Source organism: Bacteroides sp. 3_1_23 (assembly GCF_000162555.1).
GTDB lineage: Bacteria > Bacteroidota > Bacteroidia > Bacteroidales > Bacteroidaceae > Bacteroides > Bacteroides ovatus.
The window spans coordinates 2,395,143-2,452,813 of record NZ_GG774949.1; the positions used below are offsets into that span (position 1 = coordinate 2,395,143).

Annotated in this window: 43 protein-coding genes and 1 tRNA gene (2 of these 44 cut by a window edge); 24 read left to right on the plus strand and 20 right to left on the minus strand. The window is 45.3% G+C overall.

Translation table 11 applies throughout. From position 1 onward, the window contains the following. The 14 genes from HMPREF9010_RS14885 to HMPREF9010_RS14820 form a co-directional block, all read right to left on the minus strand. Nucleotides 1-1,038 carry the 5' portion of a DUF5013 domain-containing protein gene (locus tag HMPREF9010_RS14885; protein WP_008648444.1) on the minus strand. The gene continues 156 nt to the left of window position 1, outside the view, so the window shows 1,038 of its 1,194 coding nt (coding positions 1-1,038); it begins with the start codon at nt 1,036-1,038; its stop codon lies off the left edge, out of view. Between the two features lie 36 nt (nt 1,039-1,074). After that, the gene (locus HMPREF9010_RS14880) at nt 1,075-2,871 is read right to left on the minus strand and encodes a RagB/SusD family nutrient uptake outer membrane protein (RefSeq protein ID WP_004305870.1); all 1,797 of its coding nucleotides are present in this window, start codon (nt 2,869-2,871) and stop codon (nt 1,075-1,077) included. A gap of 33 nt (nt 2,872-2,904) precedes the next feature. Beyond that, nucleotides 2,905-6,153: a SusC/RagA family TonB-linked outer membrane protein gene (locus tag HMPREF9010_RS14875; protein ID WP_008648447.1), complete on the minus strand. Its 3,249-nt coding sequence runs from the start codon at nt 6,151-6,153 to the stop codon at nt 2,905-2,907. 49 nt (nt 6,154-6,202) lie between these two features. After that, the gene (locus HMPREF9010_RS14870; protein ID WP_004302348.1) at nt 6,203-6,733 is read right to left on the minus strand and encodes a sigma-70 family RNA polymerase sigma factor; all 531 of its coding nucleotides are present in this window, start codon (nt 6,731-6,733) and stop codon (nt 6,203-6,205) included. Nucleotides 6,734-6,970: 237 nt separating this feature from the next. Further along, a complete protein-coding gene (locus HMPREF9010_RS14865; RefSeq protein ID WP_004305864.1) occupies nt 6,971-7,345 on the minus strand; it encodes a hypothetical protein in 375 nt (124 codons plus the stop codon). A 114-nt stretch (nt 7,346-7,459) separates the two neighbouring features. Further along, the gene (locus HMPREF9010_RS14860; RefSeq protein ID WP_032852638.1) at nt 7,460-11,536 is read right to left on the minus strand and encodes a hybrid sensor histidine kinase/response regulator transcription factor; all 4,077 of its coding nucleotides are present in this window, start codon (nt 11,534-11,536) and stop codon (nt 7,460-7,462) included. Between the two features lie 59 nt (nt 11,537-11,595). Then, nucleotides 11,596-13,509, minus strand: coding sequence for an alginate lyase family protein (locus HMPREF9010_RS14855; protein WP_008648455.1), 1,914 nt, complete (start codon nt 13,507-13,509; stop codon nt 11,596-11,598). 447 nt (nt 13,510-13,956) lie between these two features. Next, on the minus strand, nt 13,957-15,369 hold the full coding sequence (locus HMPREF9010_RS14850) for a glycosyl hydrolase family 28 protein (RefSeq protein WP_008648457.1): 1,413 nt from the start codon (nt 15,367-15,369) through the stop codon (nt 13,957-13,959). A 337-nt stretch (nt 15,370-15,706) separates the two neighbouring features. Next, on the minus strand, nt 15,707-16,852 hold the full coding sequence (locus tag HMPREF9010_RS14845; protein WP_004302334.1) for an OprO/OprP family phosphate-selective porin: 1,146 nt from the start codon (nt 16,850-16,852) through the stop codon (nt 15,707-15,709). A gap of 13 nt (nt 16,853-16,865) precedes the next feature. Continuing rightward, the gene (locus HMPREF9010_RS14840) at nt 16,866-18,236 is read right to left on the minus strand and encodes a DUF5690 family protein (protein WP_004319656.1); all 1,371 of its coding nucleotides are present in this window, start codon (nt 18,234-18,236) and stop codon (nt 16,866-16,868) included. Between the two features lie 219 nt (nt 18,237-18,455). Continuing rightward, the gene (locus tag HMPREF9010_RS14835) at nt 18,456-20,822 is read right to left on the minus strand and encodes a hypothetical protein (RefSeq protein WP_008648458.1); all 2,367 of its coding nucleotides are present in this window, start codon (nt 20,820-20,822) and stop codon (nt 18,456-18,458) included. Nucleotides 20,823-20,846: 24 nt separating this feature from the next. Next, nucleotides 20,847-22,880, minus strand: a complete 2,034-nt coding sequence (locus HMPREF9010_RS14830) for a tetratricopeptide repeat protein (protein WP_008648459.1) — start codon at nt 22,878-22,880, stop codon at nt 20,847-20,849. A 26-nt stretch (nt 22,881-22,906) separates the two neighbouring features. Continuing rightward, nucleotides 22,907-23,452: a DUF3575 domain-containing protein gene (locus HMPREF9010_RS14825; protein ID WP_004305849.1), complete on the minus strand. Its 546-nt coding sequence runs from the start codon at nt 23,450-23,452 to the stop codon at nt 22,907-22,909. 241 nt (nt 23,453-23,693) lie between these two features. Continuing rightward, a complete protein-coding gene (locus tag HMPREF9010_RS14820) occupies nt 23,694-26,447 on the minus strand; it encodes a heparinase II/III family protein (protein WP_008648460.1) in 2,754 nt (917 codons plus the stop codon). Between the two features lie 163 nt (nt 26,448-26,610). On the opposite strand from HMPREF9010_RS14820, the gene nuoF reads away from it, so the two are divergent. The 3 genes from nuoF to nuoE are packed head-to-tail and all read left to right on the plus strand — an operon-like array spanning nt 26,611 to nt 30,794. Further along, nucleotides 26,611-28,518: an NADH-quinone oxidoreductase subunit NuoF gene (gene nuoF, locus HMPREF9010_RS14815; RefSeq protein ID WP_008648461.1), complete on the plus strand. Its 1,908-nt coding sequence runs from the start codon at nt 26,611-26,613 to the stop codon at nt 28,516-28,518. Between the two features lie 13 nt (nt 28,519-28,531). Next, a complete protein-coding gene (locus HMPREF9010_RS14810; protein WP_008648462.1) occupies nt 28,532-30,298 on the plus strand; it encodes an NADH-dependent [FeFe] hydrogenase, group A6 in 1,767 nt (588 codons plus the stop codon). A 19-nt stretch (nt 30,299-30,317) separates the two neighbouring features. Continuing rightward, nucleotides 30,318-30,794: an NADH-quinone oxidoreductase subunit NuoE gene (gene nuoE / locus HMPREF9010_RS14805; protein WP_032852535.1), complete on the plus strand. Its 477-nt coding sequence runs from the start codon at nt 30,318-30,320 to the stop codon at nt 30,792-30,794. Between the two features lie 88 nt (nt 30,795-30,882). On the opposite strand, the gene HMPREF9010_RS14800 is transcribed toward nuoE, so the two are convergent. Further along, nucleotides 30,883-30,970, minus strand: a tRNA-Ser gene (locus HMPREF9010_RS14800). A gap of 397 nt (nt 30,971-31,367) precedes the next feature. On the opposite strand from HMPREF9010_RS14800, the gene HMPREF9010_RS14795 reads away from it, so the two are divergent. From HMPREF9010_RS14795 to HMPREF9010_RS14735, 12 genes are all read left to right on the plus strand, one after another. Beyond that, entirely contained in the window at nt 31,368-31,982 is a 615-nt protein-coding gene (locus HMPREF9010_RS14795) for a TetR/AcrR family transcriptional regulator (RefSeq protein ID WP_007754216.1), read from the plus strand. A 96-nt stretch (nt 31,983-32,078) separates the two neighbouring features. Next, nucleotides 32,079-33,185 (plus strand): tyrosine-type recombinase/integrase, encoded by a 1,107-nt coding sequence (locus HMPREF9010_RS14790; protein WP_032532373.1) that lies wholly within the window; start codon nt 32,079-32,081, stop codon nt 33,183-33,185. Nucleotides 33,186-33,278: 93 nt separating this feature from the next. After that, complete coding sequence (locus HMPREF9010_RS14785) at nt 33,279-33,734, plus strand: hypothetical protein (RefSeq protein WP_007754198.1); 456 nt, start codon at nt 33,279-33,281, stop codon at nt 33,732-33,734. Between the two features lie 91 nt (nt 33,735-33,825). Next, complete coding sequence (locus tag HMPREF9010_RS14780) at nt 33,826-34,902, plus strand: Imm5 family immunity protein (RefSeq protein WP_007754197.1); 1,077 nt, start codon at nt 33,826-33,828, stop codon at nt 34,900-34,902. Between the two features lie 92 nt (nt 34,903-34,994). Then, a complete protein-coding gene (locus tag HMPREF9010_RS14775) occupies nt 34,995-35,762 on the plus strand; it encodes a hypothetical protein (protein WP_007754204.1) in 768 nt (255 codons plus the stop codon). Between the two features lie 513 nt (nt 35,763-36,275). Beyond that, nucleotides 36,276-36,473, plus strand: coding sequence for a hypothetical protein (locus HMPREF9010_RS14765; RefSeq protein WP_007754182.1), 198 nt, complete (start codon nt 36,276-36,278; stop codon nt 36,471-36,473). Nucleotides 36,474-36,483: 10 nt separating this feature from the next. Further along, the gene (locus tag HMPREF9010_RS14760) at nt 36,484-37,035 is read left to right on the plus strand and encodes a hypothetical protein (RefSeq protein ID WP_007754180.1); all 552 of its coding nucleotides are present in this window, start codon (nt 36,484-36,486) and stop codon (nt 37,033-37,035) included. Nucleotides 37,036-37,065: 30 nt separating this feature from the next. After that, nucleotides 37,066-37,908 carry a helix-turn-helix domain-containing protein gene (locus HMPREF9010_RS14755; RefSeq protein WP_007754178.1) on the plus strand — a complete coding sequence of 281 codons (843 nt, stop codon included), beginning with the start codon at nt 37,066-37,068 and terminating at the stop codon, nt 37,906-37,908. A gap of 31 nt (nt 37,909-37,939) precedes the next feature. Continuing rightward, a complete protein-coding gene (locus HMPREF9010_RS14750; RefSeq protein ID WP_004326095.1) occupies nt 37,940-38,842 on the plus strand; it encodes an RteC domain-containing protein in 903 nt (300 codons plus the stop codon). A 35-nt stretch (nt 38,843-38,877) separates the two neighbouring features. Continuing rightward, nucleotides 38,878-39,306: a helix-turn-helix domain-containing protein gene (locus tag HMPREF9010_RS14745; protein WP_008648468.1), complete on the plus strand. Its 429-nt coding sequence runs from the start codon at nt 38,878-38,880 to the stop codon at nt 39,304-39,306. After that, a complete protein-coding gene (locus HMPREF9010_RS14740) occupies nt 39,269-41,341 on the plus strand; it encodes a bifunctional DNA primase/helicase (protein WP_007754174.1) in 2,073 nt (690 codons plus the stop codon). The genes HMPREF9010_RS14745 and HMPREF9010_RS14740 overlap by 38 nt, the downstream gene beginning before the upstream one ends. A 408-nt stretch (nt 41,342-41,749) precedes the next feature. Next, complete coding sequence (locus HMPREF9010_RS14735; RefSeq protein ID WP_004326099.1) at nt 41,750-42,268, plus strand: dihydrofolate reductase family protein; 519 nt, start codon at nt 41,750-41,752, stop codon at nt 42,266-42,268. A 99-nt stretch (nt 42,269-42,367) separates the two neighbouring features. On the opposite strand, the gene topB is transcribed toward HMPREF9010_RS14735, so the two are convergent. Beyond that, the gene (gene topB / locus HMPREF9010_RS14730) at nt 42,368-44,455 is read right to left on the minus strand and encodes a type IA DNA topoisomerase (protein ID WP_007754171.1); all 2,088 of its coding nucleotides are present in this window, start codon (nt 44,453-44,455) and stop codon (nt 42,368-42,370) included. Between the two features lie 26 nt (nt 44,456-44,481). Further along, complete coding sequence (locus tag HMPREF9010_RS14725; protein ID WP_008648469.1) at nt 44,482-45,804, minus strand: DUF3945 domain-containing protein; 1,323 nt, start codon at nt 45,802-45,804, stop codon at nt 44,482-44,484. A gap of 545 nt (nt 45,805-46,349) precedes the next feature. Between HMPREF9010_RS14725 and HMPREF9010_RS14720 the strand changes: the two genes are divergently transcribed. Together HMPREF9010_RS14720 and HMPREF9010_RS14715 are read left to right on the plus strand one after the other, a co-directional pair. Then, nucleotides 46,350-47,051, plus strand: a complete 702-nt coding sequence (locus tag HMPREF9010_RS14720; RefSeq protein ID WP_007754166.1) for a DUF6088 family protein — start codon at nt 46,350-46,352, stop codon at nt 47,049-47,051. Nucleotides 47,052-47,060: 9 nt separating this feature from the next. After that, nucleotides 47,061-48,077 (plus strand): nucleotidyl transferase AbiEii/AbiGii toxin family protein, encoded by a 1,017-nt coding sequence (locus tag HMPREF9010_RS14715; protein WP_007754159.1) that lies wholly within the window; start codon nt 47,061-47,063, stop codon nt 48,075-48,077. A gap of 43 nt (nt 48,078-48,120) precedes the next feature. On the opposite strand, the gene mobC is transcribed toward HMPREF9010_RS14715, so the two are convergent. From mobC to mobA, 3 genes are read right to left on the minus strand one after another with little or no spacing between them, the layout of a single operon-like run. Continuing rightward, nucleotides 48,121-50,130 carry a conjugal transfer protein MobC gene (gene mobC / locus HMPREF9010_RS14710; RefSeq protein ID WP_008648471.1) on the minus strand — a complete coding sequence of 670 codons (2,010 nt, stop codon included), beginning with the start codon at nt 50,128-50,130 and terminating at the stop codon, nt 48,121-48,123. A 20-nt stretch (nt 50,131-50,150) separates the two neighbouring features. Further along, a complete protein-coding gene (gene mobB, locus HMPREF9010_RS14705; RefSeq protein WP_008648472.1) occupies nt 50,151-51,419 on the minus strand; it encodes a conjugal transfer protein MobB in 1,269 nt (422 codons plus the stop codon). After that, nucleotides 51,404-51,826, minus strand: coding sequence for a conjugal transfer protein MobA (gene mobA / locus HMPREF9010_RS14700; RefSeq protein ID WP_007754154.1), 423 nt, complete (start codon nt 51,824-51,826; stop codon nt 51,404-51,406). The genes mobB and mobA overlap by 16 nt, the downstream gene beginning before the upstream one ends. Before the next feature lie 561 nt (nt 51,827-52,387). Between mobA and HMPREF9010_RS14695 the strand changes: the two genes are divergently transcribed. The 7 genes from HMPREF9010_RS14695 to HMPREF9010_RS14665 form a co-directional block, all read left to right on the plus strand. Then, nucleotides 52,388-53,170: a ParA family protein gene (locus HMPREF9010_RS14695; RefSeq protein ID WP_004308752.1), complete on the plus strand. Its 783-nt coding sequence runs from the start codon at nt 52,388-52,390 to the stop codon at nt 53,168-53,170. 1 nt (nt 53,171) lies between these two features. Next, complete coding sequence (locus HMPREF9010_RS14690) at nt 53,172-53,573, plus strand: DUF3408 domain-containing protein (protein WP_008648474.1); 402 nt, start codon at nt 53,172-53,174, stop codon at nt 53,571-53,573. 2 nt (nt 53,574-53,575) lie between these two features. Further along, on the plus strand, nt 53,576-54,238 hold the full coding sequence (locus tag HMPREF9010_RS14685) for a hypothetical protein (protein ID WP_008648475.1): 663 nt from the start codon (nt 53,576-53,578) through the stop codon (nt 54,236-54,238). 170 nt (nt 54,239-54,408) lie between these two features. Next, the gene (locus HMPREF9010_RS14680; protein WP_004308755.1) at nt 54,409-54,705 is read left to right on the plus strand and encodes a DUF4134 domain-containing protein; all 297 of its coding nucleotides are present in this window, start codon (nt 54,409-54,411) and stop codon (nt 54,703-54,705) included. Between the two features lie 10 nt (nt 54,706-54,715). Continuing rightward, on the plus strand, nt 54,716-55,051 hold the full coding sequence (locus HMPREF9010_RS14675; RefSeq protein WP_008648476.1) for a DUF4133 domain-containing protein: 336 nt from the start codon (nt 54,716-54,718) through the stop codon (nt 55,049-55,051). Beyond that, nucleotides 55,048-57,561, plus strand: a complete 2,514-nt coding sequence (locus HMPREF9010_RS14670) for a TraG family conjugative transposon ATPase (protein WP_008648477.1) — start codon at nt 55,048-55,050, stop codon at nt 57,559-57,561. The genes HMPREF9010_RS14675 and HMPREF9010_RS14670 overlap by 4 nt, the downstream gene beginning before the upstream one ends. A gap of 11 nt (nt 57,562-57,572) precedes the next feature. After that, a protein-coding gene (locus HMPREF9010_RS14665; protein WP_004326111.1) for a DUF3876 domain-containing protein crosses the window boundary here: on the plus strand, nt 57,573-57,671 show its 5' end (the start). It continues 252 nt past the right edge of the window; the window shows 99 of its 351 coding nt (coding positions 1-99); it begins with the start codon at nt 57,573-57,575; the stop codon falls past the right edge of the window.

Sequence of the window (57,671 nt, forward strand, 5' to 3'; positions counted from 1 at the left end):
GGCCACATAAACTCCATTTAGTTGCTCAAGATCAGCGACATTCGGTATATCACTTTCACTATCTCCTTTAGCTATCAATACGGAAATAAAGTTCCCCGCATCAGTAACTACCAATGTATATGCATAAGTGACTTCCAGTCTGTATTTACCAGGACGGAGCGTAGCAACCTGCCACATTTTCCCATTCGTATAAGCTTCTTTATCCCATCCATTCTGGAATGCTAACGTTAAGCCTTCTTCTGATTTATATTGCATTCCGGAAACAGTCGTATTGCCTTTTGCATTGAACGATGCTACATTTTGATTCCACACTGCCGGAGTCCACCATTCACCGTTCTTCCAACTTTCATCATTTGCCTTGGCAAACGGCTGCTTATAGTTTTGAAGATAAAGCACTGTCACATCACCCTTCGAGTTAGGATTGAACATTGCACCACCTGTCATTGTATATCCGTGAATAGTCACAGTCACACTACCTGTCTGATAATCAGCAGGAGTTGTCGCAACAATAGTAGACTCATCCACCAGCTCAAATTCGGCCGGCGTTCCATTGAAACTAACAGAAATATCGGATGGATCCGTACCAAAGTTTTCACCTGTTATAGTGACCTTGTCTCCCGTATCGGCTACCCCTTCACCGTCTTCACTATCAGAAGTCACTGTAATGACACGTGGCGTAGGCAGTACTGTATAATGACCGATATTCTCCACCTTTTTATTATAAATCTGTAAAGACAGATTGCCTGTTACTGCAGTTTCCGGCACTTCCACTACCAAACGGTTATTTTTGCAATCGAGTACTTTATTGGATTGGGCTTCACCGAAGAAAACTTTCACTGCTTCAGCACGGTCACCAAAATTGGTTCCCGTAATAACTACCTGTGTAGTGACATATCCGTCCGTAGGATAAATGCTCTCCACTACTGGCACAGGATAATCATAAACTCTATACTTGGGGTCTTGCTCACAACCGGAGAAAAGTGCGGAAACACAAGCAAGTATTGCCAAGTGAAATGTATATTTGAATAAAAACTTCATATAATCTATGGTATTATACGTTAAACGATTGAATGATTAATATCCTGGATTTTGTACCAGATTTGAATTCAGGTTGATTTGATTTCTTGGAATCGCCCACAAATAATCTCCCTTAGTAAATGCGCAGTCGGATGATTTGAGGAGCACTACACAAGGTAATTTGCCTTTACCTGTTTCCACTTCTTCCGTCCCCTTCGTAAAGATAGCCGGATTGAAAGCACTGGTAGCATTCCCGTTTTCGTCTATAAATGCCGTCGGATAGCTGGCATTACCTACTACCGCACCGCAACGAGACTCATTCAGATTCTTCTCCGCAATACCCCAACGTTTCAGATCGTCACAACGGAAACCTTCCATATAGAGTTCCAAAGCACGTTCACGGCGGATCTCATCCAACATTACCTGATTGACTGTCTTACTCGCATTTGCCGGCACTCCTTCCTGAATTCGCTTTGCCAATGCATTTGTTAGGTTAGCAATTCCCGCACGGGCACGGATTTTATTTATCGACTTATTCAACTGGTCATCTGATATTTCACCATAGCGTTCCATCACAGCTTCGGCATAGTTCAAGTATACTTCTGCCAACCGAAGTACCGGATAATTGGCCGATTCATCTTTACTTTGGCGTTGAATATCGGTAATAGCAAACTTGGAAACACCATACCCACAGTTCTCAACAGTCAGGCTCGTAGCATATGAACCTATATAAGAAGTCAAACGGAAATCCCGATTCTGAAATTCGTCCCCCGGATTTTTATATCCCTGGAACTTATCAGACATGCTGACCGGAAGCCCGTCAGTGCATAAAAACATATCAATCAATTTCCGGCTGGGACGCATATCCGTATAAATCACCTGATTCAAATCTACCTGTCCTTTACGCGTTTCCTGACTATATACAGAAGCGATGATAAATTCCTTGTTCGTCGCTCTTCCGGCACCGGCAGGATTACTGGCTTCTTCTTCAATATTAAACAGGTAACGATTGCTCATATTTCTCATAGCTGCAACATTGTTATAATTCCAAAGGGAATAAGCAGCATCTCCCATCACTGTTTCGGATAATTGAACGGATTCTTCCAGAAAAGCATTTACCTGATCGGAAGCCGGACCGGCAGAACCTTCAAAATCAGTAGAAGTGCCATTGTACTTACGCCAGGTAGCTTCATAAAGTAACACGCGAGCCTTAAATGCCTGTGCAGCCTGTTTGCTGATTTTACCTTTGTCGGCAGAGGTTATATTCTGTTCCAACGGCAACCCTGCAATAGCCTCATCCAAATCGGAGAGAATCAAGTTGACAACCTCATAACGGCTGTTACGTTTTCCATATAACTCCGGTGAAGTCACGTCGAGAACTTTCGTAACGACAGGCACTCCACCAAAAAACTTCAATAAGTAAAAATAGTTATAGGCACGGAAAAAATGACCTTCGGCTAATTCTTTTTTAATATCCGCTAAATTACCTGTATAGGAAGAAACTGCTCTTTCAAACATGTGATTAGTGGCACGAATATTACCATAGCAATTACCCCAACGGCTATCGTCATTAGGAACTCCCATCACACCGGTCCCCACACCATACGAATATCTGAAACAAGTAGAAAGATCGGATGCCGCATCCATGTGATCGAATATACTTCCATAGGAAGACTGCCATCCCAATAATTGCCCGTAAAGCCCGTTAGCATATTCACGGAAATGCTCCGGAGTTTTGAAATAAATCACATCTGTCTTGGCATCCAGTGGTTCCAAGTCAAGGAACGTATTCACACATGAAGAAAATCCCAATGCGCAGGTGCAAATTAATATATAGTTCGTTATCTTTTTCATATCTTCTATTCTGTATTTAATTTTCCATAGCTACTATAAAGTGATGTTCAGACCGAACGACCAAGTACGTGCAAACGGGTATCCACTGTTGTTGGAGGCTGCTCCCATTTCCGGGTCGAAACCGTCTCGAATACTAGTAGCTTCCCATAAATCATTACCAGAGAAGTAAACACGTACTTTTTCCAGTTTCACCTTGCGCGTCCATATCTGCGGCAATGTGTAGCCGACTATTAATGTTTTCAAACGGATATAGCGGTTATTCTGCATCATAAAGTCGTTATTCTGATAATTCCAGCGTGCGAGATTCGCATTGGTAGTCAAGCGAGGGAATTCAGCATTCGGATTGCTCTCTGTCCATGTCTTTCCCAAATATGTCGGGTTCTGATTGGCAGTACGTGTTTGAAAAGGATAAGCCATCCAGTCATTACGGATAACATACTGCTTGCCGACACCTTGGAACATTGCGTTCACATCAATACCTTTCCATGATCCTCCCAGTGTGAAACCGAAAACAAAATGTGGATTGGAGTCACCGAGATATTGCAAATCGCTATTCTCATTCCCTGCACCGGAAATCTTATAATCACCATTCAAATCCAAACGTTTGGTATCACCTGGACGCAACCGGCTTGCACTTCCTGCTCCTACACCAGTCAAATCTTCTTTACCCTCTCCATAGAGTGCATAATAGCGGTCTACTTCTGCCTGATCTTTAAAGTAACCATCTGTGCGATAAAGGAAGTACGAATTCAACGGATACCCATTCACGGCTGCATTCCAACCAGCCCCATAAGAATCTGCTCCTTCCATCTCTTTCAACAGACTCTTTGTATCACCAATATTAAAGTTGGCATAGTAAGAAAAGTCTTTAATCTGATCGCGCCATCCAATAGTGAATTCCCAACCTTTTACATTCAAATGACCACTATTCGTTTTAGGAGCTTTACCTCCTAATACACCCGGATATGTGACATTTACCAACATACCGGTATTATCTTTTATAAAATAATCGAATGTAGCTTTCAAACGATTATCGAAAAAGTTAAGATCGATACCAAAGTTTTTCTGTGAAACTTTCTCCCAAGTACGGTCATAAGAAATTAAACCGCCAAAACCTGAAGATACCTGATTGGCAGGTATAGTTCCAAAACCGGCTGTTCCAAGAGAGACAGTAGACACATAATCGTAATCACCCAGCCCGACATCATTACCCGAACTACCGTAACTTAAACGCAACTTACCAAAAGAAAGAACAGGTTTTAAAAATTCTACAAATTGTTCTTCCGAGAATGCCCATCCCAAAGAGACAGAACCAAAGCTTTTGAAACGATAACCGGGAGCAAACTTGGAATTTCCGTCACGACGCCCCATCAATTCAACCATATATTTTTCCGCATAGTTATAATTCAAACGGGCAATATATGAATAGGTACCATTATGAGTCTTTCCTCCACCGTTACCCTGTGTACCCGTAGCCAAATTCAAATCGTAAATTCCGGCATCCTCAAACTTCTCACGGGCGGTAACAACTTTCTTAGTCACCCATTTCTCGGCATTGATGCCGAACATAGCATCTATATTATGTACTTCGGCAAATGTACGCTTATATTTCAATAACCCTGAATAGTACTGATACCGGGCATTATTTGCCTGTACCAAATATCCCGGCTGATGGGAATCTTTAAAATTCAGCACATCTTGCGGAGTACTAAGGGTTTGTGTTGTTTCATATACTAACTTCGCCGTCTGCTCGCCGAACCAATTGTAACACTGTACCGGAAGCGAATAGCGTTCTCTGCGATATTCCTCATTTTGAAATGAAGCAGTACCCTCGAAAGTGATTCCTTTCCAAATATCCACCAATGCTTTAAAATCGACACGAGTAGTCAACTTCTCTCTCTCGTCACGTCCACCATCCGTTGTAGCTGCTGCCGCATTGCGATCACCTACATTACCGAAGTTAGCGTACCATTGTCCATAGGGATTTTTTGCCGGGAAAAACGGAGCATCGTTTCCGTAAAGTGTACGGTCGATACCATGTGTGGGTGTTTCGGTATTTGTTTTAATCATACTGGCTGAAGTCTCCAGTTTGAACCAATCAGTCAATTTGATTCCGTAGTTCAAGCGCAAGTTCAACTGTTTCTGTCCGTCATAGGCTGTAGCCAGATTAGCCTGGTTATCAGCATAAGCTAATGAAATGCGGTAATCGGATTTATCCGTAGAACCTGCTACACTCAAGTTATGCTGGTAAGAATAACGGCGGGCAAACAATTCATCCAGGCGATTGGCATTACCAACGAACATCGTACCCCAATCGGCTACAGTCGACTCATAAATACCTTCAATGCCTTGAGCCATCTTCTTCAGGTTTTCTTCTCCCCAGCCCCACCAGTCATGTTCCGGCATTTCTTTATTGGCTTCCAGCCACATGGAAGCATATTCCTGCATACTGGGAGAGAAAGCCATAATACCATTGGTAGTAAAACGCATATTGAAGCCATAATCAACCGTTGTCTTGCCTTTACCTTTTTTGGTAGTTACCAAGATAACGCCATTAGCTGCTTTCGCCCCATAAATGGAAGCTGAACCGTCTTTCAAAACACTAATATTCTCAATATCATCTGAGTTTAGATTTTGGAATGACTCTGAATTCAATACAGGTACCCCATCTACAATAATCAACGGACTACCTCCATTGACAGATGTCAGACCACGAATCTGAAAATTTAAACCTTCATTACCCGGACGTGAGGAAGAACGAGTGACTACCAAACCCGGAGTGGCTCCTTGCAGAGCAGCACCGACATTGGTAATGGCACGACTTTCCAATACCTGGCTACCAATTTGTTCTACCGCCCCTGTCAACGTCGCTTTTTTCTGCGTGCCATAACCCACTACAACAACCTCGTCCAGTGCATTATTATCTTCCTTTAATACCACTTTAAAATCAGAGCGGTCATGAAGGTTAATAATCTGATCTACATATCCGATATAGCTAACTTTTATCTGTTTGGCATCAGCAGGAATATTCAGCGTAAACCGACCGTCAATATCGGTAATTACTCCTGCATTACTTCCTACGACCACTACATTACAACCAATTAGTGGTTCACCATTCGCATCTGTCACAAGTCCTTTGATGGTGCGGCCCGTCTGGACTACCATCAAACTCTCTTCTACAGAATCATTTGCATAGAGCAATACACCGGGCGAACCACCCAGCAGCATGGCGAAAGCCAATGCGACTCCTTTTGAACATAAGAATTTGGATTTAATTTCCATAATACTATTAAATTGTTAAAGTTAATATGTGTTTTTCCGAATCTGGTATTTAACCGACTTTGGAGAATTCATTTTTCAAATAGGTGCGAACCGTTTTACGAGCCAGTAATAGTTGACATTCTACTGTACGGGGAGATAAGGACAGCTTTCCTGCAATGGCAGGACAAGAGAGTTCATGATTGAAACTAAGTTCATAAATCTGACGGCGTTTGACAGGAAGAGCTTCCATAACCTGGTCATGCATCTTCTTTAGTTCACGAAAATGAATGGTATCTTCTGTGGTATTCCGACTGGTGTCTTCCATCCTATTATATATGTAGGCGACGAAATCTTCCTGTTTATAATAACGACGGATTTTATCGGTTACTATATTGCGAGCGATGGTAAAAAGCAAAGACCAGACTGTATCTTTGTTCACGAATGCCCTGTGTTCCCATAAGCGGACAAAGACATCCTGTGCCAAATCTTCCGCTTCATGCGGATGGCAAATGCGGATAGCGATATAGTTCTTGATATACTCCTTATATTTAAGATAGCATTCAGAGAAGAAGTCGTCAAATGTAGCTTGCTGTTTATTCATGGCATTAAATTTATCCGTTTAACGATGATACAAAAGTAGGAACAAGTTTCAAATTCAAATATCACAAAAGTAACAGATAACAAAACTATCGTAACAAGCGTGTATTTTTGCAAAAACTTCCCATTTCATCGGGATAAATCTAACCGTCACACCAATAAAAAAGGGGATGTCGTTACATTTGACGACTCCCCTGTTCTTATATTTGCATGGATGAAAGCTTTCATCCGGAAGGATTCATTATTTATTTTCCTGTGATGCCTGGAAATCCGGTATACGTTTTACGTTCGCACCTTTCATCACACCTCTTTTGATCGCTTCATTCGTATCGGTGATTTCTTTCTTCACACGTTTATAGTATTCTTTTGTCAGTCCTTTCTCTACTGCTTCCGATTCTGTTACTGCCCAAAGATACTGATAATCCATCAACATCAAATCCGGTGCCACTATTTTAAAGAAAACACTATCATTTGCAAATTTTTCACGTAAGTCTCCCAAATAGATGGTATCTGCAGGATTTACCTCCTTAACATTTGCATTATTTTTTGAACTGCTACCTCCGCAAGAGGATAACATCAAACCTCCTACCAATGAAATTAAAACTAATACTTTCATATCAACATATATTATAAAATAAAACTTCTTCTGCCCCAATGTGAACAAGAACTTAAAATTATCTCACTTATTGAGCGCAAATGTAATAATTAAACTACAAACACAAACACAATGTCATTCTTTTCTTCCCGATTCCTCGGCATATTGCTTGGGAAGCATCCCGAACATTTCTCTAAAACACTTCGAGAAATAGCTGGGTGAACTGAATCCTACCCGGTTCGCTATTTCAACAATCGGCAACTGACTTCCTTGTAATAACTGTGCCGCCCGTTTCAAACGGATGCTGCGAATAAAGTCCGTCGGTGTGTGTCCGGTGATGGATTGTAACTTACGGTAAAGACTCATACGCACCATACCCAAATCACCACTCAACTCTTCTACACCATATTCAGGATTATCCATGTTCTTCTCTATGTATTCCAGACACTTCTGTATGAGTTGTTCGTCTACTGAAGTAATAGTGATAGCGCTCGGATTTACTTCTATGTTTTTACGGAATTCCTGTTTTCTCTTTTCCTGTTGCTCTATCAGCTTTTCGATGCGTACCATGAGCATATCAAAGTTGAAAGGTTTTGACATATAAGAGTCTGCTCCTACCTCATAGCTGTTAATCTTGATATCATCGGCAGTGCGGGCCGTCAACAATATCACAGGTATATGGGAAGTCTGCACGTTCGTCTTAATCCGACGGCAAAGTTCGATACCGTCAACTTTCGGCATCATAATGTCGCTGATAATCAGGTTTGGATTTTCCTCTATTGCTTTTCGCTCTCCTTCCTCACCGTCTGCCGCTTCAATGATCTGATAGAAATCTTCCAACTGTTCTTTCAGGAAAGTACGGAACTCCTGATTGTCCTCCACTAACAACAGTTTCTTCAGGTTATCATCAACTGTAGATGTAGTGGTTTCTTTCTCTTTAACATCTGATGCTTCCGTTCCGATGATTTCTTCCGGCAGTTCGTTCGGTTCCGGTTTCAGGTCCATCGGCAACCAAACGGTGAATACTGATCCACGATCTATCTGACTGTCCACTTTAATACGGCCACCATGTATATTTACATATTCCCTTACCAAATGAAGTCCGATGCCACTGCCTATTTTTTCGTCCCCTTCATTTCCTACCTGATAGAAACGGTCAAAGATATAAGGAAGGTCTGATTCGGATATTCCGATTCCAGTATCAGATACGGATATTCTCACGTAGTTTCTTTCTTCTATCTCTTCTGTCGCGAGCTGTAAGTTCACTGTGCCTCCCTGCGGTGTATATTTGAAGGCGTTGGACAAGAGATTATTCACAATCTTATGTACCTTATCCCGGTCGAAGAACATATAAAGCGCTCTATGTTCAGATTGGTTCACAAAGTTAAGGTGCTTCTCTACTGCCATTGGCATGAAGTTGTTATAGGCAGAAACAATAAATTCCTCCATATCGCCGTTCATCAGATGCAACCTCTCTCCTTTCATTTCCAGTTTGCGGAAATCGAGTAGCTGATTCACCAATGACAATAGGTTTTGAGCATTCTTATAGATGGTATTCAGTTGCTTTTTCATCGCATCGTCTGTCAATCGACGTATCACCATGTCTAATGGCGTGATAATCAATGTCAGCGGAGTGCGGAGTTCATGGCTTATATTTGTGAAGAAGCGGAATTTCATCTGATCCAGTTCTTCTTTCTGCTTCAACGCTTCCTCTTCTTGCATACGAATCATCTTCTGCCGGTTGCGGCGGTTTATTACGTAGATCAGCCCGAAGATTAAGAGAATAACTAAAATTGCATAGAAAATACGAGCGGCCAGTGTATCCCAGAATGGGGGATGAATTACAATTTTGAATGCAGACTCCGGTCCCCATATCCGGTCGTTTCCGGCAGCGGACACACGGAAGATGTATTCGCCCGAAGGGAGATTATTATAGACAACACGTCCTTGTCCATTCTCAAAAAGGGTTTCCGTCCATTCTTTGTCAAATCCTTCCAGTTGGTAACGGAAAGAGGTTTGAGAAGGATTAGGGAAGTTCAGACCAGAAAACTCAAGTGTGATATAGTTCTCATCATATTTTAATTGTACTTCGTCCGAATAACTTAATGCTTTATCAAATAAGACACGTCCGTTATATGCTTCGCCCGAAACAACCGGAACATTAAACAAGCGGAATGAAGTAAACAGAGGACGATTGAGGCACTGATTATCTATCATGTTTTCTGGTGAGAAAGCAATAAAGCCGTTCATCAGCCCCAGGAAAAGCTGATTGTCCCTGGTCATTAACGAAGGGAAACTATATAAATCATCCTGACGGATTTCATCTTCCGACAGACAGCTGATTACATGAAAACTGTATTTATCTGCTCTTCTGTCTACTTTTATCTTATAAATAGAAGTGACTGTCGAAATCCATATATCATGGTTCTTATCTTCCACTACGTTCAGGATAGCTTTAGACAGACCTTCTTCTTTCCCTAATGTGTAGCTTTGCCCATTGTAAGTCAAAACGCTCAAGCCATATTGTGTAGCAAACCATAAAGTTCCCTCATGGTCTTTGAGTATCTGATTATACTTGATACTTCCCTGATTGAAAATAGAATTAGCCTGGCCGTCTTCCTCCGGTATCCATATTTTATTCGTTGCAGGATCGTAAATGTAGAGTCCGTTATCACTGCCTACGACCAACCGGGATTGATTATCTATGGCCAATGCATTCGCTACTTTATATTTTTTGAGTTCGGGAAACTGTTCGGACAATAAGTTTATTTGCCCGTTTTCAGGATTGAATAATCCTACACCACCATATATACTTACCCACAATCGACCGGAAGAATCTTCGACCATGACACGGATATTACTGAAATCCAATTCATTCTGATAATCCGTATCGGGATAATCGTAAGATTGTACCTTTCCATGATCTATGCAGTAGAGCCCATCGTGGTATGTTCCGACCCAAACACGCTTCTTGCTGTCCTCATAAAGTACACGGCAATTCTTCTGACTGAATTCATGATAGAATCTGTTCATGCTTTTAGTCTCCGGTTCATAGCGATAGACACCCTGCGTAGTACCCATCAGAATTTCTCCTTTAGATGTTTCGAGCATACAGCGGATTTCCTCTCCTTTCCAGTCGCCATTTATCATCTTCTTATTGTACAGCACTATTTTATTCATGCTGGGATGATAATAACACATTCCCTGATTATAAAGTCCTATCCAAACGGAATTATTTTCCCGGTCGCAATAGATGCTTTGAATACCGTTTCGTACTGTATTACCTGATAATAAAGGAATATCCAGTGTCCGGGTTACAGAGAAATTGTGCATATCAATGATATAGAATCCATCAATAACGGTTCCTACCCATGCATTTCCACCTTTATCCACATCCATAGAAGTAAACCATGAATAGTGTCCGAGTTGGATACCTGAAATTTGGTTCCATTTTTTATTATAGACATCATAATAGCCTACTCCACGATCCCACATCAACCAAAAGTCACCATTATCGAGTATCTTCAAAACCACACGGTCATCCGGTTTCAGTTGGTCTTTCAGGAAATCAAGTTGATGCACGAAACGTTTCTTTTCTAAATCGTAGCAACGGATAGCCCCTTTCTGATGAACCATCCAACTGTATTTTCCATGACTTTCTACTCCGAGTAATCCTCCATAGTATTCCATAAACTCATCATTCCTGCAAACCTGTTCGATTGACTTTGTCTCTGCATCGTACATATAGACAGAGGAACCCGGCGTCAGAAACCAACAATGTTTCTCTGAATCAATAATCAGGTCCGCCACTTTATCCTTTAAGCCGAATTGTTGAAATAAAGAATCTACGTTATAGATATACTGTTCGGTAGTCAAATCGAAGACACGCAGGCTCTTGCGTTCTTTCATCCACAAACGTTTGTCGGCATCAATATATTGTTCGGGAATAATATGGTTATATGCTATCGAATATTCGCCATGAATATTGAAAGGGAAATTTGAATAGTTCGCACCATCATACAGGCTTAATAACACAGTACTTCGCACACCGATACGTCCGTCGGGAATGGGGAAAACGCTTTTTACATAGTTATCCGGTAATCCTTCGACAACTCCAATCTGGCGGAATACATAAGGGGATTCTTGCGAGCTAATATAACCCGGATACAATAATCCCATTAGTATGATTAACAAACATATTCGAATTTTCATGGCCATCTTTTTTTGTAGTACTATTATTAAGTACGAACGAAGAATCAAATCCCCTTATCCTACTTTACTATTATTTTCTGAATTTCGAGTTTATCTCCGGCTTGCTCTATCTGTAAACGAAGTACACAAGCTCCTGCGGGAAGAGTGAGTTTACCTATTTCTCTTTCCGTCCATTGTACGGAGCTGGGTAATTGCATGGGTTCTGTCTTTACTTCCGAATCAGAAGCTACGGACAATAAAGAATTTCCTTTTGATTGATAAACAAGATAAACGGTATAATCTCCATTGGTAGGAATACTTACAGTATAATTCATCCATTCTCCATCTTCTATTTGGGTAACGACGTAGTTATCTTCTTCTTTTCGTAGCTCTACTGCTCCGTCAGGTCTGTATTCGTTGCCACGTTTCTTTCCTACATTGTGATAGGTATGCCCTTCGGGATCTTCCGCAAGACAATAATAATCGTAATCGGCAGCCGATATTTCACAAGGTAGCAAATGAATTCCTGATACACGCTTTCCCGTAGAGAAAGAAACGGGATCGCCTGCCATCCAGGGAGTCAATCGCTTGGTCAATGTTCCCCAGCCAGTCCATTCATAAAACCAGTTGGGTGCTATCCCCCAGTTTTCGCAACCGTGATGTTCTATCATATAATCACGGTAACGTTTCAACCAGGTATAGTTGTTCTCCGGCAATCCAGCACGTACTGCATAATGCGCCAATGCCATTTCACGAGTTCCGCCACTACCTGCTACGTCTCCACGTCCGTGAGGAGATACGGCTACGGATTCCCAACGTCCACTACGGCTTTTTATCTGGAGAAATTTTCCGTTCTCAAAGGTAACTTCATTTGAATTCTTACTATAACTTGTCGGTTCCCAAGGCTCTTTTTGCTTTTCATAGGTCTGAACTTTAGAGAGGTTATAACGATAGTTCCATTCCAAACCAAGAAGCAAACGGTTATTGAGACAATTATACAAAGAATCTCCCTGATTCCACGCCATTTCTGCGATAGCTACATAATTGTGGATACCTGCCAATACATGTCCCTGGTCGCGACTCGACTCCTGACATTGACCGTTTGGATAGATATAATACTGTAGCTGTTCATCGTATCCATAATCTGAAATCTTGTTTTCTCTTCCTTCCAATTTATAATCAAGCATGGCTGGTGATTTCTTAATGGGTTCTTTGCTAGTGACCGGTGGTCCTGAAGGATAAGGTAAATCATCCGGTCGATGCTTCATTCCCAATAAATAACGGTAAGCACGGTCATACATTACTTCGTTATCTAAGTAAATCCCCATTGCCATCATTCCACGAGCAGCGAAAAGTCCTTGATTACCAAACCTTGCGGCATCGAAATTAAAAATATTCCAATAGAATGTAACTCCGTTCTTTGAATCATCCCAGTAATTTGCATATTTGGAAGAGAAATCTTCCGTATTGCTATATCCAGGATAGACCAACATATTTTTAAAACGTTGCTGGTCTTCTACTTTCCAACCGGAATAATCACGCATTAATTCGGCGGCATCAATTAAAAGGTAAATCTTTCCGTTATCTAATGGTCCTGTTCCACGACTACTTGTATTGGTATAATAAGAATTAGCATTCAGATATTCGACCGCTTTACGAGCATAAGCCTCATTGCCCGTCAGATGCCAAAGCAAAGCTAAGTCATGTGCCCGCCTGCCATCTACTCCGATAGTAGCATTAAAACGTCCTTCTCTGATTTGTTTTCCCCGATTGATAACTTGCGTATTGAGTGAAGAATAGGGAGATTCCTTTAATTTCAGAAAAGTAGAATAATAAGGCTCATGTTTCGCCTTGACCATAGCTTTCATCCGGTCTAAATCACCTTGGGTATAGGTGATTCCGGGATGGATAAAGTTACGTCGTTGCGCTTGCACTCCATTTTGAATATTCCCAATCCATACAATCCCAATAATCCATATAATTTTGTTAATCATAGTGCGATTCGTTTTTTATACAAGTGATAAGCAAAGATAGTATTTAGTAATAGAAAGGAGTTCAAAGTGAATGAAACATTTACTTTGATTAGCATAAACCCGGGAATAAAACTCTTGTATTTATACTCATGGTTCTCTTTCAGACTCCTTAATTCTGATTCCAGTGCAGCTTTGCTCTCATCTATTAATAGATAAGTTATTATCTTCCTATTGCAAAGTTCTTTCCTTCTAATACTAAAGTTACTCTTATCTAATAGAAATCTATAATTGCAAGCTTTGATTATAAAAACGAAAGTTTCATTTATATAATTGCAAGTTCTAATTATATAAATGAAACTTGCATTTATAGTTTATGTTTAACCTAAAGAAAGTTTGATATTAGAAGAAAAGAAGTTTGCACCTAATACAAAGAGATTTTTCCATTCATACTTCATATACCAGATTATGCTATTTGACTGTGATATTCTTTATGTATTCATTCGTGATAAAATCATCTATATTTTTCATCTTCATGCCGTTGATAATCACATTATCGAAGATGATATTCTTGACGGAACGTTCTTTATCAACCCCTTTCAATAGAGATGGATTCTCCCCTACTCCATTATAAATGATATTCCGAAAAATAATATCTTCAATTCCCCGGCCGGGTTGCTTATCATACTTTGAATTGAAACGAACATTAATATGAAACAATCTTCCCTCCTGGATATTCTCTACACGGATATCCTCAAATAATACCTTGCGTACCAAGTTTTTATCACCGCAATCCACTGCCATACAGCCCTGATAAAGAAGATCATCTTCATCATGTTCCAGAATATCGACATTACGGACAGTTATATTCTCAAGAATCTCTCCAACCTTATCGTCCGGGTTACCGTGTCCTCCAATGTTGATCGGATGAGCAATATCCGCCCAAAGGATTGAATTCTGTAAAGTCACGTTACGACTTCCTCCGTAATAGTTCCAGCGATGGGCATAGATGGCAATACAATCATCACTGTTCCGCATAAAAACATTGTCTATTAATACGTCACTGCAACACATCAGATCTATGCCATCACTCCATCCTTTACAACTAAAAGACTTTAAATTATTGATGGTCAACCCTGTAGACTCACCACCAAATACTGTATAGTGATCTGGATTTATAACTGTAATACCGTCAATCCATATATTTTTAGAATGAGTAACTTCTATTCCACGGATCGGATGGTCGAGAATACCACGCCCGACAATGCGTACATTTTCAGCTTTGTCAATCACTAATTTAGCTTTTACAACAGCTCCGGGAGCTAAATAAACAGTAGTATTGGAAGGAATCTGTATCTGTGTATTCGGCAAATCTTTCGGACGATGGACACCCGGTCCGAAATACATTACCTTGTCACTGCCTTCAGTATAAGTTTCTGTTTCCAAAGGATTAGCAAACAAATGAAGATTATGCAAACGATCACCGTTAAACTCAATCGACAGGCATTGAGGTCTAGTGAGTGTAAAAAAGATAGCATTGTGGTTTACCGTATGTTGTATACCTATTGCTAACGGACGGATTTTCACATCCTGAATGGTGCCATTGTTCTTTTTCACCATCACTTCTACGGGACTGCCTATATCAAACTGTACCATTGAAGCAGATTGTACCCGATCCATATCTACTTGGACTTCATATTCGAATACATCTTTCCATTCACCGCCTGCTTCACGTACTTTGACTGTATAATCATCATTATGTGGCATACCAGTGTTCAATCCTTCCGGATAGGTTACTAATTGGGCATTCCCGAATGTCGAAAATGCAATAGCTATTGCTAACAAACATTTTCTTTTACCTGATAAAACTCCTACTATATTCATATCACTAAACTATGTTATATTTTAATTATTCTGTTTATTGAAGTTCTTTCTAAAACTATACTTTCTATTCCACCCAGGTTGGCAAACTGGTAACAGAAACTATAGAAAAAATAACCAATGCAAAAAATCTCCTTTATTGTCTATTACGAACAATAAAGGAGATTTACCTAGAACATTCCAGTTTTTTCTGTCTTCTTATTTTTTACTTTTTACATACGGTTCTGCATATTGAGTCGGCAGTGCTCTCGATATATCTTTAAAACATTTAGTAAAACTAGTATACAATACACCTTCCTATTCCTTTATTATAGCTTTATTCGAACGGAACTGCCAAGTACTAGAATATGAATTGAAAACGTCCCTGTACTACACTAAAGTTTGTGCTTTCGATCTCTTTGATATGCGAGCCGGGGATGAAGTAGCTATAATTCAATTTGACAGCAATGTGTTTATTGATATAGTAATTCAATCCGAAGGAGAGGTCTTTCTGTGTTCCGCCTTTTATTCCGGCATCATTCAGAGAGAGATAATTGAAACGGGCACATAGTTCAAGTGCTTTTCCTTCCGGTCTTCCGGGACAGGCTACTTCTTCGTCATACAGATAATTCTGTCCCAACAATAGCCAGGAACATTGCAGATAAGCTCCTTGTGCCGTATAGTTCTCAAAACCCTTTTCCCGTTTTACATGGGCGCGGATGTATTCACCCTGAAGAAAGAATTTATGATAGTAAATTAGCAGTTCGGTTCCTATTTTAAATTGGGATGCTGCATGATCTACATCTGCTTGTATTAATGTACGATTATCAATCGTGCTCACGCCCGGAGATTTATAAGTAAACGTATTCCTGTTCTCATCTTCGGGAAGCGTGCCGTCCGGTGTACGATGGATAGCTGCTAATCCTATATGTATCAGTTTCGCTTGCTCATAAAGTGGACGGTAAACCAAACGTCCGTCAATGGCATATCCTTGCGATGCGTTTTTCAGGTTGCTCAAATCATTATCGGTAAAGAATCCGCCACACAGATAGTAATATTGGGTACGATAGGAATAGGCTACTCCCATACGTCGGCTATTTGTCAATGCCAGCACAGCTCCCGGAGATTGGTTGAAGCGAAGATCAAATGTACTACAAATCATATCGAGACTGAATGGCTCATAGAATTGTCCTATCTGAATGGAACTATTCTTATAGGAATAGGTGGCAAAAGCATCTTTGATGGCTACTTTGTTTCCGGCATATCCCATTTCCAGTTTCATTCCCCAGTTCTGATAGGTAGCTTTTACACCGATGCGAAGGTCATTAAATTCCGTGCCGTTGCCAAAGTTATTCGGATTCTTCAGATACACTCCTCCATCCATTAATAGACGCCCGGTGATTTTATATTGTATGCCATCGGGCAGATTCTGTGCCGTTATCCGGGAAGTCGTTAGTATTAGAGATAGAAGGAAGGAGAATTTCAAATATAGTCCTATTATTTTCATCGTCCACCTTTTATCAAATTTGTGAAAAAGTAGTTGGCTCCATACCTTCTCCCGTAAATTTTATCCCGTTGCTCATTTCGGCTTCTTTCGCTTTCTTCAGCTGTTTCTCTTTTTTATAGCGCTGTATCAGGTAAATCATGGAGCAGGTGAAAGCAACCGTACAGATCAGTCCTACGTAACCGGATAATATATTATAAAATTCCAACCAGTTTATGTCTGCATGGGCAAATTCTTTGAACATCAAGACAAGTACAGTTCCCGTATATCCGATAAAATCAATGGTCACAATGAAGAAACCGACATTTCCTTTTATCTTGAAACAAGCGATGAAGCGGTCGAAAAAAATGCTTTGAAAACAGAGGTAGGCAATATACAGACAGAGACTTTGGACAAACAGCCAGGTGATTGCATCCAATTGCAGAGAATCGTAATTGAAAGATATAAAACTCATGGTGGCTGTCCCAAGTACGACCAATCCCAGCAGGGCAACCAAAACTTTTATGTTACTTTTCACAAAGACCATCGCTCCGAATAACGCCAGAATTATTAATGTAACGACTGTATCTACCTGCGCAAACATCCATGAGGACTGTCCGTTCATATCAATAATCTTCACCAGGAAATCTTCCTTAATATCTCTAAGCACTACCAACATTAGGTTAGCTACAAACAATAATACAAGAAATGGCATAAAGTCGATGAACAGTTCTTTCCGTTGCTTGCCATTCAGAGTTACACGACTACTCTTTTGTTCTATATCTTGTGCCGTAGGTTGTGGCAAACGGGTTAAGCTATATCCCAAAAGAGCCAATAAAGGAAGTGCAAAAGCACCGATAAGTGCCGGCATCCAAAATTCGCTGACGTTCAATGTATTCATAACGAACAATCCGATGGATTTTGCCGTTCCCGAACTGATAACAATACTGATTCCTAAAAGACTGGCCAAAATATCCGTAGTGCGGCGACCTTCGATAAAACTGAAAATAACTCCCCACATACAGCCCAATGACAATCCATTGAAGAACATGGCAAACATATTATAAGGAGTGGGAAGTGCTCCGAACGCAACCAATGACAATTCCGCTACGGCAATGGAAACGAGTATAAACTTCAGGCGATTCTCTCTCTTCAATTCGGAAATCAACTTGATACCTATAAACTTGGCTATCAGATAACCTGCTATCTGAATGATAGTAACCAGTACTTTATAATCAAAGCCGAATGCTTCTATCCCGTCAAAAGTAGCAGCTGTGAAAGGTTTGCGCAATGTATAAACCAGTGAGTAAGAAAGAAGGGCTGCTCCACCTGCCCATAGAATAAAGAGGAAATCGGCTAATCTTCTGTTTGAACTTAGTTTCGATATTGCTTCAGTAATCGTTTTCATACGTTTTCGTTTTAATTTCTGGAGCAAAAGTAGAGGAGAATAGCAAGGGAGAAAATGAATTCTAAAGATTCATTTTATTCATTATCAGGTAGAAATGGAAGTAATATTAATGTAACGTTTATGTAACCGTAATTTCTTGGAAATGGAATACAAAAAGGGTTGCACAATCACTAATCCGGTATTGCGCAACCCTTTTTATTCGATTTCTTATTTTTCTTCTTATTGGAAAGTAGGCATCTTGAATCTGTACAATAATCCACCTACCATGGAAGCTACGCGGTCAGGTCTTCCTTGTTCGGAGCCATCGTATGTATCGGTACGGATACCGACTTTAGGTTCGGCATACAGATACAAAGAAGAAGCCACTTTCAGCTTTACCTGCACACCGGCATCCAGTCCCGGCACTGCTCGGAACTTACCGTAACGGCGTACCAGTCCGGCCGTAACTCCCACAAAAGGAACAACATCTATCACATGATCGGGGCTGTATCCTTTTGCCAATGTGGCCAGACTCATCATATAATCCATACCCAAACCGGCATAATGAAGATTCATCTTCGACGACGTTTTGGCCTTGTACATAATTGTTCCATTTACCCGCCATGCAGATAACGGAGTGTACCATTTACCTATGCTTCCTTTTGCTTCTACACCTGCATTCTTCACCAAATCTTTGTTGGCTACGAGCAAGCTACCCAATCCAAGTGCACCGGAGATGAAGTAACGCTTGTCATCCTGACCAAACACGCTACGATTGGCTGCTTTTGAATAAGGAACAAAGCGATAGTGGAAACCTGCATTGACTCCTACCATTACGTCTTTCTGCATAAAGCCCAGATTACCTTCAATGAACTTATCTCCATACAAGCGAATCTGCGGTTCAATGTACAAACCGAGAAAATCATTCACATGCCATAATCCCTGTATGCCTGCATTAATACCCGGTTGGAACTTATGGTCTGATTTGGAAGTATAAGCAAGGTTGACACCTACCGAACCTATTAAATCAAAGATACGATCGGGATTATATCCACTCATGGTAGACGTTATGTTCCACAAGTAATCAAGACCACCACTGACGCTGGCATGTCTAAGTTTGCCCGCTTTAACACTTCCCGGAACTACATAGTTCGTAAAGAATCCACCCGTACCCACCAGGCGCAAACCGGAATAAGGGCTCAACCACTTACCGATAGAGACAGAAGCCTGCGGACCTAAAGAACCAAGGTTTTCAAGATTCGTCTTATTCAGGAACATTTGCACACCGATTCCCGAAGTCATAAACAGATTGTCTGCGATGTGATTGCTTGAGAATCCGTTCTTCGGACGTGCCGCACGGTCAATCGTATGATAAGTCAAACCAAAATTCAACTCTCCGAGCTGATCCGTATTGCCACCTACTCCGCAACCTCCTGCATATTTCTTATTATACACATTGAAGCGAGGTTCTATAAATAAATCCACAGAACGGTTGATACGGAAACTTCCTTGCACACCGACTCCTATTCCCGGAGCATACTTGGCGGTTTTATCCACTCCTTTCGTACCTGCCAAGTTAACTCCGGCAATACCGATCAGACTAAATATTCTGTCTTCATCATATCCCCAAAGAACATTATTGATATTCAACAGATAGTCCGCATGCAGATCGACATGTTTAAAGTAGCCGCTTGCACTGCCCGAAGGGGTGTCTGAAAGTCCAACCGTCCCGGACAAACGCAGACCGGAAGAAGGACTGAACCATTTACCGATTCCGGCAGAGAACTGGGGACCTAATCCTTTAATCGTATTCTTGATTCCCGGAACTTTCAGTGTACTGATACCACCGGATAAAGAGATAAACATATGATTCAGGAAGGAACTTTTATCGAAATCATCGAAATGAATCTTAGTTCCCATCGGAGCAGCAGGCATATAGGTCAGACCTACCAGAACCGAACCAGCCATTTTATAGTTTCTCCAACTTTCCGTATACGCAAAACCGTCATTATACCATCCGATCCGCGGTTCTACAAACAAATCCAATGTAGAAGAAAGACGTACATTTCCCTGTAAACCGAGATGAGCGCCGTAATAAAGCTGACCGCCGCCTTTCAAATCCGGATACTTTTCGGAACGATCGCTATTGTCGCCCACCTTAGAATAACCGGCTTCTATACCTGCAATCCCTACTAACTCAAAACAACGGTTTGCATTGTATCCGTATGCCAGGGAGGACATATTCAACAGATAGTCCAGGCTGCCGCCACCCATTTTTATTTTAGAATCGTAGATACTCGACGGCAGATAACCTAAATTCACCCCTATCCGAAGTCCATGAACCGGAGTTATCCACTTTCCCATAAAGAGATGGGCGGTCATTCCCATTCCATCCTGACTATCTCCACTTGTTAACAAGCTGTATGGCCCTATTCCGGCAGAGAAAAAGAGATGTTCATTGAATTTATTGCTCTCGAACTTTTCATTTGCAGGCCGTTTCTGTAACATATATTGCAATGCACCATAATCCTGTGCCTGTAAGGTAACAGCAAGCATCAGGAAGATTGCCACTGCTACATATTTATTGTTGATTCTGAAGATATTCATCGTTTACTCTTGTTGTATATATCATTATTTAATTTTCTGCTCTTCCGGCAGCAAGTCAATAATATCACCGTCCACCTTCGCTACTTCCAATAAGGAAGGATCAAGTTCAAGGGCCTTCTCAATGCTCATAATCGCATCACCTATTTTCTCCAGGCGGTTGGCGGCAATCGCTTTTATATAATATTCGCGGGCGGTCTCTACATCTATGGTAGAAATCTTATCCCATGCTTCCTGATTCTTCTTCATTGCCAGCAGCATCACCACCTCATTGAAAGGGCTGGTAGCCGCCACCTTTTCGAAAGCATCATTATAATAACCGGCCAATGCCTGAACAATGGCCTGCAAATCTTCAGAAACCGCTTCTTCGGGAACCAAGGTCAAGACTGAATCTGCTTTTGTATATTTCCCTTCGTGCAACAAGGCAATAGCCTGATTGGACAATAACTCCACCGGTGCCGATTTACTGACAAACGGTTCGAGAATACGTGAATCCGGAGTATCTTTCTGTATCGTTGCCACTGCCAGTTCATTGGCTGCATACGTAAAGTTATCATAAAGTTCAAGAGCTTCCCTGCAATACTTTTCTCTTTCGTCGGGAGTTTTTGCTGTCGTAATCATACGGTAATATTCGAAACGGGTCAGTTCCTTCGGATTCTTTCTGTAAAGTTCTCTAATCTCGTCGTCCGTCAAAGAACGGAAGATTGAATAACCATACGTATATTGCACCTTTCTCAATTTAGGCAGATAAGTAGCCGCAAGTTCCTTGTAGAAAGGTTTCGATTTCAAGACCCCATTCAACCGGTAAGGAGTAGCTGCATATTGTTTGATTAAGTCCTCTACTTCTTTAGCCAGTTCCGGCTTGGAGTTTTTTTTCAGCAATTCAGCTACCTCCTTCCAGGAGGCAACCGATGCATCCGATTTCACCTCCAACAGTTTACGTGTTTCCGGGTCCAGTTGTGCCAGTATACGTTCCAGGGCTTTATCCGTACGCAATTTTGCCAGACGAAGATTCGTCGCGTAAGAACCGTCCGGCGAAGCCACCCCCGTAATATGAAAACTCTTCAAAGAGGCATCCGGGTTCGTCTCAATAGCACGTAATTCCTGATTCAACCGGTTCAGTTCCACCTGATTCTGTGGATTCTTATCATCTAGGTCGGCTTTACCTACCAGGAAGGTTAAGTTTACCTCACCTTTCGTATCCCGCAACTGCATCACGGGTTTCGGAAGATATTTCTCGTCCGTCAGGCTGAAAGCGGAGAATTTATACTCCAAGAAGCGAAGCGGGTTGACCGTTCCGCGTGCAATGGAGAAAGAGTCACGATAAATGATATTCCGGTAATTTTCCATCGCCAGATGCACATCTGCACGGTAGTCATGTTGCAGATATTCTATATAGATAGAATCATGGTAAGCAATAATATCCCCCTTGCGTGAAGAAGTAGTTTTCACACGGATGTAATCGTGCAAAGGATCTTTATCCATATCATAATCGTACATTCGATTTTGCGTTGTATTATAAGTATCCCCGTCGAATACAACAGGACGCATCAACAGACGCTTTTTCAGTGTCACATCATAAATGGAAGGCTGCAATACCAAGCGGCGATGTGAGTTAAACATCTCCTTAGGCACCGGGACACGGGTTTTCAGATGAAAATAATTACCTTTGATTTCGATGTCCGTAGGTTCCGGAATCACTTTGTCCTTCACTTTGGAAGTAATCGTAACTTCGTCCAGTTCGATGACGGCATCTTTCAATACTACATTCAGAATCTGCTTTCCTGCCACCTTCACTGTTTTGTCTTCATAACCGACACATGTAAACTTCAACGAGCCGTTTTTCTCAACCAAGACACTGTAACGACCATCCTCGTCGGACATTTCTATACGTTCGTCATTGACCGGATTCAACACATTTACATTCGGAACACTTTTTCCCTGCGGGTTTGTGATATGCCCCTGCACGCGGATCCGTTGGGCGGATACATTCATACCGACGAACATCATCGCCACGAGAAGTATACCTGTTAATCTATCACGTTTCAAATTGATTTTCATTCTCTTTTCTGACTAGCTAATGTTCGTTATCGAATAATATAAACAAAGGATACCCCCAGTTTGACAGGTGCAATGGTGGTCTTACTATCGTTGACCGCACCCGGTTTCGGAGTACCCTTATCATACTTAAACTGACGGTAGCGCAACACACCCACTCCGGCAGTTGCTTCGATGTTCCAATGATCGCCCAGCACCCATGCGTATCCATAGGTCAAACCAGCGGCGTATGCATCGCCTTTGTGATGCACATCTTTTACCATCATATCAAAATTATTCACGAAAGCGGTGATTCCAAGAAAATGACTCACCATCGGACGATTTAGCCAGTAACGAACTTCAGGCTGAAAATGCGTGAAAGTCGTTTTAAAGTTGTCTGTACTGATTGGGTTCGCAGCAATCCCCATGTTCAAGGAGACATGACTACCCAATACAAATTCTGCTTCTACATTCGGACTGGCGGTCAGCCAACCCAATGCATTTGTCTTTACAGCCACCCGTTGTGCGTGCACATGTACACCACAACATAATAACAGAAATGATAACGCAGCTATTACCCTGCGACCATTTCTCATCACATATACCATCATTTATTTCCCACTAAATATTTCCCACTAAATATTTACCCACAAAAAAAGGGCTTACTGTCCATTTTATATACTACTTGGACAGAAAGCCACAAAATTAGAAAAAATATAGTATTAAAAACGTTTAAACACGCTTTTTTTGTTTTTTATTGCAACAATTTCCATCTTAGGCCATAATATACCATACTACGGATAAGATATACAATTTTTCTTTATTACCAATGAAACATCAGATACGCAACAACATAGGCTCCGACGCAGCATCGGATTTTATCTTCTTATCGCCGATAACAACCGTACAGGGAGCAGAAGAAATAATATACCATTTCCCTTCTTTCTTTTCGAGCAATACATTAGCGGCATTGTCGGTCTGAATCATTACCCCGGGTGCAACCAATTGGGTTCCATTCCCTAAAAACAACGTCCGGTTTCCTGCATATTCATTGCTGATAACAGCATAATCCGCTTTCACTTTCATTCCTTGATAAGTAGCGGTTTGTGCAGCATCAGATAGAGAGAAGATATGATCTATACGTCCGTTTTTGCTTTTCACACAGATACCGGCAAAGTCTTCCAAACCTGCTCCTTCTGCATCAAAATAAGAAACAGACTGAATAGCAGACGGTTCCTTTTTCGTACTCGGTTCATATATCGAGACAAAAGGACGATTCCAAGCTTCTCCATGCTGACGGGCAACAAATGTCAGCGTCGGCTGCTCCTTTATATTATAGGGCATATTCGGTGTACGGCTTAGCCCTTCGGTCATTGGCGCCAAAGCCGTAAAGACTTCACGATCCGGTTCGCCTTTCATCCAAAGATTCATGTATATATCATCGCCGTCCTTATCTTTCATATCTATGGTGAAAGTTGCCTTGACATCCTTATTGGTCGCAGCCACTTTCTTATCATATAAATAGGAATAAGCGTAAAGATGTGCGCCTGCAAAGGCGAGTTCTTCCGTAGGCTGGAGATTCAGGTCGCTGCCATCTGCTGTCGTCAATGTCAAAGTCTGCCCAAGGTTGTGATAAAAATAATCGTGCATCTTATCGCCTCCTTTCTCTTTCCGGCTGCGGAATACATCGACATAATACCCCGTCTCCGCCCCAGTAGTGACAATACTCATCATACGGGTCTGATCCGCCCTGCTTTCCGGTTCACGAAAATAAAGGTTACTGTAAGTAACGGACGTAAATGCTTTGCCCGGTTCCGCTGATGCCGGGAAACAGGAAAGCAAATCAAAAGAATGGTTACTTTTCATCACCGGATAGCTCGATATTCCATCCACACAAACTGTATTATGACTGGGGAATTGAGAATAATATTCCGCATAATCCAGTCCGCTATACAGGAAAAGCCCGATACCTGCATCCGGACCCAATACGTATCCTTTTCCGTAAAGTTCCATCGAAATGCCGTTAGCGTGCATGTGATTCCCTTCACTGCCATTCAACGAAATCATCAAACTGTTGCGCGGATGCATACCGTTACGCTGTACCAGCCATGACACATTGGGAGCATAAAACAAAGGAGAAACATAATCTTCTATCTTTCCCGGCTGCACTTTGGGATTTAGCGTCAGCGGTTTATCTTCAAAGAAAGAATTGACAGATACACGCACATTCTTCTTTTCTGTTTTATCATTTCCCAAATCCGGGTTCAGGCATTTCAATAAAGCCGTGAAATAGTTTTCCTGTTCTTTCTTCCCGTTCGCCTGTGCATTCTGTATCATACGGATAAAGAAGTTCGTACTCAAATATCCCGGATGCGTATCTCCAAAGCCACAAATCATACGGTTGGGAAACAGATATTGGGGAGTGGTTGCTACCGCTTTCGACAATACAGGCATTGCTTTCACCAAATCATATTGCAGATTCGTATCAAACTGATTCACGAAATTGGCATAATCATTGATTACCACACTGCTATATCCCGGACATTCTGCCCAAATTCCCGTATTTATATCGAAACCATAATCCGCCAATCGCGTCAGACTCCACTGGCGGATGCTGGAACGGTTCATCACATAGTCGATATAATATTCACGTCCTTTTCCGTCGGCATATTCTTTATTGTCTTCCAATACCAATCCGACATTCATAACAAACCGTGCCTGTAGCAAATTCCAGTTGTTATGAGGTACACCGTTCGCAATGATATTATCCGCCCATTTCTTAAAAGCCCCGGCGTAGATTTCCATTTTATCCGGGTAATTGGCCTTTAGATAATTATATAGAAAATCGTATAAAGGTACAGCGATATGGAGTGCGTCTTCATGGATGACTTCGAAAGAAGTCAATCCTACCAATGTTTGCTGATGGCCGTGATTCAGGTCGATGGGCACGTTTCTATAATAAATACCCGTCATATATATATCAAAGACCCCTGCGGCAAGTTTAGCGAATTTCTCTTCATCCGTCATCCAATAAAGGAAAGCGGCATCACGGGCAATTCCCAGGATTTCGCAGTTCAGGCTTTCAATATTCCGGCCTGTTTTGGATGGGTGTACACTCTCCATAGGACGGTCGGGAAGTGCATTATTGCAGAAAGTGACATTCCCATCCTCATCATCATAAGGAACGACATCCGCCAATTTGGGACGGCCGTGGGTAGCAGCTGTGCCACGGGTTCCCGTGTAGCGCACAGTGGGATAAGGAGCTCTTTCACCACCTGCATGGTCGAACGTTTCACCTTTCACATATACTTCCGTGGCATGAGACTTCCAGTACATTGCCAAACGAGACAGCAACCACGCCGGTTGAGCATCCGTCAGGTTCGTATATACTTCCGTCCGTTCCTTCAATTTATTGAAAACATCTTTCGCCCATTCTTCTTTTTTAATCAGCTTCCATGTTTCCTGCTTTCCCGCCGGAGTAGTCAGTACCCGCGGATGTGTCTGCGGCATCTTTTCCGGCAAAGGAATCTCTTGTCCGGATGCGCTGTTCAGAAAGGATAGAAAACATAGTCCAAGTAAAATTCGTCTCATACTTCAATTTTCTTTTTTTAGGTTTGATACCTATTAAATACGAAGATAGAGATTTATTTACCTAAATCCTCCGTCAAAGAACAATTTTATTTGTACGAGACTACGCTGTTATTTCAAACAAAGAATTATATTTGCAAAAAACCGACTAACAATTCTGATACTTATGAAAATTTTATCTATCCATGATTTGGCAACAATCAGGAAGAGAGCAAAGCACAATCTTTCATTGCGCGAAGAAAGCAATGAAAAGGTGACTGAAAAGTGTTACGGACTGGCATCCGGTGCGCAACATCTTCAGATTCTGATCTGCGGTGGTACAGGCTGTAAGGCATCTTCCAGCCAGGGTATTACAGACAATCTTCTAAAAGCCATCAAAAAGAACGAAATCACCGATAAAGTAGAAGTCATCACCGTAGGCTGTTTCGGCTTCTGTGAAAAAGGTCCTATCGTGAAAATCATCCCCGATAATACCTTTTACACCCAAGTCACTCCCGAAGATGCGGAAGAAATCATCAACGAGCATATCATCGGAGGACGAAGAATCGAACGGTTGCTGTATGTAGATCCTAAAACGGAACATACCGTCAGCGACTCCAAGCACATGGATTTCTACCGGAAACAACTTCGCATCGCATTGCGTAACTGTGGTTTTATCGATCCCGAAAATATTGAAGAGTATATCGCCCGTGAAGGATACTTTGCATTGGCCGATTGCCTGCTTAACAAACAGCCGACGGACGTTATTGATATTATCAAACGTTCGGGACTTCGCGGACGTGGTGGTGGCGGTTTCCCGACGGGACTGAAATGGGAATTTGCCAACAAGCAACAGTCAGATGTCAAATACGTGGTTTGTAACGCCGACGAAGGAGATCCCGGTGCATTCATGGACCGTTCCATTATGGAGGGCGACCCACATTCGATTGTAGAAGCGATGTGTGTCTGCGGTTATTCCATTGGTTCCACCAAAGGATTAGTATATATCCGTGCCGAATATCCGTTAGCTATCAACCGACTGAAAACAGCTATCAATCAGGCACGCGAATACGGATTACTAGGAGATCATATCTTAGGAACAGATTTCAGTTTCGACATAGAAATACGATACGGAGCCGGAGCTTTTGTCTGCGGAGAAGAAACTGCCCTTATTCATTCGATGGAAGGAAAACGGGGAGAGCCGACTCTGAAACCTCCCTTCCCTGCCGAATCCGGTTATCTGGGAAAACCAACCAATGTAAATAATGTGGAAACGCTTGCCAATATTCCCATTATTCTAACCAAAGGAGCCGACTGGTTTGCAACGATTGGCACAGAACGTTCCAAAGGAACCAAAGTGTTTGCTCTTGCCGGAAAGATTAATAATGTCGGACTGATCGAAGTGCCGATGGGAACTACTCTTCGGGAAGTAATCTACGAAATCGGAGGAGGCATCAAAGGCGGAAAGAAGTTCAAAGCTGTACAAACAGGAGGACCGTCAGGCGGCTGTCTGACAGAAAAACATCTGGACACTCCCATTGACTTTGACAACCTTCTCTCGGCCGGTTCCATGATGGGTTCAGGAGGGATGATTGTCATGGATGAGGACGACTGCATGGTATCCGTAGCCCGCTTTTATCTGGATTTTACAGTGGAAGAGTCCTGCGGGAAATGCACACCTTGCCGCATTGGAAACAAACGTCTGCTGGAACTACTGAACAAGATTACGGAAGGAAAAGGCACAGAAAAAGACCTGGACACACTTGCCACTTTGGGACAAGTCATCAAAGATACTGCCCTCTGCGGATTGGGACAAACCTCTCCAAATCCCGTTTTATCCACATTGGATAACTTCTACGATGAATATATGGAACACGTGCGGGATAAGACTTGTCGCTCTAAGCAATGTAAATCACTATTAACGTATACCATCAGTCCGGAACGCTGCATTGGTTGTCATCTATGCGCCAAAAACTGTCCGGCGGATGCTATCAGCGGACTGGTGCGCAAACCACATGTCATTGCTCCCGATAAATGTATCAAATGCGGCATGTGCATGGCACGCTGCAAATTCAATGCCATTCTTGTCTGCTAAAATCTTATTTACTATGGAAGAAAAACAAATTACTCTCCAGATAGACGGTCATTCCATCACTGTGCCCGAGGGAAGCACTATTCTTGAAGCCGCTATCAAAATCGGTATCAATATACCTACGCTGTGTCATATCGACCTAAAAGGAACCTGTATAAAAAATAATCCGGCTTCCTGCCGTATTTGTGTGGTTGAAGTGATGGGACGGCGCAACCTGGCTCCTGCCTGCGCTACCCGTTGCACGGAGGGCATGGTAGTAAAAACCAGTACCCTGCGCGTAATGAACGCTCGCAAAGTGGTGGCTGAACTGATCCTTTCGGATCACCCCAATGACTGCCTCACTTGCCCTAAATGCGGCAACTGCGAGCTCCAAACGTTAGCACTGCGTTTCAACATTCGCGAAATGCCTTTCAATGGCGGTGAGCTGTCCCCCCGCAAACGGGAAATTACCGCTTCTATCGTCCGTAATATGGATAAATGCATTTTCTGTCGCCGCTGCGAAAGTGTCTGTAACGATGTTCAGACAGTCGGTGCGCTCGGTGCCATCCGTCGCGGATTCAACACGACGATAGCCCCTGCCTTTGACCGGATGATGACGGAAAGCGAATGTACCTATTGCGGACAATGCGTAGCTGTCTGTCCGGTAGGTGCACTGACCGAACGCGATTATACGAACCGCCTGCTCGACGACTTAGCTAACCCGGATAAAGTGGTGATTGTGCAAACAGCCCCTGCCGTACGTGCTGCCTTGGGCGAAGAATTCGGTTTTCCTCCCGGCACTCTGGTAACCGGGAAAATGGTGTATGCACTTCGCGAACTGGGATTCGACTATGTATTCGATACTGATTTTGCAGCCGACCTTACCATTATGGAAGAGGGTTCTGAAATTCTGAACCGCCTGACACGTTATCTCAACGGAGATAAATCCGTACGGTTACCTATCCTGACCTCCTGCTGTCCGGCATGGGTGAACTTCTTCGAACATCACTTCCCGGATATGCTGGACATTCCATCCACCGCCCGTTCACCGCAACAAATGTTCGGTTCTATCGCCAAATCCTATTGGGCGGAAAAGATGGGAATTCCCAGAGAAAAGCTGGTAGTCGTATCCATCATGCCCTGTCTGGCAAAAAAGTATGAATGTGCCCGCGATGAATTTAAAGTGAACGGTATTCCCGACGTAGATTATTCTATTTCCACCCGTGAACTGGCACGACTAATTAAACGTGCCAATATCGGGTTCCCTCTCGTACTGGACAGCCCATTCGACAACCCGATGGGTGAATCGACAGGTGCCGGTGTCATTTTCGGAACAACAGGTGGTGTAATGGAAGCCGCCCTCCGTTCTGTCTATGAAATCTATACCGGAGAACCTTTGAAAAATGTAAATTTCGAACAGGTACGCGGACTAAATGGCGTCCGTCGTGCTACCATTAACCTAAACGGATTTGAATTAAAAGTAGGCATCGCACACGGACTAGGCAACGCTCGTCATCTACTGGAAGATATACGGAACGGGCACAACGAATATCATGTAATCGAAATTATGGCTTGCCCCGGAGGCTGTATCGGTGGCGGCGGGCAGCCTTTGCATCACGGCAACTCGGAAATACTCTATGCACGCGCCAACGCACTTTACCGTGAAGACGCCAACAAACCTTTGCGCAAATCGCACGAGAATCCGTATATCAAGACATTATACGAGGATTATCTCGGCAAACCGCTAGGTGAGAAATCGGAAACTCTCCTGCATACGCATTATTTCAACAAAGCGATTGATTAACTTTTAAATGAAGAGTATTATGTCAGATATCAAACTAGCCTGTGACATGGCAGAGCAAATCAAAACGATCTGCGACAAGCATGGAAACAAACCGGGCGAACTTATCAATATTTTGCATGAGGCACAGCATTTGCAAGGGTATCTACCCGAGGAAACGCAACGGATTATCGCTTCCAAACTTGGAATTCCCGTATCGAAAGTGTATGGTGTCGTTACTTTCTATACTTTCTTTACCATGATTCCCAAAGGAAAACATCCCATCTCTGTTTGCATGGGTACAGCTTGTTATGTACGTGGTTCAGAAAAACTGCTGGAAGAGTTCAAACGTGTATTAGGTATCGAAGTCGGTGACACTACCCCGGACGGAAAGTTCTCATTAGACTGTCTGCGTTGTGTAGGCGCCTGCGGACTGGCTCCGGTAGTGATGATCGGCGAGAAGGTATATGGTCGATTACAACCGGTAGATGTAAAGAAGATTATTGAAGAATTGGAATAACCGAATTCCCGAAAACAATATAAAACAAACGGCTGCCTTGATAAGTCAAAACAGCCGTTCATTAATATTAAAATGTAAAAAAATGATGCGGAGAGAACGAGATTCGAACTCGTGATACCCTTTAGGGGTATACACGCTTTCCAGGCGTGCCTCTTCAACCACTCGAGCACCTCTCCTTACAATTACCAACTAGAGAAAAAACTCTCCATAAAAACAGAAAGCAGCAAAAAGCTGCTTTCTAGCGGAGAGACAGGGTTTTGAACCTACAAATCTAACCGCTTATATTTCAGCTACTTTGCTTTCAAAATTTCAAATAGGTAACGAAACAGTAACGATTTTCAGATGTTGGGCTTGTCCAACTTTGACCGCTGTTTGTCTGCCTAACTTTCGGGTTCAAAGATACGGCTTTCTTTTGAAACTCGCAAATATCTGATAATAAATATTTTTGGGTTAGTGCAAGGTGCAAGCTATATATATAAATATATACTTGCACCTTGCACTAAAAAAAAGCACTGGGGTACAAATGCTTAAAACAAAATCCGTATCTTCGTAACCGATTAAAAACAAACGTGTATGATAATAACTAACCGTGAAGAAGTAATAGATAAAGCGTTCGGCGTATTTGTCAGGATGAACTACGAGAAAGCAAGCATTATCATGCTTGCCAAAGCCTGCGGGGTGACAAAAACGGGTATCGTTTATTATTTTCCGCACAAGCTGGATTTATTCATGGCTGTGGCGGACAAATACGTGTTGCAAATGCACGAACCGGAAAACAAGTTTGCCGCTCCTGCCGATACGTTGGCGGAGTTCATCGGGCAATACGTGGCGGGGGTAGCCGCTTCCATGAAAAGGATTGTTGAACTAATTGGCGATAATAGCAGCCCGCATGATTGTAGTCCTAACTTCTACTACTTTCACTTTCTGTCACAAGTGCGCATGTACTATCCGGACATCAGGCAGAAAATTGAGAAAATCTACCGACAAGACTATGACCTATGGGAGAAAGTCATACAGAAGGCAAAAGAAAGCGGGGAAATCAGGAGCAACACGGACGTGAAGAAAACGGCTATCATGTTCCGGCAAATGTTTTTAGGACTGTCATACGAACAAGCATTTCTAAACGGTTTGAACGTGGACGAACTGGCAGAAAATTTTCGTCATATCTATTCGCTGCTTAAAGCCTGATACTCTTTTGTTTTTTTTAACCTCGATTATTTTTGAACAGATGTTCAAATAATGGTATTTTTATCTTATCTTTGGAGCGAAGCAAAATTCAGCGACATGAATAAGGTTCAGAAACAAAGAGGAAGCATCGTGCTACACAAAGAAACAAGGGACGGTACGGACTACATACGGATAGAATATGCGAACAGTCAGGCTGTCGCCCTGCTGCTCGCCCAAGACACGGGCATGGAAATGGCTGGTAACGGCTCTGCATACATAGCGTCAGCCGCTTTCAGCCTGCCGGATTTCTACGACCGCTATTCACCCCACGCCTATATTGATTACAGCCGGGTTTACGTGCGGCATCCCAAACCCAAAAGGGAATACACACTGCCGAAAGGCTACTTGGAACTGCTGGAACAGAAGCGGTACAGCCTTTCCACCATAAAAGCCTATAAAATCTATTTCAGCGACTTCATGGAATACCACAAGGGGCATGACCTTGACCTGCTGACGGTCGAGGACATCAACAGCTATATGCTCCATATGGTAAAGGAAAAACATATATCCGCCACCCAGCAGAATATGCGTATCAATGCTATCAAGTTCTATTACGAGAAAGTGCGGAAAGGCAGGCGGCAATATTATGGCGGGATAGCCCGTGCGAAAGAGTACAAGGCGTTGCCCGAAGTATTAAGCCGGGAAGAAATGAAAAGCATCTTCGCACAGTTGCCCAATCGAAAACATCGGTGTATGATTTCTCTTATATACTCTGCCGGACTACGCCGAAGCGAACTTTTGAACCTTACCCCGAAAGACATCATCAGCGAACGTATGCTAATCAGGATTGCCGGGAAAGGGAAGAAATGCAGATATTCCTTGCTGTCGGAAAAGTTGCTCAACGAATTAAGGGCTTACTACCGGGAATACAGACCGCAGAAATGGCTTTTTGAGGGCGAACAGTCGGGCGAACAATACTCACCCAGCGCACTGGTTAAGGTGTTGAAAGAAGCGGCAAGAAAAGCCGGAATAAAGCACCGGGTACACCTGCACATGCTCCGGCATACATTTGCCACCCACCTACTTGAACAAGGGACTGACCTAAGAACCATACAGGAACTTATGGGACATACCGACATAAAAACAACAGCAATTTACCTGCACGTGTCGAACGCCCATAAAGCCAAAATACCCAATCCGCTGGATTGTTTAGATGATGATTAGGCAGTGATTTAATAGTGAATAGGAACTGCACCATAAGGTGCGTTTATCGAAAAATTAACATCAATATAGTACAGAACAACATCAAATTATATTATGGTATGTAAATTCATAAATTGGATAAAGGATAATTGTTGGATAATAGTAGGTATTTTACTGGCTGGAAATATTATTTACGTCTATTTTTCTGATAAATATTACTTTTATAATTCCCAAAATGTACGTTATACTATTGGCAAGTATAAAGATACCTGTTTTCTGGTAGGAAAAAATCCAAAAATACAATATGATTTTTCTTATGAAGTAAATGGAAATAGCTATAATACTTACACAAGAGCAACTCTTAGCAATTATAATTTTGAGGAAGATAGACTACTTATTAAATATTCAACAAAAATGCATGGAGCAGGAATTGTTGTAAAAACAGTTGTTCCTAAATGGGTATTATCCCCACCCAAAGACGGATGGAAACAATTTCCTCCCGACATAAACTGGAAAGGTGCGGAACTTGATACCGCCTATATGGAAAGTATGAATTTGGAAATACCATAATTTGATGAGAATAAAAATAGAATGTTAACAAGGTCGAGGAAACAGCTTAACGCTGTCCCTCACCAAACCATTAGCGAAAATAGAAACCAGCATGATACAGCAAGTAGAAAAACTGAAAGAAATAATCAATCAAAACAGTATGGGGCATTTGCCTTTGCCCTACCGGGTTGATTTGATGAAACGAATAGGCAATGCACGGATAGTACAAAAAATATTGTGCGAGTGTTGCAAGAAAGCTTGTTCTTGCTTTTCAGAGGAATTTGGTGCGGAAAACCTATTATACAGTGCCTTGTTTGAAATAGACAGTTATCTGTACAAGAATAAGGGCACAATCGAAAGCATATCGGTTTCGGTGGAACGGTTACGTAATTATGCGGAACAATCCATTGAGAGTTGCGAAGATATGGCAGGGTGGGCTATCATCGCTTTAGGGTATGCTATCCAAAATGATGCTGCTTCCATATTGGAAATAGAGGATTATAACGGTGAAGATGATAATACTTTCGACTTTGAAAGTTGGAATGTGGATTTTATATGCTCGATAGCCTATTCGGGCAGCAACCCTTTCGTGGAAATTGGAAATGTGGAGAAACGCAAGGAATATTGGCTGTGGTATGCAAAAATGGTAGGGGAAGTTACTCAAAATCCTAATATTGAGCATTTACTATTGTCTGAATACAGAAGCGCAAGTTCTTCAATTGATATACCCGCACGCAATCAATTTGACGATACTATTGAAGCTCAATTTAAGGATATATTATTTTATATAATGGATTGTAAATCCCAAAAGTTAAAGGAAGGACTTGAATATAATATATTATTTGTTTCATGTGTAGTTGATATGTTTAGCATCACTTCTTCTAAAGGAGATATAATAACATTAAATACAAGAAATACAGATAAAATCTGTAATGCGTTTAGAAATATACGTGAACTAATGTATAATAAAAACTCAAAACAAGGTGCATGGTTTCAAGTTGAAATGTTCTTAAAAAGTAAGGCTCAATATACTCTCAAGTTCAATTATGATAACCTTGAGCAAATTCCTTCTTTTTTTCAGAAACCTGATTGGTTGTTGGAGATGTTTAGGGAATATCCTCGAAGCAAAGAATATACACCTCTCTGGCTAAGAAAAATAGTTGGAAGAAGAAAGCTGTATCTGACTTAGTTTCTATGAGTATATAAAATAATTTCGCTAACAACGCAGGATAACGGACAAGCCGTTCCCTGCTGAACCATTAATGGTAATTCTGACAAAGTATGAATATAGACGATATTAAAAATATAGACGACTTTCAAGTTTACTGTTGTACGAATAACGAACAACGGTATATCTATTCTGATATAGTGGAGAATGCAACACCGATTGCAGATTGTATAGACTTATTTATCGTTTCAGGCACACGTAGTATGGATAATATCAGCCTATGCACTAAATTGCGTTTTTTATCTATCAATAACTACAAGATAGGTAAAAAAGAACTTAGCAATTTGTTGGATTATAAAGAAAATCTTTCCACGATTACACATTTATATTTGTGGAACACGAAGTTGAATGATTTATCTTTATTGCAACTGTTTCCTAATCTGACGCATCTAATGGTTGCATATATCAGAAAAGAAGATTTTTCATTTGACGGTATTGGTTACACTCCCAAACTACATACACTTTGTATATTGAGTGCAAACAAGATAGCCAATATGGATTTTATACCCAATGATTTGAAGAAACAAATTAAAAATCTATCAATGGTATATACTTCAAGATTACACAGCTTAAAAGGTATTGACGGCTTTATGAACTTGGAAAAGCTATACTTGTCTGCATCAACAACAGAGAGTAAGAAAACAGTAAACTTGACTACTTTGTCCGGATTAGAAACTTTGAGAAAGCTAAAAAATATTGAGCTTAAATATTATAAGTTAGATTTGGAAGATGCCAAGAAAAGACTTTCTTCAAATCCTGCTTTAAGGCTTTTCAAAGTGAATAATATCAATATACCATTAACGAAGCGTGATAACGCCTAACGGCGTTCCCCGCTTAGCCATTACTAACAAATATGGATTATATATTTTATAGACTATATCGAATGTATGAAAAGCATGGCGACCCACCATACCTTAGTGCTGTCATCCACTTATGTTATAGCTTGGGCATATCACTCATTATAGCCTTTTTCGCTATTAAGGAATGGTATGACATGCAACATAAATATGCGTGGTTCTTAGAGGGACTTTATAGCTTATGCTTCTTACTCGTTCCTTTATGTCTGTTAATCATATATTGCTGTATTCGATACAGGAAAAAGAAAATTCTGGAATTAAAAAAGAAGTATCAAGGTTGCACAAGAAACAAGCTAATTTCTAATTGGATGATATTCTGCATTCCGATTTATATCGCAATCATAGGAATTTTAATTTTTCGTAAACTGTTTATAGCTTGATAAATCGGCAGAAAAATTCGATTAGTCTTATAAATAATAAAGTTAGTAACAACGAAAGATAGCATCTAACGATGCTCCTTTCTAACCATTAATCAATATGAGTAACCTTATCATAGTAAATAGATTTGGAAAAGTTCTGATATGGGTATGGAACAGATGTATAAAGAAAACTGCCATTCCTTATGAAGAACTTGATTTCCATTACCCCGATTGGGCTTTCATTATTACAGGTTGTATCTTTTTCGGGGTTGTGGTAGGTGTTACCCTGCTTTATTTTGCTTTTATAAAACAATAGACTATTTCCAATGAAAGCCCGACTTAAATACCCGATATTCAGCTTTGCCCCCAAAGGCAACATGATATACGTGTTTCGCAAGGAAGAACTGTACACAACGACCAATACCGAGTTGTTGAAGAAGCGGAAGAACTACATTGTAGTGGATGCAACCGGGACGAAATATGTTGAAAAGGGGGCGCACAAAGTGAAGTGGCAAGGGATATTCGGATATTGCATCAGGATGCAGGGACGTGTGATTTCCATTGAATACGAGTACGGGGACAACCCCGAACCGTTCCCACTACGAAAACTGCAAGAACTGGTAGCGGAACGATACCCCAAGACACGGTGGTTCAAGGAAGAATGCAGGAACAGCGCAGACGAGTTCCGGCAAGCGATTTTCGCCTGCAAGACCTTTGAGGAAGTGGCGGACATACTGATGCCCGAACAAAAAACGAGCGTTTGGCAGCGCATTGAAGAATATTTCCTGCGGGCAGGTTTTCTTATGCTTGCCGCCATGTTCCTTTATCACGTGGTTTGGCGGCTAATCCAAAAGTTTTGGCTATGGGCTACCGGGTAACGTACAGAAAACAAATCAATTTATTCAAATATGGAACAACGGATTACATCATTATTGCTGCCCGCTCCCGAAGCGGAACTGGAAGCGTCCTGCAAGGAACTGGACGAAAAGGTAACATGGCTGCTGCACAACAGCCGGAAAATGGACAACTACTTGGAACTTGAACCGTTCAGCAAGGACGGGCGGCTGTGCGCCCGCGTGTGCGACACGCTCAAGAGCCTGCCGGAAACGCCGACACTGGCGACATACAAGGACTACAAGGCAATCATTATCCTGCTGGGTATGTCCACCACCCATTACGCCATACTGGACGAACTGGCGGAACAGCACCGCAAGCGGGACGAGATACCCGAACTGACCGCCTACTGCGATGCGCTCCACTGGATGCGACCGGGACGGCAGTACCTCTGCAACGTGTACAACACGGTATGCCACGCTTTCTACCTGCTACGGAGAAACCCGGTAAGGGACAACCGCCTGCTGGTGACGGAAAAGGAACTGCGCCACGCCGAACGGATGCTGCCGGAGCTGGGCAGGCAGACATTCACCGAAATGGTGCGTCTGAAAGGCTACATGGTCTATGATGCCGAGCAACTGGCGGACAAATGCGGCATGGAATACGGCTCGTTCCGACGGAAGGTAAAGAAAATGACCGGGTACACGGCTAAGGAATGGGTGATAAAGGAGCGTGCAAAGGACGTGGAACACTACCTGAAGAACACCAACCTCACACTTACCGAAGTGGCGTTCACCACCGGGTTCGCATCGACATCGAACCTGAACGACTTCTGCAAGGCTTACTTGCTGGACACACCGGGTGAGATACGCAGAAAAGCGCAGGAAACAAGAAAATGCACAGTTACAAGAACGTAATGTGAAAAATCAAGAATAAAACAGATTTTTTATGCCCGTAACTTTGTGCTTCATAAAAGATAAGCACAAGGTTATGGAACATAAGATACCGTTGGAAACATACTTCGCCGGACTGCTTCAAAAAGTGGAATGGCAGATACAGGAATACGAGGACACCGCAGCGGACACGCTGACGCTCTGCCGCCTGTGCGTGGACTACCTGCAAGAGATACTGGGCGAACTCAAAAACTTTATAATCTCCTACCCGTTCGCCAGCACGGAAGAGGAAATACACTTCTTCAAGGAACTGAAACCGCTTTTAGCGAGCAAAATCATCTATTACAACACCGTTTACAAGATAGAGGTGCGCTTCCCCAGCGGTAGCGAGGAAGTGCAAAGGGACTACCTGCTGTCGGAAACCGACCGGATTTCAAAGTCGTTCCAGCGGAACTTGGCGTTCTACCAGTACCACCGAACGAAAGCCACCTACTTGGACAGGCAGTATTTCATGCGTGGGAAGCCTGACATACAAATCATCGTGGACAGTTTCTATTACGAAACAGACCCACAGTTCAGCACCAGTCACGATTTCAAGGTAGCCAAGATTTTAGCCAACGAACTGCTGGAAATATACCTCACCAACCGTCTGCACGAGCTGGAACGCCGGGAACAACGCAAGCGGGTGAAGAACGGCTTCATGGGAAAGGTGTTGCGCTGGACGGGGACGAAAAGGGCGTTGGTGGAACTTATCTACGCACTGGACGCCTGCGGCTGTCTGAACAAGGGGACGGTTGATATTAAGGAGATTGTAGCCTACTTTGAATACGTGTTCGACATCGACCTCGGCGACTTCTACCACACCTACATGGAACTAAAAGCCAAGACCAAAGACCGAACGGGCTTCCTCTCCACCCTGAAAGACAGGTTGCTGATGCGCATGAGGGAGCAGGATTAGGCAACCGTGCTTTAACAAAATTTATTTCGCCACAGGTGGGTACATCTGTGGCGTTTTATTTTTCAGGACACCCGAACTTTGCGGCAAATCAATTAGTTACCGTTATGGAAATAATAACATTCGAGTCCAAAGCCTACAAGGAACTGGACAACAAGATTACCGCCATTGCCGACTACATCTTCAACCACATGGAAACGGCAAGGCAAAGCGAGGAAGACATGTGGGTGGACAGCTACGAGGTCTGCACGTTCCTGAAAATAAGCGAAAAGACCCTGCAACGCCTGCGGGTGTCGGGGACTATCGCCTATTCCAACATCAGGGGACGTTACTTCTACAAGGTCAGCGAGATACGCCGGATGCTGGAAGAACGCCTGATAAGGAGCAACAAGGAGAACATCGACAACCTGATAACCAACCACCAGTTGTATGCTAAGGAAAGAGGAAATCTTAGAAAGAACAAGTAACGGGCTGGCGGTGTTCAAACACTACCTGCCCGGCAATTGGCGCATAGGTCGCAACTTCCTTAACCCGCTGTACGAGGACAGCAAGGCTTCCTGCAACATCTATTTCGACCGCCGGGGCGGTATCTACAAGATGAAGGACTTCGGCAACGACAGTTACAGCGGCGACTGTTTCTTCCTCGTGGGGCAGTTAAAGGGGCTGGACTGCAACCGGGCGGCTGACTTCGTGGAGATACTGGAAATCATCGACCGGGATTTGGGCTTGGGGCTGGCTTCCGGCATTCCGGTTTCCGTTCCCCCGGCAACCGTCTGCCGGGCAGTGCCGGACAAACCCGAAGAAACGCCCGAAAAGCCCGTCAAGCCCTACCAGTTCCGGGAACAGAAGTTCCCGCTTGCCGAACTGGTGTACTGGCAACAGTACGGCATCACGCCCGAACTGCTGGAACGTTACAAGGTCTGCTCGCTCCGGGAATACAACAGCGAAACGGCAGAGGGCAAACCGTACACCTACACTTCATCGGTGGCAGAACCCATGTACGGCTACAAGGGCAAACAGCACATCAAGCTGTACCGCCCGTTCTCCACGCCCCGCTTCCTCTACGGCGGCAGCTTCGGCGAGAACTACTGTTTCGGGCTGGAACAACTGCCAGCCAAAGGCGACACGCTATTCATCACGGGCGGCGAGAAAGACGTGCTTTCGCTGGCGGCGCACGGTTTTCACGCTATCTGCTTCAATAGCGAAACAGTGACTATACCGCCCACGCTGGTCTATCGGCTGACGTTCCGCTTCAAACACATCGTCCTGCTCTTTGACATGGACAAGACGGGCAGGGAAAGTTCATGCAAGCAGGAAAAACTGTTGGAAGAATTTGGCGTGAAACGCCTGCTGCTCCCGCTTCCGGGAACGAAAGAGGAAAAGGACATATCCGACTACTTCAAAGCCGGGAACACCCGTGAAGATTTCCTGAAACTGTTTATCGAATTTTTAGACAACCTGTATAGCGATACATTGATTATGCTTAAATCGTGCGAGATAGATTTCAACAACCCGCCCGCCAAAGCGCAAGAGATTATTTCGGCGGGTGACGTTCCGCTGGGGACACAAGGCAACCTGTTCGGCATCACCGGGGGCGAGGGAACGGGCAAGAGCAATTATGTAGCCGCAATCGTGGCGGGCTGCATCTGCCCGGCTGGTGAGGACATAGATACACTGGGCATACAGATAACCGCCAACGGCAAACACAAGGCGGTCTTGCTCTATGATACCGAGCAATCAGAAGTGCAACTGTTCAAGAACGTAAGCAACCTGCTGGCACGTGCCAAACAGCCGGACAAACCCGATGAACTGAAAGCGTTTTGTCTTACCGGTATGTCACGCAAAGAACGCCTGAACGCCATTGTACAAAGCATGGACAAGTTCTACTACCAGTACGGCGGCATCCAGTTGGTCGTCATTGACGGCATCGCAGACCTTGTTAAGAGTGCCAACGATGAAGCGGAAAGCGTGGCGGTGATAGATGAACTTTATCGGCTGGCGGGCATCTACAACACGTGTATTCTGTGCGTGCTGCACTTCGTCCCCAACGGATTGAAACTGCGGGGACATTTGGGCAGCGAGTTGCAGCGCAAGGCGGCTACTATCCTGTCCATTGAGAAAGACGAAGAACCTACCCAGTCGGTGGTAAAAGCCCTGAAAGTAAGGGACGGAAGCCCGCTGGACGTGCCGCTGATGCTCTTTGCTTGGGACAAGGAAGCCGGGATGCACGTGTACAAGGGCGAGAAACCACGTGAGGAAAAGGAGAAGCGCAAGGAAAGGGAACTGGTGAATGTCGCACGTGACATCTTCGGGCGGCAGACACGCATCACCTACATAGACCTTTGCGAGCAGTTGCAGCAGGTATTGGACATCAAGGAGCGCACCGCAAAGAGCTATATCCGCTTCATGCGGGAAAGGGACATCATCACCAAAGACACGGCGAACCAAAGCTGTTTTGTCATCGGTTCATATAATCTTCAAAGGAACGCAAGCTGCCCGTAGGCGTATGGGCTGAACTTGTGTATTTTTAGGTGCTTGTGTCCTGCCCTGTTGTGATAACACGGCAGGATTTTTTCTGTTTGCACGTGATTTTTCAGGGTATTTGCTTAACTTTGCAGAAGTTACACGGAAAAGTAACGGCAGTTGGACGGCGGTTGCCGGAATATTGCCTTTATATATAACATATACGTTCGCCGAACGTCCCAAAGTAGAAAACTGGCACTTTTCAAAAAGAGGGGATATTCAGCGCAGGATATGCTATGCGTTTGTCATAGCGTGGCTGCACTGTTTCCTCTTTTGGGTATGCCAGTACCTCTACTTTGAAACAGCGTCATGCCACGCTTTCTTTTTGGGGGTGGCGGCTAACGTGCCAAGACAGTAGGGATTTATATCACTTTAATACCTGACAATATGGAACAAATCAAAGCGCACATCGCCGTATCGCTGGACGGGCATACCGCCACGCCGGACTATGAACTGGACTGGATGCCCCGTGAGGTCAAGGAACTGGCGGCAAGGGAACACGCCGCCGCAAGCTGCCTGCTTATGGGGGCTAACACCTACAACTACATCTTTGAACACTGGGGCGGGTGGCCGCACAAAAGCAAACGGTCTTTTGTGGTGTCACACTACGATACCAACGTGACGCCGGACTGCGGGGTGGAGTTCCTGACCGAAGAACCGCTGCAAAGGGTCTATGAACTGAAACAGGAAACCGACATGCTGGTGGTGGGTGGCGGCAAGCTGCTTACTTCATTGATTAAAGCCGGACTGCTGGACAGCCTGACAATCTACACCGTCCCGGTCATGGCGGGCAAAGGCATCGGTTTTGTCGGGGAAACATCCGGCTCGCTGTGGAAGCTCTCGGAAAGCAGGGTGCTGGATAACGGGGTGGTCTGTTCGACCTACCTGTTTGGCGGGAACATATAAAAAAAATGCGCCCGGTTTCCCTCCGGGCGCAACCACTAAAATTTCAATTATTATAAGCTGTAAAACCTATCACAATGAAATTTCAGCGGCAAAGATAAGCTATTTCTTCGGTTTCGCTTTCTTTTCGGGGAATGAAAAACCGACATTGAACTGCTCGTCCAGTACCAGCGAAGCATCGAAAGCCTTGCCGTTCTTGCCCTTGAAGCCCTTGATTAGCCCGGTCTTGCGTTTCGTCACCAGCTCGACAATCTGCTTGTCGGAAAGCTGCTTGTCGCACTTGTTGCGGAATATGGTAAGCGTGCAGTCCACGTTGGAACACTTCGCCACTTTCGGGTAGAACAGGATGCGCCCGCTGCCGCATTTCGGGCAGGGGCAGGTTTCACCAGCAGCGACAGATAGCTGCACCGATAGCAGTTCTGCGGTGATTTGCGTTGCGTACACCTCGATGCCCTTCCGGAACGTGTCCGCATCCATGCTGCCCGCTTCTATCTTGGCAAGGGCGGTTTCCCACATGCCCGTCATTTCGACATCGGCGATCTTCTTGTCCTTGACAATCCCATAAACGGCAAGCCCCTTGTCGGTAGGCACAAGGTTCTTCTTCTCACGCACGATGTACTGGCGGGCGAACAGCGTTTCGATAATCGCCGCACGAGTGGCGGGCGTGCCTATCCCGGCATCTTTCAGGCTGGCTTTCAGTTCGGCATCTTCCAGTTCCCTGCCTGCGTTCTCCATTGCCGCCAACAGGCTGCTTTCCGTGTGCAGCGGTTTCGGCTTGGTCTGCTTTTCGAGCAGATCCACGCCGGAGAGTGGCAAATATTCTCCCTCTTGGAGTGGCGGCAGGCTGGCGGCTTCTTCATCCCCGCCCGTTTCCTGCTCGCCGAACACGGCACGCCACCCGGCTTCTTTCATCACAGACCCTTTCACCGTGAAGTCGGTATCTCCCCCTGACAGCAAGGCGGTGGTAACGTCTTTCACGCACTTGCCCGAAAAGGCTTCCAGCATACGCCCGGCTACCAGCTCGTAAACCGCCCGCTCGTCTTTGGAAAGTTCGCCGGGCAGGTTCTCGGTAATGATTAAGGCGTGGTGGTCGGTCACTTTGCCGTCATTCACGCTGCGGCGGTTCAGGGGTGTGCCGTCCAGCCCGGCGGCATACCCGGCAAAGCGGGGGTATTGCCCCAGCAGGGCGACACGTTCCGGCATTTCATCGAAAACGTCCTCCGGAATATAGCGGCTTCCGGTTCTTGGGTAGGACATCACTTTCTTTTCATACAGGCTTTGCGCTATGGAAAGCGTCTTGTCAGCCGAGAAGTTCAGCTTCGTGTTCGCTTCCTTTTGCAGCGTGGTAAGGTCGTACAAAAGCGGCGGTTCTTGGCAGGCTTCTTTCCTCTCAACGGATTTAACCACAAGTTGCCCGGCATCCTTTACCCGTTGCAGGGCGGCTATGGCTTCGGGCTGCTGTTCCCACTTGGCGGTCGATTGGGCGGTAAAATTTATTCCCCCGCTGGCGGTCGCCGCTTTGAGTTGCCAAAACTTGGCGGGTACGAAATTCTTGTTCTCCAAATAGCGGCTGCATATCATCACGAGCGTGGGTGTCTGCACCCTGCCCAGCGAGAACACCCCCTGCCCGGCGGCAACGCTCAACGCTTGGGTGGCGTTTATCCCTATCAGCCAGTCCGCTTCGCTGCGGGACTTGGCAGAGAGGTAAAGGTTATCGTAACGCTCTCCCGGCTGCAAGTTATCCAGCCCCTCACGGATTGCCTTGTCGGTAAGGCTGCTTATCCACAGGCGCACAAATGGTTTCCGGCAGTTCAGGTAATGGAAGATATAGCGGAAGATTAACTCACCCTCACGCCCGGCATCGGTGGCGACAATAATCCGGTCGCACTGGTCGAACACTTCCTTTATCACTTTCAACTGTTTCAGCACGCCGGGGTCTGCCTTGTAGCCTTTCTCCGCTTTTACCTGACGGGGGATTAGCTGGAAATCGGGCGGCAGTATGGGCAGGCTCTCCCTGCGGAAGTTCGCCACGCCGTAGGCTTCCGGCATGGCAAGCTGGATTAAGTGGCCGAACGCCCATGTCACCATATACCCGTTGCCGGAAAGATAACCGTCATTACGCCCGGTCGCACCGATGATGCGGGCGATGTCCTTTGCCACGCTGGGCTTTTCTGCTATCAATGCAATCATAATTCTTTACTTTTTAATGGTGGATATTACATTTTCATTCCTCTGGACTTCTTGGGCTTGTCAGCTTTCAGGCTCTTGTCCTGCGCTTTCTCCTGCTTCTCTTTCTGCTTGGCGGTGGGCTTGTCCTGACCCTGTTTCAACGGCTCTTTGCCCTGCTTGGTGGCTTCGTTGGTCTTGCCCCCCGAATTGACCGCCACCTGCGTCCGGCTCTCGGCGGTGGGGGTAACGTCTTTCGGCTGCACCTTGTCGGGGGATTTGCCCTGTGCGCCGGGCTGTACATGACCGTTGAACTCAACGCCCTTGCCGTCCTTTAGCCCGGCGACCTGCCGCTCTGCGGGCTGCTGCCACTGCTGCAAGAACTGGACGGCGGCACGGGGCAGGAACTCCAAGCCACGCTCCACCGCACTGACCTGCAAATAGGCACTGCGCTGCGTGCCGTCCCTGAATTGCAGGTTTTCCATTTTCACCGCTTGCCCGGCTTCAAAGGCGGCTTTCTGTTCCGGACTGACTTGCACGTTACAGATTGTATCGGGGCATTTCCACTTGTCAGCCCGCATATACTCCAGTTCGTGCGTGTACCTGTCCCGGCTGACGAACACGGGGATTTGCTCGCCGCTTTTGGGGTCTTTGATTTCAGCGATGCCGCCCAAGTTGCCAGTGCCTTGCAAGTTGCCCTGTTCCTGCTTGGTGAACTCGTGTTCATGGAACGGGCGTTGCAGCAGTTTCTCGTCCTGCTGCACGCCGTGCAGCTTGGGTACTACCATGCCGTCCTTTGCCTGATAGAAAGAGAGCTTGACATCGGTAGGTTTGAGGTAGAAGCCGCCCACCGTCCCCGAAACGGTGTAGGTGTTGCGGGACTTGTAGCCACGCATCACCCGGTCGAAGTCCCTCGTGTTTTTCAGGGTGTCGGCGGTGATGCCGACTTTTTTCAGGTTCTCCCAGTCGATTTTTGCAGGGTCGAAGCGGTAGCCCTGCTTGAACTCGTGGAAGTCGGGCTTCGGAACTCGAAGCATTTCAGCCCGCTTGTCACCCTCCGGTGTAGGGTTGCGGTGGTTGTCCTCGATTGCCTTTGCGTCCCGCTCCGCTTCGGAAGCCTTGACGCTGAACAGTTCCAGCCCGGAAGTGTCCTGATACTTGCGGTAGAAGTTGGAAATGAAGTTGCTGAACACATCGCTGTTCTTGTCCACCTGCATGAACTCGCCGCCGTGTCCGGTAGTGGGTGGCACGGTCTGCAAATTGCCGTCCTTGTCGATACCCTTAACGGCACTCACCTTTCCCTGCTGTTTATCCAAGACCAGCAGCACGTCTTTTTCCTGCCCCTCTGCGGGCGGGGTCATTCTGTTTGCCATAAATAATTGGAATTTTAGTGGTTACGGGAATAGTCCCGCCCAAAGGTAGCGACTAAATATGCTATATTTGGACGGGCGGCAAGGACTGTCCGAATTTGTCCTGCGCTGTCTGAAATTGTCCGGGTGGGATGAAATTCTGCAACCATTGGTTGCAGAATTGAAAAGGGCATAAAAAAGAGAGCGAAGTTAATCACTCTCTTGGAGTGAGCCATTTATGAGCCATTTAATTATAGACCTTATGCCTTATAATCAACGACTTATTAAAATTTGCATTATGCTTGCGAGCCATTTGTGAAGCGTTTATGAAACGTTTGCTATTTTATCAATAGGCTAATAATGAGCTACATATCAAAATTAATACTGAAATACAGCTTATTTTTGGAACGTTTGTGAAGCGTTTGGCAAGCCTTTGATTGAGTTTCCGTTATTCTTCTATTATCAGGTGACACGACAAAAAGAAAACATCTTCGGCAAAATCTTTGTTATGTTTTTGCAGGTGATTACATAATATACTATCTTTGCATATAGAAACAAAGGACATAAATATGGCTTCATTCAGAAAAGAGATACTTGGGCAGATTGAACGGATAGATACCGGGCGTATATTCACGTTCCGGGATTTGTCGTTTGAAACGGAAAAGACCGCCAATGTTGCGGTGCTACTTTCCGAACAGAGCCGCAAAGGGGTACTGGTACGGGTTGAAAAGGGGGCGTACTACCGTCCCAAGAAATCAGTGCTGGGACTGGGAAAGCTGCCTGTCTATCAGGATGAACAGTTCCGCTACCTGACTGAAAAACTGAACGGCTATATCACGGGGGCTTACGTCTATAACAAAATGGGGCTGACCGAACAGGTAGCCACAACCATAACGATAGCCACTCCTAACCCGGTTCGCCGTTTCCGTTTCAAGAACTTGGATATAGAGTGCGTGAAAGCCTACTGCATGGTCTATCCGGATGAAAGCCTTGTCCCATACTTGCGGCTGCTCGATGCGATAAAGGACATGAAGCGCATACCCGGAACAACCGGGCAGGACATCTACAACCGGGTCAAAAGCCAATATTTCAACGGGTACAGCCTGCCGGAACTGGAAAAAATCGTATCTTTGGCGAAAAGTTACCCGCCACGTGTCAGAAAGGTGGTGGCGGACATACTGGGCGACATCAGACAAACCGTGTTGCAAACGGAAATGGTAAAGACCATTCTTCCCACGACACGGTTCAACTTGGATTATAAAACAGCATAGGACAGAAATATGAATTTACATTCGGACAAGGAAGCGTTCAAGGAAATCATCGCACTGGCGGCTGAACATTTCGGCTACGAGCAGTCGCACGTGGAAAAGGATTACTGGGTATCGAAGATACTGCGGGATATTTCCATGTCCGAATATGCGGATAAGACCTACTTCAAAGGCGGAACTTCACTTTCCAAAGCCTACGGGCTGATAGAACGTTTCTCGGAAGATTTGGACTTGTTCGTGTTCACGGGTGACAAAGGTGCGTCCAAGCAGGCGGAAAAGACATTGAACAAGAAACTTTCCAAATACATAGCCGAACTCAATAGTGACATATACAAGGAAGATTTGTCGGAAACGGGCGGTAATTACCGTAAACTGTATTTCTCGTATGACAATGTATTTCAAGGCGTGGGACTGAAAGAACATTTGGAAGTAGAGATAAAATCCTGTGACCTGCCGGACAAAAAACGGATGTTCTACCCGGCGGACAAGCGGGTTATCAAACCGATTGTGACCGCCTTTCTTGAAAGCATCGGGCAAGAGGAACTGATAAGCACCTACGGGCTGGGAAGTTTTGAAACGCAGTGTATCAACCCCCGAAAGACTATCTGCGACAAGGTTTCAAGGCTGGTAAAGCTGTCTTACAATGAGGATGCAGCCGCACTGTTGGCAAAGCATATCCGTGACGTTTACGACTTGTCGGCACTCTACCACAATCAGGAATATAACGATTACCTACATTCGGAAGATTTCTTGGATGCCATGTACCGGGTGACGATAGAGGACGGACTAAATAAAAACTCCCGTTCGCACTTGTCGCTGGCTGATGCACCGATATTCAAGGATGCCGAAGCGGTCATGGCGTTGCCCGAAGTGGCTACGGCGTACACTGCCGATTTGAAGAAACTGACTTTCGACAAAAGCAAGATGCCGCCGATAGGCAAGGCTGTGGAAGCATTGAAGAACCTGCACGAAATATTAGTGCGTTTTGAAGCCTACCGCACCAAAAAGCAAAATGAAGAACAACCGTAAAGCTACATCGGCTGTTCTTCACTCCATACATTATTATATACAGCTATTCTTCCTCCTTAATCAAGTGGCATAGCTCCGGGTCGTTCTTAATCCGGGTTATCTCGTCCTCGACAATCTGCCGGACTTCCTGACGGATGCGGTCATAGTTGGCTTGTATCTCTTCCTGCATCCGGTCGTTGCCGTCCTTGTCGGTGAAGTCAATTATCTGCGGCAACTTCACGTAACGGGCGGTTTCCCGCTTCACCTTTTCATTGTCCACCACGATTTCACAGTGGAAAATCTTCTGCTCTATCCGTTCATCGAAATTGTCCGCCACAGCCCCCACGAACATACCTTGCGTGAGGTTGGATATTTTGCTGGCGGGTATCAGGCTGTCCATTTGGGTACTTATCGAGGTGGACTTCTCCCGCTGGTTGATTGTCATGCTCTGCCGTTTCTGCAACACCTTTCCGAAACGCTCCGACAGTATTTTTGCCGTTTCACCGACTACCTGACCGCTAAACACGTTGCCCACAGTATTTTGTATCACACGGCTTTCCTTGTCCCCATAGTCACGGGTAAGCTGGCTGTAATCCTGAAAGCCCAGCAGAACCGCAACCTTGTTGCTTCGGGCGGTCGCAATCAAATTATCAAGCCCACGAAAATATATAGTCGGTAATTCATCTATTATCACCGAACTTTTAAGCTGACCTTTCTTGTTTATCAGCTTCACTATTCTACTGTTATATAATCCCAGTGCCGCCGAATAGATGTTCTGACGGTCGGGATTGTTGCCGACAACCAAGATTTTAGGCTCTTTCGGGTTGTTGATGTCCAGCGAGAAATCATCACCTGTCATTACCCAGTAAAGAGCGGGTGAAATCATCCTTGAAAGCGGGATTTTCGCACTTGCTATTTGACCCTGCAACTGCTCTTGAGCGTCTGATTCCCAAGCATCTACGAACGGCGAAAGGTAGTTTTCCAGTTCGGGATAACTGCGCAAAATAGTGAATACATCGGCGTATTTCTTGTTCAATAGTTCAATGGCATGGGGGAACGTGCAATACTTACCGCCTTGATAGATACGGAGATACCAAATTATAGCCGCCAAAAGAATAATCGGGCTTTCCACGAAGAAGTCGCCCTGCTTGCTTATCCAACTTCGATTGAGGTTAAGCATTATCGTGTAGCTGGCTTCGTAGGCATCCGCAATGTCTGACATGAAGCTGGCGTTTATCGGGTTGCATCGGTGGCTCTTGCGGGGGTCGTCAAAATTGATAATGTAGAATTTGGGCTTTACCTTATACCCGTCCAAGTGGTTAAGCAAATGATTATAAGCGATTTCCGACAAATCGGGAAACTTATAATCATAGCAGTAAAGCGCAAAACCTTTCTCGATTTGCTGTTTTATGTAACTGTTCACCACTGCATACGATTTGCCACTACCCGGCGTACCCAACACAAGGCTGGCACGGAACGGGTTCACGACATTTATCCAACCGTTATTCCATTTCTTCTTATAGTAGAACCGGGTAGGCAGATTTACCGAATACTCGTTCTCGATAAGCCTTGTTTCCTGCTGGAAACTTTCGTTCTCGGTATTAAAGACATCATCCATTAGGTTGTTCTTCAACAGCCGGGACATCCATGTACCCGCCATGAGCATACAGATATAGCCCGCCGACAGCGTGGCGATATAAAACACAGTGTCCGCCGTGTGTGGCAGCGGAAGTTCCAGCAGCCACCAGTTCAGGAAAAACAGGACGAAACCCACCGCAAGGCTGCAATGTATCTTCGCCCACGTTATCTTTTCCTCTTTCACGCCCTTAGTGCCGATACACGACAGGGCGAGGAACACCACCGAAAATAGTTTTGTCCAAAGAACGGACGAGAACAGCCCGGTGGTGCGCTGAAAGTTCCACAGTATCTTGTCTATCACTTCAAAGGTCACTCCCCACTCTTTCAGGGTGGAGTAACAGAACCAGTACACGTTTATTCCCACGAATAGAATACTGACAGCCCGCATAAAGTCCATGACCCTTGCAAGCCCTCTCAAATCATCTTCCTGTTGCATGATTGTAATGTTTTTTTAAGTTAGTCGATGCGCCTTGTGCGCTTCTTTTTCTTCTTTCTCTTTTGGCGGGCGGTGTCCTGCGGATCGTCACCGCCTGATGCACCGCCGCCCAGCAATCCACCGAACGCACCCAACACGGAAGCCACACCCGGAACGATGTCGGATTTCGGCATGAACCCCGGTTGTTCCTGATGCGTGGGCTGGTCTTGCTGCGGTGCTGACACTTCGGGCTGGTGCATCTTTCCGGTTTCGCCCGAAAAACGTTCGTTGAACACGTTCGCCGAATACTCCTTGCCCAAGCGTGAACCGTTCAGCACCACCCGGCTGTCATGGTCGATGAACGTAACGCCATAGATGCGCCCGCTGTCATTCTGACGGAATACCACGTCAATGCCCTGCTTCTTTAGCTGTTGTTCCAGTTCCTTGCGGCTGCGGGTGGTCTGCATGGCAGTGGCTACAATCTTCCGGGTGCGCTCTTTCAGTTTCCCGTTCCTGATTGCTTCGCCCGATTTCTCCATTCTGCGCTGCACCGCTTCATAACCCACCGACTTGCCGATGCGGGAAGCCTTTACCGGGTTGCCCGCCTTTTCGCCCTTGTCGTTCATGGCGGAATAGACAATGCCCTGATAGGGCTTGCCGTTCACTTCACCCTTGACTTCCTCGGCGCACACGTTGTAAGCGGCAAGCAAAGCCTTGTACTCCCCGAACGACTGGAAGCGGTAGCCATAGCAAGCCGCTTTCACGGTATTGCCGATTTGGTGCTTCACGTCCCCGGCGGCATAGTCCACCTTTTTAAGTTCCGGGCGTTCGGCACGTTCCTTTCGCTCTGCCGGGTGCAGCCCGTATTTCTTTTCCAGTTCACGGGTGATTTGCTTGCTGCGCCGATGCTCGAACTTGTCATTCAGCGGCTTGCCGTTCTCGTCCACCCGCAACCCCACGATGTGGATGTGGTGGCGGTCGATGTCGGTATGCTTGTACACCAAATAGGGCTGGTCGCCATAGCCCAACTTCCGCATATACTCTTTGGCAATGTCGGAAAGCTGCTGGTCGGTCAGCACGTCTTCCGGGTGCGGGTTTATGGAAATATGAAGTATCGGCTTCTTGGTGGATAGCTGGACGGGCATCTGCATTTCAAAGCTGCGCATACACTCGCCGATAGAGAAATTCCCGTCCTCGCTCAACAGCATCCGGTTGGAGAAAAGCACCTTTGCTTCCCCGCTGTCCACCTTGTTTTGGTTGTACGCCAGTGTGCCGAACATATTGCCGCCCGTGCTTATTTTGGCAACCATAGTTCCTTGCACTCGTTTGTCAGGTCGATAACCTGACGGTTCAACATCGCCAGTTCGGTGGTCGCTTTCTCTAATTTATAGAGAAAAGCCAGTGTCTTTTTCTCCGAAAAGTTGTTGTGCAACGCCTTTACAACTTGGTTGTAATTGACCGCCACGGCTCTGAATTGTGCATAAAATTCGGTCAGCCGGGCGCAATATTCTACTGCCGATTTGTCCACTTTCACCACCCGGAACGGCTCGCCGAACAGCCGGGCGGCGATGAAACGGGACTTGCTCGTGACGCCCGACTGCTCCCATTGCGAGAGGAAGCGGGCGTTCTCCCGGTCGTTCAGGTAAAGGACATGGCGATGCTTCGCCGGGTCTGCGAGGGCGGGGCGACCGCCCTTGTTAGGTTTTCTTGTTTCCATGCTTCTTTGGATTAAAAAAATTACGACTTCGGAGTGATTTTCACCCCCGCAAGGGGCAAGGCGTTTTCAGGCACGGAAAACGGTTCTATGTGCCATAGAACACACCTTGCTATTTTCTGACGAAAATCGAAATCCGTCACGGACGGATTGGGGTTAGCGTGGAACGGTAAGCCCTGCGTTCACCAGCCCGGTTTTACACCTGCGCCTCCTGCGGTTCGTTACTCCGCTGCAAAGTAACGGTGATTTATAATGCTGTAAAATAGGTGGTTGGTGGACAAAACGGGACAGCGCAGGACAAATCGGGACAAGGTTTTCAGGGGACGTTTTTTCTCCCTTTTTTTGCATCGAATTTCAAGATTGAAAGCAAGATTGAAAGAAATATTCCAATCAGGAAAGAATGATTGAAAGCAGGATTGCAATAAAACGTGATTGCAGGATTTCAATATTTCAAGAAAGAATGAAAGCAGGAAAACAAGATTGAAATAAAACAATCTTTCAATATTTCAAGATTGCAATATGGAATGAATGATTGAAAGCAATAAATAAATCTATCAACCAATAATGAACGGAAGCAATATGGAAAACGAGAAAACACCCCTGTATGTCGCCTTTTCCACCCAAAAGGGCGGGGTCGGCAAAACAACCTTTACCGTGCTGGCGGCGAGTTACCTCTACTACCTCAAAGGCTACGATGTGGCGGTGGTCGATTGCGACTATCCCCAACACTCCATTGCCGGGATGCGAAAGCGGGATGCCGAGCAGGTCGGGGCGGATGAAGATTACAAGCGCATGGCGTATGAACAGTTCACCCGGTTGGGAAAGAAAGCCTACCCGGTATTGTGCAGTTCACCTGAAAAGGCGATTGCAACGGCTGACGGATATATAGCCGCCGGACACGTGCCGGATATAGTGTTTTTCGACCTGCCCGGCACGGTGAACAGCGAGGGCGTGATAAACTCCCTTGCGGGCATGGACTACATTTTCACCCCCATTTCAGCCGACAAGGTGGTACTGGAAAGCAGCCTGTCGTTCGCAATGGCTATCCAAAAGCTATTGGTGAGGAATGAAGCCTGCCGACTTGCCGGGCTGTACCTCTTTTGGAACATGGTGGACGGGCGGGAGAAAACAGACCTTTACACCGCCTACGACAAGACCATTAAGGAACTGGAACTGCCGTTGATGAAAACCTTTATCCCCGATACCAAACGCTACAAAAAGGAACTGGTGGCGGATAAAAAGGCGGTGTTCCGCTCCACGCTCTTTCCCGCCAGCCGCCCGCTGGTAAGGGGAAGCAACTTGGAAGAACTGATAACCGAAATAACGTACTACATCAAATTAAAATGATATGGCAAAGCAAAGCGGCGGGATGCCGAAGATAGACGAGGATTTCATGAAAGAGCTTATCTCGCAGGGTGTTCCCAGTAAACAAGATAATAATAAGACGAATGATGTACCGCAAGAAACACAAACAGAAACGGTGCAAGTAGAGAAACCGACACCCCGCAGGCGCAAGGGCGGTTCGGGCGACTACCGGGAAACCTACTTTCAGAAAGTGGAACTGGCAGACCGACAGCCCTTATACGTGAGCCGTACCACGCACGAGAAGCTGATGCGTATCGTGACAGTGATAGGCGGGCGCAAGGTGACGGTAAGCAGCTACGTGGAAAACATTCTGCTGCGGCACTTCGAGCAGTACCAAGACGAGATAAACACCCTGTACGAAAGCCACTTCCAAAAGCCTGTCTGACTATGATAATCTATTGCATACTTACCGGGCTTTTGGTGTACTATATCGCCCTATGGCTGTGGTATCGCTACACGGACAGCCGGACATCACCGGGCAGAACGGATGATGCGCCACTCCCACGAAACGAGGTTTCGGGCTACACGCTGATAGGTGAAAGCCGATACAAGGGCGGACTAATCGGGACAGAGCAGGACAAATCGGGACACCTCCCGCAAGCGGCTGAAAATGATACTATTTTTGCGCCGCAGGCTGACGGACAGCCGGAAGAAAACATTCCGGAAGCAGTAGCCGAAGCGGAAGAAACGCCCGGTTACGAGAATGACGAACCCGACCACGAGGACGAGGAAATAGCCGGGTACATGGACGGTGACGATGATACCGGGCGGGCTACGGGCGTGAGCTTTGACGAACTGGGCGAAGCGGTACGCACGGCGAACGCCGACAACCCCACCGAAGCGGAGAAACGGCAAGCCGCCGGGACACTGGCAAGCATTGAGGGGACGAACCTCTACGATGCGGTGGTGGAGAACATCAACGGCGGGCTGGCAAGGGTGGCGGAACTGCTGGGACGCAACGAAGCGGAACTGGCTACGGCTGCTCTCCCTGCCGGAACTGGCGATACAAGCGAGGAACACGAAGCGTTCGACATGAACGATTTCCTATAATATAATAATGTATAAGCCTGACAGCATGAAACAACGGGATTACGGTTGATTGGCAACCTGAAAACCAAACAGACAAACGGGACTATCCCCGACCACTAAAATTTCAAATTATTCACCAGCCGGGAAAGGCGGACTATCCACCCGCCGCCCGGCATTAAAAACAAATCACAATGAGAAAGAAAATCTTCTTGTCGGCGGCTATACTTGCCGCCGTGGTAAGTGCCTACGCACAAGGAAACGGGCAGGCGGGCATCACCGAAGCCACGAACCTAATCACCGGGTATTTTGACCCCGGAACAAAACTGGTGTACGCAATCGGGGCGGTCTGCGGCTTGATTGGCGGGGTAAAAGTGTATAACAAGTTTTCAAGCGGCGACCCCGACACCTCAAAGACCGCCGCCAGTTGGTTCGGGGCGTGCATCTTCCTGATTGTCGCCGCCACTATCCTGCGTTCGTTCTTCCTCTAAAAAGGCGGCAATGTCTGAATATCCGGTAAACAGGGGTATCGGGAAGCCGGTGGAGTTCAAGGGGCTGAAAAGCCAGTACCTCTTTATCTTTTGCGGCGGCTTGCTCGCCGTCTTCGTGGTGTTCATCGTCCTGTTCATGGCAGGCGTGAACCAGTGGCTATGTATCGGTTTCATCGTGTCAGCTTCGCTGCTGCTCGTGTGGCAGACGTTCCGGCTCAACGCCAAGTACGGCACGCACGGGCTGATGAAAGCCGCCGCACGCAAAAGACACCCACGCTTCATTATCAGCCGAAAGGCGATACCCCGATTATTCACCTACAAAAAAAGAAAGGAAGAAAGACTATGAGGAATATGTTAAAGGCTACCACGCTGGAAAGGAAATTTCCCCTTTTGGCGGTGGAGAACGGCTGCATCATATCAAAGGATGCAGACATCACGGTGGCTTTCAGGGTGGAACTGCCCGAACTGTTCACCGTCACCAGTGCCGAGTACGAAGCCATACATTCGGCGTGGTACAAGGCGGTCAAGGTGCTACCCGACTACTCCATAGTACACAAGCAGGACTTCTTCATCAAGGAGAACTACCAGCCCGACACCGAAAGGGACGAGCTTAGTTTTTTAAGCCGATCCTTTGAACGGCACTTCAATGAACGCCCGTTCCTGAACCATTACTGCTACCTGTTCCTGACAAAGACGACAAGGGAGAGAAGCCGCCGACAGAGCGACTTCTCCACCCTCTGCCGGGGCAGGATTGTACCGCAGGAGATAGCCGACAAGGAAGCGGCGGCAAAGTTCATCGAAGCGGTCGGGCAGTTTGAAAGGATTATGAACGACAGCGGGTTTGTCACCCTTACCCGGCTGGCGGCATCGGAAATCACCGGGCAGGACGGAAAGGCGGGCATCATCGAGAAATACTTCTCGCTCTCGCAAACAGATACCACCTGCCTGAAAGACATCGGGCTGTACCCGGAAGAAATGCGGGTCGGGGACGACATACTGTGCCTGCACACGCTCTCGGACGTGGAAGATTTGCCCGGAAAGGTCGGGACGGACTGCCGATTTGAGAAGCTATCCACTGACCGGAGCGACTGCCGACTGTCATTCGCCGCCCCGGTGGGCGTGCTGTTGTCGTGTAACCACGTCTATAACCAGTTCATCTTCATAGACGACCACGCCGAAAACCTGAAGAACTTCGAGCAGACCACCCGGAATATGCAATCGCTCTCCCGTTATTCCCGTGCCAACCAAGTGAACAAGGAGTGGATAGACGAGTACCTGAACGAAGCCCACAGTAAGGGGCTTATTTCGGTACGCTGCCACTGCAACGTCATGGCATGGAGTGACGACAGGGACGAACTCAAACGCATACGCAACGATGTGGGAAGCCAGCTTGCGCTAATGGAGTGCAAGCCACGCCACAACACGGTCGATACGCCCACGCTCTTTTGGGCGGGCATACCCGGCAACGAAGCCGACTTCCCCACAGAGGAAAGTTTCTACACGTTCTTGGGGCAGGCTCTCTGTCTGTTCGTGGAAGAAACGAACTACAAGAGTTCGCTTTCGCCGTTCGGCATCAAAATGGTGGACAGGGTAAGCGGTCGTCCGCTGCACATCGACATATCGGATTTGCCCATGAAGAAAGGCATCACGACCAACAGAAACAAGTTCATACTTGGGCCGAGCGGGTCGGGTAAGTCCTTCTTTACCAACCACATGGTGCGCCAGTATTACGAGCAGGGTGCGCACGTGCTGCTGGTAGATACGGGTAACAGTTACTTGGGGCTGTCCCAGCTTATCCACAACCGCACGCACGGCGAGGACGGGATTTATTTCACCTACACCAACGAGAACCCGATAGCGTTCAACCCGTTCTATGTCGAAGACGGGGTATTTGACATCGAGAAGAAAGAGAGTATCAAGACCCTGATACTCACCCTGTGGAAGCGGGACGATGAAGCCCCCAAACGGTCGGAAGAAGTGGCGTTGTCCAATGCGGTAAGTGCCTATATCGACCTGATAGGCAAAAACAGTTCGGTAACGCCCTGCTTCAACACGTTCTACGAGTTTGTCCGGGATGATTACCGCCGACAGCTTGAACAGAAGAACGTCAGGGAAAAGGATTTTGACATTGACAATTTCCTGAACGTGCTTGAACCGTACTATCGTGACGGTGAGTACGACTACCTGCTGAACTCCGACAAAGAGCTGGATTTGCTGCATAAACGCTTCATTGTCTTTGAATTGGATAACATCAAAGACCACAAGATTTTATTCCCGGTAACGACTATCATCATCATGGAAGCTTTTATAAACAAGATGCGCAAGTTAAAGGGGATAAGGAAGTTAATACTAATCGAGGAAGCGTGGAAAGCGATTGCATCGGCGAACATGGCGGACTACATAAAATATTTGTACAAGACCGTCCGAAAGTATTTCGGGGAAGCGATTGTAGTCACGCAAGAGGTAGAGGATATTATTTCTTCCCCTATCGTGAAAGAGAGTATCATCAATAACTCGGACTGCAAAATATTGTTAGACCAAAGGAAATACCTTAACAAGTTCGACAGCATACAGAACCTCTTGGGACTGACCGACAAGGAGCGTTCGCAGATATTGTCTATCAACATGGCGAACCACCCCGGACGGAAGTACAAGGAAGTTTTCTTCTCGCTGGGCGGCACACAATCGGCGGTGTACGCCACGGAAGTTTCATTGGAAGAATATTACACGTACACGACCGAGGAAAGCGAAAAAATGGAACTGTTCGCTCTTGCCGAGAAGCTGGACGGCAACCTTGAACTGGCTATCAAGCGGCTTGCAGAAAGCAAAAGAAATCCCCAATCATCAACAACTTAAAAATTAGGAACATGAAATGGATTGACAATCTGATATACACGCTATTGTCCGCCTGCCTGCTGGCGGGCTGCGAGGACAGCGGAAGCAAGGAGCTGGAAAGGATGCAGGGC

What these genes read in the sequence shown, in the direction of transcription:
- HMPREF9010_RS14880 (WP_004305870.1), bottom strand. Translation starts at nt 2,871, where the DNA reads ATGAAAAAGATAACGAACTATATATTAATTTGCACCTGCGCATTGGGA.
- HMPREF9010_RS14875 (WP_008648447.1), bottom strand. Translation starts at nt 6,153, where the DNA reads ATGGAAATTAAATCCAAATTCTTATGTTCAAAAGGAGTCGCATTGGCT.
- HMPREF9010_RS14870 (WP_004302348.1), bottom strand. Translation starts at nt 6,733, where the DNA reads ATGAATAAACAGCAAGCTACATTTGACGACTTCTTCTCTGAATGCTAT.
- HMPREF9010_RS14865 (WP_004305864.1), bottom strand. Translation starts at nt 7,345, where the DNA reads ATGAAAGTATTAGTTTTAATTTCATTGGTAGGAGGTTTGATGTTATCC.
- HMPREF9010_RS14860 (WP_032852638.1), bottom strand. Translation starts at nt 11,536, where the DNA reads ATGAAAATTCGAATATGTTTGTTAATCATACTAATGGGATTATTGTAT.
- HMPREF9010_RS14855 (WP_008648455.1), bottom strand. Translation starts at nt 13,509, where the DNA reads ATGATTAACAAAATTATATGGATTATTGGGATTGTATGGATTGGGAAT.
- HMPREF9010_RS14850 (WP_008648457.1), bottom strand. Translation starts at nt 15,369, where the DNA reads ATGAATATAGTAGGAGTTTTATCAGGTAAAAGAAAATGTTTGTTAGCA.
- HMPREF9010_RS14845 (WP_004302334.1), bottom strand. Translation starts at nt 16,852, where the DNA reads ATGAAAATAATAGGACTATATTTGAAATTCTCCTTCCTTCTATCTCTA.
- HMPREF9010_RS14840 (WP_004319656.1), bottom strand. Translation starts at nt 18,236, where the DNA reads ATGAAAACGATTACTGAAGCAATATCGAAACTAAGTTCAAACAGAAGA.
- HMPREF9010_RS14835 (WP_008648458.1), bottom strand. Translation starts at nt 20,822, where the DNA reads ATGAATATCTTCAGAATCAACAATAAATATGTAGCAGTGGCAATCTTC.
- HMPREF9010_RS14830 (WP_008648459.1), bottom strand. Translation starts at nt 22,880, where the DNA reads ATGAAAATCAATTTGAAACGTGATAGATTAACAGGTATACTTCTCGTG.
- HMPREF9010_RS14825 (WP_004305849.1), bottom strand. Translation starts at nt 23,452, where the DNA reads ATGAGAAATGGTCGCAGGGTAATAGCTGCGTTATCATTTCTGTTATTA.
- HMPREF9010_RS14820 (WP_008648460.1), bottom strand. Translation starts at nt 26,447, where the DNA reads ATGAGACGAATTTTACTTGGACTATGTTTTCTATCCTTTCTGAACAGC.
- nuoF (WP_008648461.1), top strand. Translation starts at nt 26,611, where the DNA reads ATGAAAATTTTATCTATCCATGATTTGGCAACAATCAGGAAGAGAGCA.
- HMPREF9010_RS14810 (WP_008648462.1), top strand. Translation starts at nt 28,532, where the DNA reads ATGGAAGAAAAACAAATTACTCTCCAGATAGACGGTCATTCCATCACT.
- nuoE (WP_032852535.1), top strand. Translation starts at nt 30,318, where the DNA reads ATGTCAGATATCAAACTAGCCTGTGACATGGCAGAGCAAATCAAAACG.
- HMPREF9010_RS14795 (WP_007754216.1), top strand. Translation starts at nt 31,368, where the DNA reads ATGATAATAACTAACCGTGAAGAAGTAATAGATAAAGCGTTCGGCGTA.
- HMPREF9010_RS14790 (WP_032532373.1), top strand. Translation starts at nt 32,079, where the DNA reads ATGAATAAGGTTCAGAAACAAAGAGGAAGCATCGTGCTACACAAAGAA.
- HMPREF9010_RS14785 (WP_007754198.1), top strand. Translation starts at nt 33,279, where the DNA reads ATGGTATGTAAATTCATAAATTGGATAAAGGATAATTGTTGGATAATA.
- HMPREF9010_RS14780 (WP_007754197.1), top strand. Translation starts at nt 33,826, where the DNA reads ATGATACAGCAAGTAGAAAAACTGAAAGAAATAATCAATCAAAACAGT.
- HMPREF9010_RS14775 (WP_007754204.1), top strand. Translation starts at nt 34,995, where the DNA reads ATGAATATAGACGATATTAAAAATATAGACGACTTTCAAGTTTACTGT.
- HMPREF9010_RS14765 (WP_007754182.1), top strand. Translation starts at nt 36,276, where the DNA reads ATGAGTAACCTTATCATAGTAAATAGATTTGGAAAAGTTCTGATATGG.
- HMPREF9010_RS14760 (WP_007754180.1), top strand. Translation starts at nt 36,484, where the DNA reads ATGAAAGCCCGACTTAAATACCCGATATTCAGCTTTGCCCCCAAAGGC.
- HMPREF9010_RS14755 (WP_007754178.1), top strand. Translation starts at nt 37,066, where the DNA reads ATGGAACAACGGATTACATCATTATTGCTGCCCGCTCCCGAAGCGGAA.
- HMPREF9010_RS14750 (WP_004326095.1), top strand. Translation starts at nt 37,940, where the DNA reads ATGCCCGTAACTTTGTGCTTCATAAAAGATAAGCACAAGGTTATGGAA.
- HMPREF9010_RS14740 (WP_007754174.1), top strand. Translation starts at nt 39,269, where the DNA reads ATGCTAAGGAAAGAGGAAATCTTAGAAAGAACAAGTAACGGGCTGGCG.
- HMPREF9010_RS14735 (WP_004326099.1), top strand. Translation starts at nt 41,750, where the DNA reads ATGGAACAAATCAAAGCGCACATCGCCGTATCGCTGGACGGGCATACC.
- topB (WP_007754171.1), bottom strand. Translation starts at nt 44,455, where the DNA reads ATGATTGCATTGATAGCAGAAAAGCCCAGCGTGGCAAAGGACATCGCC.
- HMPREF9010_RS14725 (WP_008648469.1), bottom strand. Translation starts at nt 45,804, where the DNA reads ATGGCAAACAGAATGACCCCGCCCGCAGAGGGGCAGGAAAAAGACGTG.
- HMPREF9010_RS14720 (WP_007754166.1), top strand. Translation starts at nt 46,350, where the DNA reads ATGGCTTCATTCAGAAAAGAGATACTTGGGCAGATTGAACGGATAGAT.
- HMPREF9010_RS14715 (WP_007754159.1), top strand. Translation starts at nt 47,061, where the DNA reads ATGAATTTACATTCGGACAAGGAAGCGTTCAAGGAAATCATCGCACTG.
- mobC (WP_008648471.1), bottom strand. Translation starts at nt 50,130, where the DNA reads ATGCAACAGGAAGATGATTTGAGAGGGCTTGCAAGGGTCATGGACTTT.
- mobB (WP_008648472.1), bottom strand. Translation starts at nt 51,419, where the DNA reads ATGGTTGCCAAAATAAGCACGGGCGGCAATATGTTCGGCACACTGGCG.
- mobA (WP_007754154.1), bottom strand. Translation starts at nt 51,826, where the DNA reads ATGGAAACAAGAAAACCTAACAAGGGCGGTCGCCCCGCCCTCGCAGAC.
- HMPREF9010_RS14695 (WP_004308752.1), top strand. Translation starts at nt 52,388, where the DNA reads ATGAACGGAAGCAATATGGAAAACGAGAAAACACCCCTGTATGTCGCC.
- HMPREF9010_RS14690 (WP_008648474.1), top strand. Translation starts at nt 53,172, where the DNA reads ATGGCAAAGCAAAGCGGCGGGATGCCGAAGATAGACGAGGATTTCATG.
- HMPREF9010_RS14685 (WP_008648475.1), top strand. Translation starts at nt 53,576, where the DNA reads ATGATAATCTATTGCATACTTACCGGGCTTTTGGTGTACTATATCGCC.
- HMPREF9010_RS14680 (WP_004308755.1), top strand. Translation starts at nt 54,409, where the DNA reads ATGAGAAAGAAAATCTTCTTGTCGGCGGCTATACTTGCCGCCGTGGTA.
- HMPREF9010_RS14675 (WP_008648476.1), top strand. Translation starts at nt 54,716, where the DNA reads ATGTCTGAATATCCGGTAAACAGGGGTATCGGGAAGCCGGTGGAGTTC.
- HMPREF9010_RS14670 (WP_008648477.1), top strand. Translation starts at nt 55,048, where the DNA reads ATGAGGAATATGTTAAAGGCTACCACGCTGGAAAGGAAATTTCCCCTT.